The 42,556-nt window shown below is 66.7% G+C and carries 35 protein-coding genes, 1 tRNA gene and 3 pseudogenes; 21 read left to right on the top strand and 18 right to left on the bottom strand.

Going from position 1 to position 42,556, the window contains the following annotated elements; genetic code table 11:
• Positions 1-586 precede the first annotated feature (586 nt).
• Positions 587-1,411: an SDR family oxidoreductase gene (locus QMK34_RS33705; RefSeq protein ID WP_326418722.1), complete on the bottom strand. Its 825-nt coding sequence runs from the start codon at positions 1,409-1,411 to the stop codon at positions 587-589.
• 81 nt (positions 1,412-1,492) lie between these two features.
• On the opposite strand from QMK34_RS33705, the gene QMK34_RS33700 reads away from it, so the two are divergent.
• Entirely contained in the window at positions 1,493-2,149 is a 657-nt protein-coding gene (locus tag QMK34_RS33700; protein ID WP_326418721.1) for a TetR/AcrR family transcriptional regulator, read from the top strand.
• Between the two features lie 163 nt (positions 2,150-2,312).
• On the opposite strand, the pseudogene QMK34_RS33695 reads toward QMK34_RS33700, so the two are convergent.
• From QMK34_RS33695 to QMK34_RS33685, 3 genes and pseudogenes are all read right to left on the bottom strand, one after another.
• Positions 2,313-2,808, bottom strand: a pseudogene (locus QMK34_RS33695) (GP88 family protein); the annotation flags it as partial.
• Between the two features lie 84 nt (positions 2,809-2,892).
• A complete protein-coding gene (locus QMK34_RS33690; protein WP_326418720.1) occupies positions 2,893-4,806 on the bottom strand; it encodes a VirB4 family type IV secretion system protein in 1,914 nt (637 codons plus the stop codon).
• Positions 4,803-5,905: pseudogene (locus QMK34_RS33685) on the bottom strand (PrgI family protein). The gene QMK34_RS33690 and the pseudogene QMK34_RS33685 overlap by 4 nt, the downstream one beginning before the upstream one ends.
• A 44-nt stretch (positions 5,906-5,949) precedes the next feature.
• Here QMK34_RS33685 and QMK34_RS48025 point away from each other — a divergent pair.
• A pseudogene (locus QMK34_RS48025) lies at positions 5,950-6,570 on the top strand (recombinase family protein); the annotation flags it as partial.
• A gap of 712 nt (positions 6,571-7,282) precedes the next feature.
• Here the strand turns inward: QMK34_RS48025 and QMK34_RS33675 are convergent.
• A tRNA-Arg gene (locus QMK34_RS33675) sits at positions 7,283-7,358 on the bottom strand.
• A gap of 44 nt (positions 7,359-7,402) precedes the next feature.
• On the bottom strand, positions 7,403-7,843 hold the full coding sequence (locus tag QMK34_RS33670) for a MarR family winged helix-turn-helix transcriptional regulator (protein ID WP_326418718.1): 441 nt from the start codon (positions 7,841-7,843) through the stop codon (positions 7,403-7,405).
• A 59-nt stretch (positions 7,844-7,902) separates the two neighbouring features.
• Between QMK34_RS33670 and QMK34_RS33665 the strand changes: the two genes are divergently transcribed.
• Positions 7,903-9,048, top strand: a complete 1,146-nt coding sequence (locus tag QMK34_RS33665) for an epoxide hydrolase family protein (protein ID WP_442785270.1) — start codon at positions 7,903-7,905, stop codon at positions 9,046-9,048.
• A 41-nt stretch (positions 9,049-9,089) separates the two neighbouring features.
• Here the strand turns inward: QMK34_RS33665 and QMK34_RS33660 are convergent, their stop codons facing one another.
• Both QMK34_RS33660 and QMK34_RS33655 read right to left on the bottom strand, forming a co-directional pair.
• Positions 9,090-9,821 carry a DUF305 domain-containing protein gene (locus QMK34_RS33660; protein WP_326418716.1) on the bottom strand — a complete coding sequence of 244 codons (732 nt, stop codon included), beginning with the start codon at positions 9,819-9,821 and terminating at the stop codon, positions 9,090-9,092.
• A gap of 3 nt (positions 9,822-9,824) precedes the next feature.
• Entirely contained in the window at positions 9,825-10,628 is an 804-nt protein-coding gene (locus tag QMK34_RS33655; RefSeq protein ID WP_326418725.1) for a DUF3105 domain-containing protein, read from the bottom strand.
• 209 nt (positions 10,629-10,837) lie between these two features.
• On the opposite strand from QMK34_RS33655, the gene argS reads away from it, so the two are divergent.
• The 6 genes from argS (at position 10,838) to rho (ending at position 19,855) form a co-directional block, all read left to right on the top strand.
• A complete protein-coding gene (gene argS, locus QMK34_RS33650; RefSeq protein WP_326418715.1) occupies positions 10,838-12,493 on the top strand; it encodes an arginine--tRNA ligase in 1,656 nt (551 codons plus the stop codon).
• 6 nt (positions 12,494-12,499) lie between these two features.
• Positions 12,500-13,930 (top strand): diaminopimelate decarboxylase, encoded by a 1,431-nt coding sequence (gene lysA / locus QMK34_RS33645; protein WP_326418714.1) that lies wholly within the window; start codon positions 12,500-12,502, stop codon positions 13,928-13,930.
• Positions 13,931-14,106: 176 nt separating this feature from the next.
• Positions 14,107-15,417 carry a homoserine dehydrogenase gene (locus QMK34_RS33640; protein WP_326418713.1) on the top strand — a complete coding sequence of 437 codons (1,311 nt, stop codon included), beginning with the start codon at positions 14,107-14,109 and terminating at the stop codon, positions 15,415-15,417.
• Positions 15,414-16,469, top strand: coding sequence for a threonine synthase (gene thrC / locus QMK34_RS33635; RefSeq protein WP_326418712.1), 1,056 nt, complete (start codon positions 15,414-15,416; stop codon positions 16,467-16,469). Before QMK34_RS33640 ends, thrC begins: the two co-directional genes overlap by 4 nt.
• Positions 16,466-17,350, top strand: a complete 885-nt coding sequence (gene thrB, locus QMK34_RS33630; protein ID WP_326418711.1) for a homoserine kinase — start codon at positions 16,466-16,468, stop codon at positions 17,348-17,350. The genes thrC and thrB overlap by 4 nt, the downstream gene beginning before the upstream one ends.
• 432 nt (positions 17,351-17,782) lie before the next feature.
• Positions 17,783-19,855 carry a transcription termination factor Rho gene (gene rho, locus QMK34_RS33625; RefSeq protein ID WP_326418710.1) on the top strand — a complete coding sequence of 691 codons (2,073 nt, stop codon included), beginning with the start codon at positions 17,783-17,785 and terminating at the stop codon, positions 19,853-19,855.
• Positions 19,856-19,984: 129 nt separating this feature from the next.
• On the opposite strand, the gene QMK34_RS33620 is transcribed toward rho, so the two are convergent.
• Positions 19,985-20,455 (bottom strand): CHAP domain-containing protein, encoded by a 471-nt coding sequence (locus tag QMK34_RS33620; protein WP_442785271.1) that lies wholly within the window; start codon positions 20,453-20,455, stop codon positions 19,985-19,987.
• A gap of 328 nt (positions 20,456-20,783) precedes the next feature.
• Between QMK34_RS33620 and rpmE the strand changes: the two genes are divergently transcribed.
• Positions 20,784-21,011 carry a 50S ribosomal protein L31 gene (rpmE, locus tag QMK34_RS33615; protein ID WP_326418708.1) on the top strand — a complete coding sequence of 76 codons (228 nt, stop codon included), beginning with the start codon at positions 20,784-20,786 and terminating at the stop codon, positions 21,009-21,011.
• An 83-nt stretch (positions 21,012-21,094) separates the two neighbouring features.
• Positions 21,095-22,165: a peptide chain release factor 1 gene (prfA, locus tag QMK34_RS33610; protein WP_326418707.1), complete on the top strand. Its 1,071-nt coding sequence runs from the start codon at positions 21,095-21,097 to the stop codon at positions 22,163-22,165.
• A gap of 70 nt (positions 22,166-22,235) precedes the next feature.
• Here prfA and QMK34_RS33605 read toward each other — a convergent pair whose 3' ends face one another.
• The 4 genes from QMK34_RS33605 to QMK34_RS33590 all read right to left on the bottom strand — a co-directional run bounded on the left by QMK34_RS33605 (position 22,236) and on the right by QMK34_RS33590 (position 26,914).
• Entirely contained in the window at positions 22,236-22,598 is a 363-nt protein-coding gene (locus tag QMK34_RS33605) for a hypothetical protein (protein WP_326418706.1), read from the bottom strand.
• Between the two features lie 9 nt (positions 22,599-22,607).
• On the bottom strand, positions 22,608-24,248 hold the full coding sequence (locus tag QMK34_RS33600) for an ALF repeat-containing protein (protein WP_326418705.1): 1,641 nt from the start codon (positions 24,246-24,248) through the stop codon (positions 22,608-22,610).
• The gene (locus QMK34_RS33595) at positions 24,212-26,311 is read right to left on the bottom strand and encodes an ALF repeat-containing protein (RefSeq protein WP_326418704.1); all 2,100 of its coding nucleotides are present in this window, start codon (positions 26,309-26,311) and stop codon (positions 24,212-24,214) included. Before QMK34_RS33595 ends, QMK34_RS33600 begins: the two co-directional genes overlap by 37 nt.
• A gap of 72 nt (positions 26,312-26,383) precedes the next feature.
• Positions 26,384-26,914: a hypothetical protein gene (locus QMK34_RS33590; RefSeq protein WP_326418703.1), complete on the bottom strand. Its 531-nt coding sequence runs from the start codon at positions 26,912-26,914 to the stop codon at positions 26,384-26,386.
• A gap of 396 nt (positions 26,915-27,310) precedes the next feature.
• Here QMK34_RS33590 and QMK34_RS33585 point away from each other — a divergent pair, with 396 nt between their 5' ends.
• Positions 27,311-28,729 carry a tachylectin-related carbohydrate-binding protein gene (locus QMK34_RS33585; RefSeq protein ID WP_326418702.1) on the top strand — a complete coding sequence of 473 codons (1,419 nt, stop codon included), beginning with the start codon at positions 27,311-27,313 and terminating at the stop codon, positions 28,727-28,729.
• A gap of 176 nt (positions 28,730-28,905) precedes the next feature.
• Positions 28,906-31,017 carry an acyltransferase family protein gene (locus tag QMK34_RS33580; RefSeq protein WP_326418701.1) on the top strand — a complete coding sequence of 704 codons (2,112 nt, stop codon included), beginning with the start codon at positions 28,906-28,908 and terminating at the stop codon, positions 31,015-31,017.
• A 3-nt stretch (positions 31,018-31,020) separates the two neighbouring features.
• Here the strand turns inward: QMK34_RS33580 and QMK34_RS33575 are convergent, their stop codons facing one another.
• The 5 genes from QMK34_RS33575 to QMK34_RS33555 all read right to left on the bottom strand — a co-directional run bounded on the left by QMK34_RS33575 (position 31,021) and on the right by QMK34_RS33555 (position 35,363).
• Entirely contained in the window at positions 31,021-32,169 is a 1,149-nt protein-coding gene (locus QMK34_RS33575; RefSeq protein ID WP_326418700.1) for a hypothetical protein, read from the bottom strand.
• Between the two features lie 71 nt (positions 32,170-32,240).
• A complete protein-coding gene (locus tag QMK34_RS33570; RefSeq protein WP_326418699.1) occupies positions 32,241-33,503 on the bottom strand; it encodes a hypothetical protein in 1,263 nt (420 codons plus the stop codon).
• A complete protein-coding gene (locus QMK34_RS33565) occupies positions 33,496-33,930 on the bottom strand; it encodes a GtrA family protein (protein WP_326418698.1) in 435 nt (144 codons plus the stop codon). The genes QMK34_RS33570 and QMK34_RS33565 overlap by 8 nt, the downstream gene beginning before the upstream one ends.
• Positions 33,927-34,913, bottom strand: coding sequence for a glycosyltransferase (locus QMK34_RS33560; RefSeq protein ID WP_326418697.1), 987 nt, complete (start codon positions 34,911-34,913; stop codon positions 33,927-33,929). Before QMK34_RS33560 ends, QMK34_RS33565 begins: the two co-directional genes overlap by 4 nt.
• A gap of 60 nt (positions 34,914-34,973) precedes the next feature.
• A complete protein-coding gene (locus QMK34_RS33555; protein ID WP_326418724.1) occupies positions 34,974-35,363 on the bottom strand; it encodes an LLM class flavin-dependent oxidoreductase in 390 nt (129 codons plus the stop codon).
• Between the two features lie 117 nt (positions 35,364-35,480).
• On the opposite strand from QMK34_RS33555, the gene QMK34_RS33550 reads away from it, so the two are divergent.
• The 8 genes from QMK34_RS33550 to QMK34_RS33515 form a co-directional block, all read left to right on the top strand.
• Positions 35,481-36,116: a MerR family transcriptional regulator gene (locus QMK34_RS33550; RefSeq protein WP_326418723.1), complete on the top strand. Its 636-nt coding sequence runs from the start codon at positions 35,481-35,483 to the stop codon at positions 36,114-36,116.
• A 374-nt stretch (positions 36,117-36,490) separates the two neighbouring features.
• Positions 36,491-36,733 (top strand): hypothetical protein, encoded by a 243-nt coding sequence (locus tag QMK34_RS33545; protein ID WP_326418696.1) that lies wholly within the window; start codon positions 36,491-36,493, stop codon positions 36,731-36,733.
• A gap of 148 nt (positions 36,734-36,881) precedes the next feature.
• Positions 36,882-37,748, top strand: a complete 867-nt coding sequence (gene prmC / locus QMK34_RS33540; protein WP_326418695.1) for a peptide chain release factor N(5)-glutamine methyltransferase — start codon at positions 36,882-36,884, stop codon at positions 37,746-37,748.
• A 216-nt stretch (positions 37,749-37,964) separates the two neighbouring features.
• Entirely contained in the window at positions 37,965-39,950 is a 1,986-nt protein-coding gene (locus QMK34_RS33535; RefSeq protein WP_326418693.1) for a M6 family metalloprotease domain-containing protein, read from the top strand.
• A 127-nt stretch (positions 39,951-40,077) separates the two neighbouring features.
• Positions 40,078-40,257: a hypothetical protein gene (locus QMK34_RS33530; RefSeq protein WP_326418692.1), complete on the top strand. Its 180-nt coding sequence runs from the start codon at positions 40,078-40,080 to the stop codon at positions 40,255-40,257.
• 157 nt (positions 40,258-40,414) lie between these two features.
• A complete protein-coding gene (locus QMK34_RS33525; protein ID WP_326418691.1) occupies positions 40,415-40,777 on the top strand; it encodes a hypothetical protein in 363 nt (120 codons plus the stop codon).
• Between the two features lie 43 nt (positions 40,778-40,820).
• Positions 40,821-41,471, top strand: coding sequence for an L-threonylcarbamoyladenylate synthase (locus tag QMK34_RS33520; RefSeq protein ID WP_326418689.1), 651 nt, complete (start codon positions 40,821-40,823; stop codon positions 41,469-41,471).
• Positions 41,472-41,535: 64 nt separating this feature from the next.
• On the top strand, positions 41,536-42,556 hold a 1,021-nt coding region (locus QMK34_RS33515; protein WP_326418688.1), incomplete at its 3' end, for a glycosyltransferase family 4 protein.

Here is a 42,556-nt window from a genome sequence, read left to right as displayed (position 1 = left end):
ATCACGTCATCGACCAGGGCCTCCGTGCGTCTGCCTGGCGACGCGGACACCAGGCAGACGCACGAAGAAGCCACTTCAGACGACGCCTCCGCCTCCAGATGCTAGAGATCTAGCCCTGTAGTACTAGACCTCAAGGACCTCTTCCAGGCTCGCGTCACAGCAGCGGGCAACACCCCGGCCGCCTTCGCGAAGCGACTGGGCGAGTACGACCTTCTCAAGAACAAGCACGCCGAGCTGCTGAAGTACACCGCAGAGCTTGAGGAACGCCTCGCGATCTACGCGGCGTCACTCAACCTGCTGAGTCTGGAGAACGAGGCTTTGGCCGACCAGAGCGCAACTGCTGCCCGTGTTGTTCCCATCTACCGTCCCTCGCCCTCGCCCTCGCCCTCGCCCTCGCCCTCGCGCTGACTGGTGACTGGTGACTGGTGACTGGTGACTGGTGACTGGACGGTCGTTGCGTGCTCCTATCAGAGTGCCGGGCGTGACGCGATCATTCCTTCTCGTCGCTCGCCACGGTCGGATCGACCGCGACGTACTCGTGCACGGCAGGGCCCAGGCAGCAAGCAACAAACGGGCTGCCGGACGCTCAAGCGCTGGGGCCGGAGGCCCCGACGGACACGTGCTGCCACTCGTTCCATGTCGCGAGTCGTGACTTGTAGTCCCGTGTCACATCTTCCAAGGGCGTTTTGCCGAAGAAGATGCGCAGGGGTGGTTCCTTCGCATCGACGACAGCGAGGATGGCGCTGCGTGTGGCGCGCGGGTCGCCCACCGCGAGGCCGTCCCACGACCGGCTCAGCTCGTCACGGACTGTGTCGTAGGCGGACTCTTTCCGGCTCTGCTTGGCTCCGACTGCCAGCCAATCGGTGCCGTATGGGCCGGGTTCGACCATGGTGACCTGGATGCCGAGCGTGGCGACCTCCTGGGCAAGGGACTGGGTGAGGCCCTCGACGGCCCACTTGGACGCGTGGTACGCCCCGATTCCCGGGAACGCGGTCACCCCACCTTCGCTGGTCACCTGGATGATGTGGCCCGAACCTTGCTCGCGCATGATCGGCAGCGCAGCCTGCGTCACCCAAAGTGTGCCGAGCAGGTTGGTCTCCAACTGTTCGCGGATGTCAGCCTCGCTGAGTTCCTCGACCATGCCGAAATGGCCATAGCCCGCGTTGTTGACAACGACGTCGAGCCGGCCGAAGTGCCCGGCGGCGCCTGCCACGGCGGCACGGCTGCCTTCGCGGTCGGTGACGTCGAGTTGGATCGGCAACACCAACTCGCCGTAGGTCTCGACCAGCGGGTCGAGTGTCTGGATGTCGCGGGCGGTGGCCGCCACCTGGTCACCGCGGTCGAGGGCCGCCTCGGCCCATTGCCTCCCGAACCCCTTCGACGCGCCAGTGATGAACCATGTCTTGCCCATGGATGCCTCATTTTCAGTGTAAGTTGCTTACTCTGCAATACTACACGAGCGGCAGTATTGCGCATGAGGTAACCTGGATTGGTGAGCCCGCAGAGCACGGATCGTCAGCAGCAACGCAAGAGCCGCACCCGAGCGGCGATTCAAGACGCCGCACTGACGCTGTTCGCCGAGCAGGGCTATCGGGACACGACCATGAACGCGATCGCCGCCGCCGCCGACGTGGCGTTGCGGACAGTTACCGTGCATTTCCCGACCAAGGCAGACCTGCTGTTCGACGCCGAACCCTTCACCGCGGAGTCGCTCGCGGCCCGACTCGGCAACCGCGCCGCCGACGAATCGACCCTGCGCGCGTTGCGTGACTGGATGGCCAGCACCATGCGTGCACTGGACTCCGAGGCGCCCGACATCCAGCACCGCATCTGGCAGCGTCGAGCGTTGCGGGCACAGGTGATCTGTGCGGACGACGAGCTCCGCGCTCGGGCCCGTGCCGGCTACTACCATCACGAACAACTCATCGCAGCCCATATTGGCCGCGACCTGGACACGTCCGCCGACGCACTCGCGCCCCGTCTGGCAGCAGTGACGGTCGTGACCGGGCTTCGCGAGCTGTATCAGACAAACGAGGCAAACGCCGCTGCTGTCACCAACTCAACAGATGCACTGCTCGTCCTCGTCGATCAAGTCCTCGCATTCGCCAGTGCCGGCATCACCGCCATGCGGGGAGCCGCCAGTGGTTGAGCTGCAGCAGCACTGCGTATCTTGCGTCTCGCTGCCGAGCGCACGCGCTGCGACACGTGGGTGTTTTCCGATTGTTGGGGACAGGTACCCGACTAACCGGGCTCTAGCCTGCGGACAGTCCTCAGTTCAAGGTTGGTGAACAACAGGTAAAACCTGGCAGATAACCGTAACTGTAGACCCACAGTACGTTCTCTGGTGGGTCCGGTTCTATCAGCCGTTTGAATCGCCGAACTTCCTTGGTATAACAGTAGAAAGTCGCCTGCGGGCATGCGCGCATCACGTGACACCACGCCAAAGTGTAGGCATCACTGAAAGTCCCCAGCGTCGTGCACCCTGACAAATTTCCCGATGAGGCGCGGCGCCGACAGTTCGCGGATCATGGCATCTGTCCAGCCGGGAAGATCGTCCAGGACGTACGCGAGATTGGCGGTATGCTTGGCTTTCACTGCAGGGAAGAGGTAGGTACCGTTGCGCGCGTAGCAGATTCGAGTGCATGCGCTCGCCGCTGGGCAGGTCACCTGCGTCCGTCCGTCGGGCAGACGGGCGGCCAGTGCAGGCAGTGTCCAGTTCCAGACACCGATCGCGCGCATCTCCCGGTTCTGTGTCAGCAACTGGGCTGGTCGCGCCCGAACTGCGGTCACGTTGGCGGAGGAAGACATACGACACCTCGCAAAGAAAAGTCAGGCAGGTGAAAAAACGAGTAGAAACGGTTGTGGTTGAAGCGATCCGCAGTGGTGGGCGGGTTACGCGGTGCTGTCGAGGTCGACGTGACCGTCAGCGTCCGCATCAAGAGCCAGCTCAGCGCCGTCGACGCCAAGATCCACAAACGCACCGTCGGCCGTGCCAGGTTCGTGTCCTGCGTACTGCGCCAACTCGGCCGGATCTGTTGTGATGAGCGCGTTTTCCTGCGGAGAGGCCAGCGACTGGAACGCAACTTTCTGCGTCCCGGTGGAAAGTAGGCCTTGTCCCTTGTCCGCAGAGATCAGGAACTGTTTCTCACCGTCGGACAAGTTGAAGGTCGCCACGATCTCGTCGATCGCTTGAGTGGCTTGGCGTAGCAGGATCTGGGTGGCCGCGTTGGCAATGATCGCCTTACCCAGCTCAGTGCCGAGGACGTCGCCGACATCCTGGGTCGCGATCGTCAAACCCGCCCAGTGTTTGCGGGCTGCTTTGGCCATGCGGTGCAGGAATCGTGCCCCAGCGGGGTCTTGCATGAGCAGCCACGCTTCATCGGCCGTGATCAGCCGCCGCCGCCGGATGGCCGGGTTGGACACTCGCCGCCACACCGTGTCAAGGGTGAGCAGCGTGCCGATCGGACGCAGTTCGTCAGGTAGGTCGCGCAGGCTGAACACGGTCAGGTGCCCCTCAGGCCTGGACGTGGTCGGCCCGGAGAACATCGTGGAGTACGCGCCCTCGACGAACGGGTGCAACCGTGCGCCCACGTCCGCGGCGACCGGGTCCGCGGTGGCGGTGAGGACCGCGGCGAGATCGGCTAGCAACGGAGCCTGCCTGCTCCAGGTCCGCGGGTCGCTCGTGATCCCGGCCTGCTGGTAGGTGGCCATGATCGCCCGGTCGAGCACGGCCCGCTGCTGCGCGGACAGGTCGGTGCCGAGTAGGACTCCGATGACGGTGTGCAGGAACAGTGCCCGGCGGGTGAGTGCGTCCTTGGGGGCCGTGCGGCGCCCGTCCAGGCGCACTGCGATCGGTAGATCGAACGGGTTGATGCGGACGTCAGAGTCGCCGAGGTGGAGGTAGGTGCCGCCGATGGCCTCGCACAGCCGCCGGTACTCGTCCTCCGGATCGATGATGGACACCTCGACTCCGCGGTACAGGCTCCGCAGGGTTTCCAGTTTCACCAGGTAGGACTTGGGCGCTCCGGAGCGCCCAAGAACTACCGCATTGTAGTTGTCCGCGGCAAAGCGGTCCCAATGGACCAAACCTTGCGATCCGACGTTGAACCCGTACAGGACGCCGTCTGGTGCGGCGACGCTGGTCGGGTCGGCTGGGGGTAGGTCGGGGCTGGTGAAGGGGAACGCGGCGGCCAGGGCGCTGGTGTCGAAGGTGCGGCGCATCCCGATCAGGTCCAGCGCCAGAGGCAGGGTGGACACCCAGCCCTGCAACGACCGGTACGTGGTCGGCTGCGCGTTCATCAATAGTGACGCGGCCAGTGCCCGCACTGCGGCGACCTGCTCACCGAGATCGTCCTCGCTGGTGGCATGGACGGTCAGATAGAGGCCGAGCCGGTAGAGCTTGCCTTCGCCGCGCGCGACGCGGGCGGACAGGTCGTAGGCGTCCTCGGTGGCGGCCTCGACCATCGGGTCCAGCAACCGGCCCTTCTCGCTGGTGTGCCGCCGGCCGGACTCGAGCTTGGATAGCTGGCGTTTGAGCCGGGTGGCGGCGGTGACCGGGTCGATCGGCTCGATGTGCAAGGAGACATCGACGCGGCCGGAGTAGGACAGCAGCGGCTGGAGCCACCCCGCGTGCACTTCGCGTGGATACCCGGTGACCGCGAAGGAGGCGACCCATTCGCCGCCGATCTCCAGGTGCCGGGGCGCGACCGAGAGCGAGTCCGGTGTGAACGCGCTAGCCCGGCCTACCACCGGTGCGTTCGTGGCCTGTTTCGTGCGCCGTCGGAGGCGGCCGAGTATCGGGTTCATAGGTCGCCGCCGTCCCAGTCGTCGAGTGCGCCTGGGGTCGGCTGCCGCCGTGCCAGTGGCTCGTCGTCGGGGTCAGCGGTGGTGACTACCTCGTCTGCGCCGGCCAGCCCGGCGGAGGGTGGGATCAGGTTCTCGGGGTTGCAGGCTGTGGCGAGTACCGCCGTGGCTTGGCCCGCGTCGAGTGGGGTGATCGTGATCCCGGCGGGGGAGAGCAGTTCGATCGCTTCGCCGAGGCGCCGGACGAGTCGGGTTTCCGCGGCGCGCCGGGCGGTGTCGGTGACCTGTCCGGCACGGTGGCGTCGGGCGTGCAGCGCGGCGAGCGGGGACGCTCCGCCGAGTCCGTCGGCCGGACCTGCCGCGCGCACCGGTTCACGCAGCACGATGAGAACCTGGCGGCGCAACAGGTCGGTGGAGCGGCGCAGCTGGTCGAGGTAGGTCGCGTGCTCCCGGGCTGCGGTTTCGAGCATCGGGTGCGGCAGGCCGGGGGCGGTGGCGCGCAGTTCGCTGATCTGCCGGCTCAGGTCCAGCCGTTCGGCCCGGAGAGTACCTGCACGGGCGCGGAGATCGAGTGCAAGTACCGTCCGAAGGACGCGACCAGCGCTTCCTGCTCGCCGGGGGTGCGCAGCGCAAAGTTCACCGTGGAGGCGACTGCCACGATCGCCATGCCCTCGGTTCCGAGGTCGACGATCCCGGCTTCGGTGACCCCTTCGGCGGGCAGCCGCAGCGGCGCCGGAGACACCTCCGAGCCCCCTGCCCCGCTGCTGGCGACGCGGCTGGCCAGCCACTGTGGTGCGGCTCGAACGCCTTCGGGCGCGGCCACCCGGTGACGCGGTTGTAGCCGCTGGCGGATGGCCGCCAGCAGGAGCCGGTCGAGGCTAATGCCGTCGCGCTGCCCGAGCGCGAGGACAGCGGCGCTTACCCCGATCGGGATCGCGATGATCAGGAAGATCGGCAGCGGCACTGCGCCGCGGGTCATGGTCCAGACGCTGTAGAGCAGGATGCCGGTGACCGCGAGGATCGCGAGTTGTCGTGCGGTGAGGTTGGCGACGACGCGATCCTCGCGGTCGACGTCGGCAGGGATGCGCACGGGCTGGGTCATGACGTGTCACCTCCACAGGGCGGTCCAGACCCTGTCCGAGTTCTATGTCGTCGACATGCTGGAAAAATCCTGGGACGGCTACGCGGTCCACACCGAGGCCGGTTATAACATCGGCAAGCCTGCTACGGCTACCGCGCGCGGCACGTCCCGTACCCGGTTTCCGCCAAGCGCGCAAAGGGTGCTTGAAGAAGACCTTTCTCGACATCGATCCAACGCAGGCACCTGCCGTACGCCAGGCGTATGCGTGGCGAATCAATGAGCGCGTCGGCTATCAGGCGATCGCGGACCGTCTTAACCTCGACCTGGCCACCTACCCGCCGCCCGTTCCCGTTGACCCGAAACGCGCCGTCGGCCGCTGGACCTACTCCAACGTGCGCGACCTGCTGACCAACCCCAAACACACCGGGCACATGGTGTGGAACCGAAAGGGACGCAAGTCCCGCGGCAACCGCGCCAACCCCATCGAGGAATGGATCTGGTCCGCACAGCCTGTCCATGAACATCTCGTTACGCTGGAGGACTGGCTGCGCGCCCAGGACGTCAGCGGACACCGCTTCGGCTCCCGAAGTACCAGCAACACCAACGTCAAGCACCCCCAGACCAAACGCAGCTATCTGCTGCGCACCTATCTGTTCTGCGGCACCTGCGGCCGACGCATGAACGGCAAGACCCGCCGCGGCCACGCCTACTACGTGTGTGCACCGAAAAAGGGCTACATCCCCGAAGGACATCCCGCCGCCGGGAGCTTCTGGATTCGCGAAGACGCCATCGTCGCCAAGCTCAACGACTTCCTGTCCGGCCACATCTTCGGCACCTACCGCCGCACCCTGCTCGGCGACACCGCCCGCGAACTCGGCGTTACCGCCCAACAGGAACGACAACAGCGCATCGACGCGTTGCGCCGTGAGATCGACGACACCACCCGGATGATCAAGAACGTCATCCGCAGCTTCGCCCTGGTCGACAAACCGACAAAGGACTTCGTCAGCGACATCAACGACGAACGCAACGAACTCCATGAACGCAAATCTCAACTCGAAGCGCAGCTCGCCGAGGCTGAACAGGAGAACCAGCAGGCACCCAACCCCGAACTGCTCGACGCCTTGCCCCTGGGCGAGGTCAGGATCGAGGACCTACCCGAAGACGTCGCCCGTCGACTCTTCGAAGTCCTCCGCCTCGAACTGCGTTACCGCAAGGACAGCAACCAGATCAAGTGCAAGGTCACGTTGCTTGGTTCGACGGTCCCTGCGGCACGTCAGGCCGCGCATGAGGCCACCATCTTACCGTTTGACCACGGCGAGCAGCTTGACCAGAGTAAACGCAAGAAAAGGACAGAGGAGGACGTCATGTCTGACATCTCTCCCGTTCCCATCCTCGTGGTGCCCTCGGCAGGATTCGAACCTGCGACACCTGCCTCCGGAGGGCAGTGCTCTATCCCCTGAGCTACGAGGGCGCTTGCGCGACCGGTGAAAGCTTAGCGCATGGTCCCCGGGGTCCTCACGGGAGGCCGTGGTGCTCGACGACACGGCTCAGCAGGCCGGTCAACTGCCGCCGCTCGTCGGCGGACAGCGGGTCGAGCAGGGTGTGCTGCGCGCTGGTGACCAGGGCTTCGAGGCGGGTCAGCTGCTGACGGCCCGTCGCGGTCAGGGTGATGACGTTGCGGCGGCGGTCGGCGTCGTCGGGGGTGCGGTCGAGGTGGCCCTGTGCGGCGAGTTCGTTCACCATCGCGACGACGTCGCTGCGGTCGATCCCGCAGCGGCGGCCGAGCGTCGCCTGGCTGGCGGGGCCGAACTCGTCGAGCGCCGCCAGTATCGAGTAGTGATAGCGCCGGGCGTTCTCGGTCGCGAGTGCCTCGGTCACGAGCCGATGGCCGTACGCCGAGGCCTGGCTGATCAGCCAGCTGGGTTTGCCGCGGAGGCGGGCGGGCGGGTTGTCCATCGGGGGAGTTTACCCGTTCGTTGGCGATACCCACGAATCCTGCTAGCGTTGGACCGACCATGCGCAGTGAGGGGACAACCGTGGCCGAACCGTTCGAGGTGAGTGTCGAAGACGCCGACATCGCCGATCTGCGTGCCCGGCTCGCGCGCACCCGCTGGCCGGAACCCGCGACCGCCGAGGGGTGGACCCAGGGTGTCCCGCTCGAGTACGCGCGGGAGCTCTGCCGTTACTGGGCGGAGGAGTACGACTTCGGTTTTGCCGCCCGGCTCAACGCTTTCCCGCAGTTCCGGACCACTGTGGACGGTCTGGGCCTCCACTTCCTGCACGTCCGATCGCCCGAGCCCGGCGCGCTCCCGCTGGTGCTCACGCACGGCTGGCCGGGTTCGGTGACCGAGTTCCTCGAGGTGCTCGGCCCGCTCACCGACCCGCGCGCGCACGGAGGCGATCCCGCCGACGCCTTCCACGTCGTCGCGCCTTCGCTGCCCGGCTTCGGCTGGAGCGACAAGCCCGCCGAGACCGGATGGAACGTCGACCGGATCGCTCGCGCCTGGGACGCGCTGATGGGCAGCCTGGGCTATGACCGTTACGGGGCGCAGGGCGGTGACTGGGGCGCCATGATCACCGACCGGCTCGCACTGGTGGCGCCCGAGCGGCTCGCCGGCGTCCACGTGAACATGGCCAGGGTGGCCATGGACGACAAGACTTTCGACGATCCGACGCCGTCCGAGCTCCAGTCGATGGCGGACCTGCGCGAGCACGTCAGCGCCGGGACCGGCTACTCGACCCAGCAGGGCACCCGCCCGCAGACGCTCGGCTACGGCCTCGCGGACTCACCGTCCGGGCAGGCCGCGTGGATCACCGAGAAGTTCTGGGTGTGGACCGACCACCGCGGCGACCTCGCGAACGCGCTCACCAAGCAGCAGCAGCTCGACGCGATCTCGGTCTACTGGTTCACCGGGACGGCGACCTCCTCGGCCCGGATCTACTGGGAGAACCGGAGCCGCGAGCTCCCTGACGTGCCGGTGCCGTCGGGCATCTCGGTCTACCCGCGCGAGATCATCCGCCCGTCGCGCCGCTGGGCCGAACGCCGCTACACCGACCTCCGCTGGTTCGAGGAGCTGGACCACGGCGGCCACTTCGCCGCGCTCGAACAGCCGGGCTCCTTCGTCGCGCAGGTGCGTGGCTTCTTCAGCCTCGTCCGCTGAAAAACGCCATGAACGGTCCGTTCATCTCACGCGGTGAGGGCTCAAGCGGCAGGCAGCGGAGCCGCGCCCCGCGCCCCGAGCATCCGGTTCATCAGGTCCATCTCGGCGCCCTGCGACGTCAGGATGCTCTTGGTGAGCTGCTGCAGTGCGAGCAGGTCCGAATGCTGCTGGGCGTAGGTCGCCATCCCGGTGCCGCCCTGGTGGTGCCGCAGCATCAGCTGCAGGAACTCGACGTCGAGCGCCTTGCCGCTCAGTGAGCGGAGCTTGGTCAGGTCGGCGCTGGTGGCCATGCCGGGCATCGGCGCGCCGTTCGCGACTGCCTGGGGCATCTGCATGCCGCCGTGCCCGCTCATCGCGCCCGCGTCGGTCATCCAGGTCATGTACGCGCCGGTCGCCTGCTCGGGCTGGTCCCACAGCATGAGCCAGCCCTTCATCCGGCCGACCTGCTCCAGCTGGGTGGTCCCGATGTCGAAGGCCAGCTGCCGGACCTCCGGGTCCGTGGTGTGGTCGCGGGCCCAGTTCGCCATGGTCACCGCCTGCAGGTGGTGCACCGACATGTCCTGCGCGAAGCCGACCTCCACCGAACCGGCCGCCGGGGTGGCGGTGGCCGGTTCGCCGCCGGCAGTGTTCGTGAGGAACATGCCGAGCGTCGCGCCGACGAGAAGCACGGCGACCAGCGTCGCCCCGATGATCACCCAGCGCGACCAGGCGGGCCGCTCAGTGGTCTCGTCGAGCTCGGTGTCCTCGTCGACCCGGTGGATTTCGGCGCTCATCGGTTACTGACCCGGCAACCCGGCGGGGGGCTGCTGGCCGGCGCCGCCCGTCTGGTCCTGCTGGGCGGTCTGGGTGCCCTTGTAGTCCATCGGCTTCGCGTCCTTGCCCGGCTTGCTCGGGTCGAACGGCGGCGGGTTGTCCGGGTCGAACTGGCCGGGGCCCTGCGCGTCGCAGGAGGCGCCGATCTCGGGGTAGACCCCGTTCGGGTTACTCCGCAGCGCCGCGATGAACTGGTCGATCCGCGGGTCGTTCGCGTCGGTCAGCTTGAGCTGGTGACCCCAGGACTGCAGGGAGATCGGCTGGTCGAGGCCGGGGTAGGGCGACATCATCGAGTACGGCTTGCCGTTGACGCGGACCTTGAGCTCGTCGAGCGCCGGGCCGGTGATCTTGTCCGGGTTGTACGCGATCCAGACGGCGCCGTGCTCGAGGCCGTGGACCATGTTCTCGGTGCGCACCGCGGTCGGGTAGACGACGCCAGTGCAGGCCGCCCAGACGCCGTCGTGCGGGCCGCCGAAGGGCGGGGTCTTGTCGTAGGCGACGCGTTCGGTCGCCAGGACGTGCGCACCGGCGGCGTACTGCGCCGTGATCACACCGGCGATGCCCTTGGAGGGGTCCGGGTTGCTCGCCGAGGGCGCGAACGCCGCGGCGGCCTCTTCCCTGGACTTCTGCTCACGCTTGGGCGCCGACTGCACCAGGTAGACGGTGAACACGCTGGCCGCCAGTGCGACGACCGCGATCACGGCGATGATGGTGCCCCACGGCGTGCCCTTCTTGGACACGACGGAACTTTTGCGGGCCGCCTTCATCGGCGACCCTTTTTTCTTCGTTGTCCCGTTCGCCATGGCTCCCGCGTTCCTCCAGAGGTGGATAAACCACGACCAGTGTAGAGACCGGGCGTCTGGTCACGGTGAACGGTCAGAGGATCACCGGACCGGCCCAGGTCGTCAGTAGGGCCGACAGGGGGTGGCGGGACCGCCGCGAGGGCCGCCACCTGCTGACACCTAGAATTCGGCAGGTGACTCCCGCAGCCCTAGCCGACCTGGTCCGCAGCTCCGCCGTGCAGGTTCTCTCCGCCCGCGGCATCGACGACGCAGTGCTGCCGGAAAAGGTGACCATCGAACGTCCGCGCAACCCCGAACACGGGGACTACGCGACCAACCTCGCACTGCAGGTGGCCAAGAAGGCGGGCCTCCAGCCCCGCGAGTTCGCCGACGCGCTGGCCGAGGTGCTCACCGGCGCCGACGGCATCACCGTGGCGGAGGTGGCCGGGCCCGGCTTCCTGAACCTGCGCCTCGCTGCCGACGCGCAGGGCGAGGTCATCTCCCAGGCGCTCGCCGCCGGTGACTCCTACGGCCTCGGCGAGGCGATGGCCGGGGTCAAGATCAACCTGGAGTTCGTCTCCGCGAACCCGACCGGTCCGATCCACCTCGGCGGCACCCGCTGGGCCGCGGTCGGCGACGCGCTGGGCCGCGTGCTCGGCGCGCAGGGCGCGCTGGTCACCCGTGAGTACTACTTCAACGACGCCGGCGCCCAGATCGACCGGTTCGTCCGGTCCCTGATCGCCGCCTCGCTGGGCGAGCCCGCTCCCGAGGACGGCTACGCGGGCGGCTACATCTCCGACATCGCCGCCGAGGTCCTCCGCCAGGAGCCGAGCGCGCTTTCGCTCGATGAGGCCGAGCGCCACGAGACGTTCCGCCGGATCGGCATCGAGCTGATGTTCACCGAGATCCGCGAGAGCCTCCACCAGTTCGGCACCGACTTCGACGTCTACTTCCACGAGAACTCGCTGCACGAGTCCGGCGCGGTCGCCACCGCGGTCCAGCAGCTCAAGGACTCCGGCAACCTCTACTTCGAGGACGGCGCCTGGTGGCTCAGGTCCAAGGACTACGGCGACGACAAGGACCGCGTCGTCATCAAGAAGGACGGCAACCCGGCCTACATCGCCGGTGACCTCGCCTACTTCCAGGACAAGCGCAAACGCGGCTTCGACCTGTGCATCTACCTGCTCGGCGCCGACCACCACGGCTACACCGCGCGGCTCAAGGCGGCCGCGGCGGCGTTCGGCGACGACCCCGGCGTGGTCGAGGTGCTGATCGGCCAGCTGGTCAACCTGGTCAGTGACGGCAAGCCGGTGCGAATGAGCAAGCGCGCGGGCACCGTGATCACCATGGAGGACCTGGTCGAGGCGGTCGGGGTCGACCCGGCGCGCTACGAGCTGATCCGCTACCCGGTGGATTCCTCTTTGGACATCGACCTCGACCTGCTGCGCAAGCATTCCAACGACAACCCGGTCTACTACGTCCAGTACGCGCACGCGCGGCTTTCCTCCTTGCGGCGCGGGGCTTCGGACCTGGGGCTCAAGTCCGATGTGGACGTCGACTTCGGACTGCTGACGCTGCCCGCCGAGGGCGAGCTGATCCGCACCATCGGCGACTTCCCGACGACGCTCCGCCGCGCGGCCGACCTGCGTGAACCGCACCGGGTCGCCCGCTACCTCGAAGACCTGGCCGCTTCGTACCACAAGTTCTACGCGGTCGGCCGTGTCCTGCCCCAGGGCGACGAGGAGGCCACCCCGCTGACCTTCGCCCGCCTGGCACTGTGCGAGGCCGCACGCCAGGTGCTGGCCAACGGCCTCGCCCTGCTCGGTGTCTCTGCTCCGGAACGGATGTAACGAACGATGGCTCATCCCGCGGGCCCGCGCCACGCCGACGTCTACCCCCACGCCGACGCCTCCGGTTTCCCGCCGGCGAGCGCCGGTGAACTCGACCGTCTGTACCCGAAAGTCTGGCCCCGCAACACTTATCGCGCTCCGGACGGCGTCGTGCGCATCGCCGGCGTCGACGTCCGCGAGCTGGCCGAGACCTACGGCACCCCGCTGTTCGTGGTGGACGAGGCCGACTTCAAGTCCCGCTGCGCCGACTACGCCGAGGCGTTCGACGACCCCGCGCTCGTGCACTACGCGTCCAAGGCGTTCCTCTCCATCGAGATCGCGAAGTGGGTCGCCGAGCAGGGCCTGAGCCTCGACGTCTGCAGCGGCGGCGAGCTCGCCGTGGCGCAGCGCGCGGACTTCCCGCCCGCCCGGATCACCTTCCACGGCAACAACAAGTCGATCGCGGAGCTCGAGATGGCGGTCGACGCGGGGGTCGGCACCGTTGTCGTCGACTCCTACTACGAGATCGCGCGCCTCGCCGACATCGCCGCCAAGCGCGACGTGGTGCAGGAGGTGCTGATCCGCGTCACGGTCGGCGTCGAGGCGCACACCCACGAGTTCATCGCGACCGCGCACGAGGACCAGAAGTTCGGCTTCTCGCTCGCCTCCGGCGACGCCGCGGAGGCCGTCCGGCGGGTGCTCAACGCGTCCTCGCTCAAGCTCATCGGCCTGCACAGCCACATCGGCTCGCAGATCTTCGACGCCGACGGCTTCGAGGTCGCCGCCCGGCGCGTGGTCGGCCTGCTGGCCGAGCTGAGCAAGGAACACGGCCCCGAGCTGCTCGAGCAGCTCTCGATCGTCGACCTCGGCGGTGGTTTCGGCATCGCGTACACCGACAAGGACAACCCGCCGCCGCCCGCGCAGATGATCACCCAGATCCGCGAGATGGTCCGCAAGGAATGCGAGTACGCGGGCCTGCCGGTGCCGAGGATCGCGGGCGAGCCGGGCCGCGCGATCGCGGGCCCCGGCACCATCACGCTCTACGAGGTCGGCACCATCAAGGACGTCTCGCTCGGGGACAACGCGTCGCGGCGGTACGTCAGCGTCGACGGCGGGATGAGCGACAACATCCGCACCGCGCTGTACGACGCGGTGTACGACTGCCGCGTGGTTTCCCGTTCGAGTGACGACGACGGCGGCCCGGTGAAGGCCGCGCTATCCCGAGTCGTGGGAAAACACTGTGAGTCCGGTGACATCGTCGTACGAGACTGCTGGCTGCCGGACACGCTGGCTCCCGGCGATCTGCTCGCGGTCGCGGCGACCGGTGCCTACTGCTACTCGATGGCGAGTGGTTACAACCGTCAGCCGCGGCCCGCGGTGGTCGCCGTGCGCAACGGCAGCGCCCGCGTGCTGCTGCGGCGGGAGACGACGGACGACATGTTGCGCCTGGAGGTTTAGAAATGCGCGAGCTACGCGCGGAACACAACGGGACCACTGAGCGCGTGTTCGGCCGAAGGCCCCGCTATCGGGGCGGCAGGGCGCCATCTAGCGCGAACCTGAGTTCGGCCGGTGGGAGCGCCCTGGCGACGCGATCGCGGTTGCGCGCGGACTCGCGAAAAATGGAGGTTTAAGCAGTGTCCACTGTGGAAGGTCGCGCGATCAGGGTTGCCCTGCTGGGCTGTGGGACGGTCGGCGGTGAGGTCGCCCGCCTGCTGACCGAGCAGGCGGACGAGCTGGCCGCCAGGGCGGGGGCGCCGGTCGAGATCGCCGGGATCGCGGTCCGCCGTCCCGACAAGCACCCGGAGCTGCCGCCGGAGCTGCTCACCGCGGACGTGACGGAGCTCGTCACCCGCAGTGACGTCGACGTGGTCGTCGAGCTGGTCGGCGGCATCGAGCCGGTGCGCGGCTGGCTGCTCGACGCGCTGAAGGCCGGGAAAGCCGTGGTCACGGCCAACAAGGCGCTGCTGGCCGAGCACTCCGCGGAGCTGTTCGAGGCCGCCGACGCGGCCGGGGTCGACCTCTACTTCGAGGCCGCCGTCGCCGGGGCCATCCCGCTGCTGCGCCCGCTGCGCGAGTCGATGGCGGGCGACCGCATCAACCGGGTGATGGGCATCGTCAACGGCACCACCAACTTCATCCTCTCGGCGATGGACTCGACCGGCGCCGGTTACGCCGAGACGCTGGACGAGGCGTCGAGGCTCGGGTATGCGGAAGCGGACCCGACGGCCGACGTCGACGGCTACGACGCCGCGTCCAAGGCCGCGATCCTCGCCTCACTGGCCTTCCACACCCGGGTGACCGCGTCGGACGTCCACCGCGAGGGAATCGCCGACGTGACGGCCTCCGACCTCGCCGCGGCCCGCGTACTGGGTCGCACGGTCAAGCTTCTGGCCATCTGTGAGCGAGTCACCGCCGACGACGGTTCCGAGTCGGTTTCCGCCCGCGTGCACCCGGTGATGATCCCGCGCAGCCACCAGCTGGCGGGTGTCGGCGGCGCGTTCAACGCCGTCTACGTCGAGGCCGACTCGGCGGGCGAGCTGATGTTCTACGGCCAGGGCGCCGGGGGAGCGCCGACCGCCAGCGCGGTGCTCGGCGACCTGATGGCCGTGGCCAGGAACCTGGTCGTCGGCGGCCGCGGCCCGCGCGAGTCCGCGCACGCCGCGCTGCCGATGCGCCCGATGGGCCAGACGCCGACGCGCTACCACGTCAGCCTCGACGTGGCCGACCGCGCGGGCGTGCTCGCCCAGGTGGCCCAGGCGTTCGCGGCACACGGCGTAAGCATTTCGACGGTGCGCCAGCGTGACCGAAACGACACCGCGAGCCTGGTCGTGGTCACCCATCTGGCCCCCGACGCCGCTCTGCAGTCCACTGTGGACGAGATCGGCAAACTCGACGTGGTGCACAAGGTTGTCAGCGTGATGCGCGTGGAAGGCGAAGACCAGTGAGCTCCTGGCCCGGAATCATCCAGGCATACCCCGACCGCATCCAGGTCCCGCCCGGCGCGAAGGTGGTGACCCTCGGCGAGGGCAACACCCCGCTGCTGCCGGCGGCGCACCTGTCCGGGCTCGTCGGTGCGAACGTCTACCTCAAGGTCGAGGGCGCGAACCCGACCGGCTCGTTCAAGGACCGCGGGATGACGGTGGCGATCACCCACGCGCTCGCCAGCGGCCTCAAGGCCGTCATCTGCGCCTCCACCGGCAACACCTCGGCGTCCGCCGCGGCCTACGCCGCCCGCGCGGGCCTGACCTGCGCGGTATTGGTGCCCCAGGGCAAGATCGCGATGGGCAAGCTCGCCCAGGCCGTCGCCCATGGCGCCCGGATCCTGCAGGTGGACGGCAACTTCGACGACTGCCTCGAGCTGGCCCGCAAGACCGCGAACGACTACCCGGTGACCCTGGTCAACTCGGTGAACCCGGTCCGCATCGCCGGTCAGAAGTCGGCGGCGTTCGAGATCTGTGACGTGCTCGGCCAGGCGCCGGACATCCACTGCCTGCCGGTCGGCAACGCGGGCAACATCACCGCCTACTGGGCCGGGTATTCCGAATACGCGGCCGACGGTGTGGTCAAGAGCACACCGCGCATGTTCGGTTTCCAGGCCGCGGGCGCCGCGCCGCTGGTGCACGGCGAGCCGGTCAGTGAGCCGGACACGATCGCCACCGCGATCCGCATCGGCAGCCCCGCCTCCTGGGACGGCGCGATCAACGCGCGCGACTCCTCGGCCGGGCTCATCCACGCCGTCACCGACGAAAAGATCCTCGAGGCGTACCGCCTGCTGGCCCGCCGGGAGGGCGTGTTCGTCGAGCCCGCCTCGGCCACCAGCGTCGCCGGGCTGCTGCAGACCGCGGCCGGGGGACTGATCCCGAAGGACTCGACGGTGGTCTGCACGGTCACCGGCCACGGCCTGAAGGACCCGGCGACAGCGCTGGAGGGCAACATCGAGGTCGAGCCACTGGCCATCGACCCCGGTGCCGTCGCGGGCGCGCTGGGCCTGCGATGACCACCGGCGTGAAGGTGACCGTCCCGGCGTCGACGGCGAACCTGGGGCCGGGCTTCGACACGCTGGGCCTGGCATTGAGCCTCTACGACGTCGTCGAGGCCCAGGTCACCGACACGGGCCTCAAGATCGAGGTGATCGACGCGGGCGCCGGTGGGATCGCCGACGTCCCGACCGACGAGACCCACCTCGTGGTCCGCGCGCTGCGGCACACCTGCGAGCAGCTGGGCGTCAAGGTGCCCGGCCTGCATCTGCGCTGCTTCAACGCGATCCCGCACGCCCGCGGGCTCGGTTCGTCGGCGGCCGCGGTCGTCTCCGGCGTCGCGGCGGGCTACGCGCTGGCGGAGAAGGCGCTGGACGCCGAAGCGCTGCAGCTGGCGGCGGAGTTCGAGGGGCACGCCGACAACGCCGCAGCGAGTCTTCTGGGCGGCTTCGTCGTCGCCTGGTGCGAAGACGGGCGTTTCCGCGCGGAGCGGCTGACCCCGCACGAGGACATCCGGCCCGTGGTGGCGGTGCCCGCGCTGCGGTCGTCGACCGACGCGACCCGCGGCCTGCTCCCGGCCGAGGTCCCGCACGCCGACGCCGCGTTCACGGCGGGGCGGTCCGCGCTGGCCGTGCTCGCCATGGGCAGCCGCCCTGATCTGCTCCTCGCGGCCACCGAAGACCGCTTGCACCAGCACTACCGGGCGCCCGCGTACCCGGCCAGCGCGGCGCTGGTGGACACGCTGCGTGCCCATGGCGTCGCTGCCGCGATCTCCGGCGCCGGGCCCGCGGTGCTCGCGCTGACGACCGGCGGCGTACTCCCTCCGGGTGTCGTTGCCGACGGCTTCGACGTCGCCGAGCTGCCCATCGACTTGGGCGGGGTCCAGGTTGCGGCACTGTAAAGGCTCGATCACGGGCGGGACCGGGGGCCCGCCACGCGGGGGGTGGTTGTTGCACCCGACCCGGGCGCGGTCTACCCTCGGGGGCGTTCGATCACCGTGCGTTTCCGCACCCGGTGCCGGTCCTGGGAGCATCCCGGATCGCATCTTTCGTTGATCCGCCATCCGCACCGCCTGGCAAGCGGGGTAGCGGGTTGACGCAGGCGGGTTTCCGGCTTCGGCGGTGTCGAATTCCGCGTACTCCAATTGGGGGACGCAACCCCCTGTGCTGGCGGCGCTCTCGCTCTGGCTTGCACGTCCAGGCCCCGTTACTTCGGGCCCCGCACGTCTGAGCGCAGCTCGCCCGCATCGGGAACAGAATGCCGTTTCGCAATCGGACGCGAACGGCAGTCCGCTGATCCGCCTGGAGGCGTGGATCGGTCAGGAAGGACATGTGTGAGCAACACCGAACTTTTGAGCGGCGACGTGGAAAATCAGACTTCTGCCGAATCCAACGGCACCACCACCGCTCCCAAGCGCCGTACCGGGGGACTTTCCGGGATGGTCATCGCCGAATTGCGCCAGCTGGCGGGTGAACTGGGTGTCGGCGAGACGACCGGGATGCGCAAGGGTGACCTGATCGCGGCCATCCGTGAGCGTCAGGGCAAGAGCAAGCGCCGGGTGGCGGGCGACAACACGCTGCCCCTCGACGGTCTCGACGCGCCCAAGGCGGAGGCGCCCAAGGCCGAGAAGGCTCCTGCCAAGGCCCGTGCGGAGAAGGCGGACAAGGCGACGGCTCCGGCCGAAGCCCCGGCTGTCGAGGCTCCGGCCACGCGGCCGGAAAAGCCCGCCGAGAGTCCGGCGCAGCAGGACACCGCGTCCGCCGGCGAGGGCCAGCAGGACGGGGAGGGCGGCCGAGGCCGTCGTCGTCGTGGGTCCAACCGGGCCGCGGGCGCGCCCGAATCCGGCAACCAGGGCGGCCAGGGAAACCAGGCGGCCCAGGGTGGTCAGGGCAATCAGGGCGGCCAGCAGCGCGAACCGGGCCAGCGTGAGCAGGGCCAGCAGCGTGACCGTGGCGAAGGCCAGGGCGGCGAGCAGCGCGGCGGACGCCAGAACGACCGTGGCGACCGGAACGACCGCCAGGGCAACCGGGACAACAACCGGGGTGGCGGCCAGGACAATCAGCGTCAGCGCGGTGGCCAGCAGGACAACCGGAACGCCGAGCGCAACGCCGACAACCGGGCTGGCCAGGACAACCGGAACCAGCAGCCGGACGACGACGAGGAAGGCGGCCGTCGTGGCCGTCGCTTCCGCGACCGTCGCCGCCGGGGCACCGGGGGCGGCAGGCCGGAAGGCGGCACCCCCGACACCGAGATCCGCGACGACGACGTCCTGTTGCCCGTCGCGGGCATCCTGGACGTGCTCGACAACTACGCGTTCGTGCGGACCTCGGGCTATCTTGCCGGGCCGAACGACGTGTACGTGTCGCTTTCGCTGGTCCGCAAGTACGGCCTGCGCCGCGGTGACGCGATCACCGGCGTCGTCCGTCAGCCGCGGGACAACGAGGCCCAGCGGCAGAAGTTCAACCCGCTGGTCCGCGTCGACTCGATCAACGGCCTGGACCCGAGTGAGACCCGGAACCGGCCGGAGTTCACCAAGCTGACCCCGCTCTACCCGAACGAGCGCCTGCGCCTCGAAACCGAGTCGCACAAGCTCACCACGCGTGTCATCGACCTGGTGATGCCCGTCGGCAAGGGCCAGCGTGCGCTCATCGTCTCGCCGCCGAAGGCCGGTAAGACGACGATCATGCAGGACATCGCCAACGCGATCGCGACGAACAACCCCGAGTGCCACCTGATGGTCGTGCTCGTGGACGAGCGTCCGGAAGAGGTCACCGACATGCAGCGGTCGGTGAAGGGCGAGGTCATCGCCTCCACCTTCGACCGCCAGCCGTCGGACCACACCTCGGTCGCCGAGCTGTCCATCGAGCGCGCCAAGCGCCTGGTGGAGATGGGCCACGACGTGGTCGTGCTGCTCGACTCGATCACCCGCCTCGGCCGCGCGTACAACCTCGCGGCCCCGGCGTCCGGCCGGATCCTTTCCGGTGGTGTCGACTCGACGGCGCTGTTCCCGCCGAAGCGGTTCCTCGGCGCGGCGCGCAACATCGAAAACGGCGGCTCGCTGACGATCTTCGCCACCGCGATGGTGGAGACCGGCTCGACCGGTGACACGGTGATCTTCGAGGAGTTCAAGGGCACCGGTAACGCGGAGCTCAAACTGGACCGCAAGATCGCCGAGCGCCGGGTCTTCCCCGCGGTGGACATCAACCCGTCCAGCACGCGTAAGGAAGAACTGCTGCTCCCGCCGGACGAGCTGGCCGTCGTGCACAAGCTGAACCGTGTGCTGCACGCGCTGGACTCGCAGCAGGCCATCGACCTGCTGATCTCCCGGCTGCGCAAGACGAAGACGAACCTCGAGTTCCTGATGCAGGTCTCGAAGACAGCCCTCGGTTCCAACGACGACGACTGAGTCTTCCTGAGCACGAGAAGGGCCCCGCCGGTCTCCTCCGGCGGGGCCCTTCTCGTCTTTGAAGTGTCATGAAAGGGTCTTTGCGGACACTTTTTGCCCTGAAAGACCCTTTCATGACACTCGCGGGACCTACTGGTGCGGCCGCGCGGCCGGGGTCCACCCACGGTAGGCGTTGAAGAAGTTGACGCTCGAGGCGTGGCCGATCTTGCCGCCGATGCTGCTGGCGTAGATGCCGCCGCTGCCGTCCGCGATGCCGACATGGCCATAGGCGCTGATGTTCCAGTAGACGAACGACCCCGCGGGCGGGGTGCCGGTGGGGTGCTTCGGGCTCGCGCCGGTCCAGTGCGCGTTGGCCGAGCCCCAGACGCCGGTGGTGCCGTAGGCGTTCTCAGCGGCCTTCTCGCAGTAGCCCTGGTAGGCGGTGCTGCCGAGGTGGTTCTTGTACCACTGGATGGCGCCCGCGGGGGTGCCGTCGGCGGCGCCCTGGATGGTGACCGAACCCTCGGGCACGGTGGCGAACGTGCCCGCCGCCGGGTTGATATCGGCGGCGGAGATGTCGGCCGGGATGGCTGCGGGGGCGGCGCTCGCCAGCGGCGCCATCGCCAGCGCGGCGGCGGCCAGCGCGGCCACGGCGGCCGGTTTCGCGACCCGGGAAAGCAGATGCTTGGTCGAAGTGCGCACGGTTCCTCCTGGATCCGGTGAGCGATTTACGAACAAGCGCACCTTCTCGTCAGTGGGTACAAATCTCGTACACACGCTGCATATTGTTGATGACTCAACGTGTCCGGATTGCGGCGATCGCCCGCTGGAATACCAGCTCGGCGGGGGACGTTGACTCCCTCGTCAGCTCGTCTGGCAGAATCACCCGCTGAAGTCCGGCACCGGTTCACCCCAGCTTGGGGACCCGGGGCCAACCAGAGAGGACACCATGAAGAGCGGTATTCACCCCGAGTACAACGTCACCACCGTGACCTGTGGCTGTGGGAACGAGTTCACCACGCGCAGCACGAAGGAGGGCGGGCACATCCACACGGAAATGTGCTCGAACTGCCACCCGTTCTACACCGGTAAGCAGAGGATTCTGGACACCGGTGGTCGTGTCGCTCGCTTCGAGGCTCGCTACGGCAAGCGCGAGAAGAAGGCCGACGCCAAGTAGCTTGATCAACGGCGCTCACCCGCAGGTTCGGGTGGGCGCCGTTTGCTTTGCACCGGGTTGGTCATTCTCAGAGAGGTGAAGTGGTGGATTCGAGTTCGCTCGGCAGGCTGCTCGAGGAGTACGTCGAGCTGGAAGGGCAACTCGCCGACCCCGAGGTGCACGCCGATCAGGGCCGGGCGCGCAAACTGGGGCGCCGCTACGCCGAGCTGGGCCCGGTGGTGAAGGTCGTCCGCGAGCTCGACACCGCCCGCGAGGACCTCGCCGCGGCCCAGGAGTTCGCTTCGGAGGACTCCAGCTTCGCGGCCGAGGCCGCAGAGATCTCCGCGCGCATCCCCTTACTCGAGAACAGGCTCACCGAGTTGCTCCTGCCCCGTGACCCGTACGACAGCGCCGACGTGGTCATGGAGATCAAGTCCGGCGAGGGCGGTGAGGAATCGGCACTCTTCGCCAGCGACCTCCTCCGCATGTACCTGCGCTACGCCGAGCGGCACGGCTGGCGGGCCGAAGTGCTCGACTCGGTCTACTCCGACCTCGGCGGCTTCAAGGACGTCACGGTGTCCATCAAGAGCCGTTCCGCCGTCGCCGACGGCGTCTGGGCCCGGCTGAAGTTCGAGGGCGGGGTGCACCGCGTGCAGCGAGTGCCCGCCACCGAGTCCCAGGGCCGCATCCACACCTCGGCGTCCGGCGTCCTGATCTACCCCGAGCCCGACGAGGTCGAGGTCGAGATCGACCCGAACGACCTTCGCATCGACGTCTACCGGTCCTCGGGCCCTGGCGGCCAGAGCGTCAACACGACCGATTCCGCTGTCCGCATCACGCACCTGCCGACCGGCGTCGTGGTCTCGTGCCAGAACGAGAAGTCCCAGATCCAGAACCGCGCCCGCGCCCTCCAGGTCCTCCAGGCCCGCCTGCAGGCGATCGCCGAGGAGGAGGCCGCCGCGAAGGCGTCCGACGTCCGGCGTTCCCAGGTCCGCACGGTCGACCGCTCCGAGCGGATCCGCACCTACAACTTCGCGGAGAACCGCATCGCGGATCACCGCGTGAACTACAAGGCGTACAACCTCGACCAGGTCCTCGACGGCGACCTCGACAACGTCCTGGACGCCCTGATCAACGCGGACCGCGAAGAACGCCTGGCCGCTCACGCCGGCTGAATCCTGCATTCGCGGAGTTGCAAGTGAAGCTGCGTAACGAATATGTTACGCAGCTTCACTTTGTGTCAAATTACTCTTCCGAGGCGATAAACTGCGCTAAGGGTACCAGTTTGAGTATGCCCGGATCTTCCTTATCTACATATGCTTCAATATTTTCCGGAAGCATATGTAGGAAATTTCGAACCGCCTGCCGGTTAAAATAAAAGATTGCCACAGGGTGTGCATTTTCGATCAGTTCGTTGACGGTCTTTCGCTCATCTTCTGAGTATGAGCTCCACAGGTCGCTGTTCGTATAGACCTCGATGGGGCCTTCAGACATCTGTAGATGTTTGCCACCTTGACTCACCGCTGTCCAAGCATGGCTGTTGATTGCTTGTTCGAGTTGGCGCAGTCCTGAACCTGCGGGAAGGAAAATCACAATCTCGTTCCACATGAATAAATCCTAGAAAATTGTCGGGTAGATTCGTATTAACTCATCCCGTGAGGTCACGGGGATAAACCCTTCTGCTCGAAGATTTCGTTGCATCTGCGGACCAAGGCTGGGGCCGTACACGATCACTTTTCTGTCAGTAACTTCCGCAGTTCTTCTTGCCTGGCTTAATGCACTACGAGCGCTTCCAGACTTCACTTGGATGACAGCATGTTTCATTGAGATATCGAAGTCAGTGCCTAGTGTTCCATCCGCTCGGAAGGCGTTGACGTTGACGCCTACTACCTCGCCGGGGTATGCCAGTTCAAGACCATTTGCCAGATCGCCAACGAGTGGGTCGGTTGAAAAGAACCTTCCAGGCAGAGCTGCTCCGCCTGCTTTGGATACGGCGTTTGCCAGATTTGCGGCGCCGACTTGGGCTTCGATATTGATATCTTCAAGAAGTGCTTCCAGTCTTTGGACGCCGAATGCGCTAGCAGCTGGCATGCCCGCTAGTTCGATCCAGGGTAGGAATGCCGCACCTTCGGGTAAAATAGCCATGGAAGCTAGCGCGCATACCTCGATACCGGCACATAGTGCGCCCGCAAGTGCGCCGACACCCAGAACTGCAAGTGGTTTGAGAATCTTTTCATTAAGATCGTTAAGCGCAATTGTGGCAAGAGATAGAAATTGGTCGAGCTCAAAGCTGGGGCTTAGGGTGTCCCAAAGGCAAGCGTCGTGCTGCGGTGTGCCCTCATGCCAAAATGCGGAACATCTCGGTCCATTTTCCAGCATAAGCTGGCTACGTTCAAATTCTGACGCGGTGATCAGGTGTATGCACTCGTTGTATAGTTCGGGATTTGATAGTCTATATCCATTGCAGAATAGGCCTTGCGTGAATGCCTGTTTTGTTTTTTCTGCACTGACCTTGCTTGTTGCAATTCCAAAGGCTTGATTGGCCGCCTCGAGTGCCGCTTTATAGTCACGTCCCGCGGCCTGGGCGGATTTGAAGGCTCGAGCCGCTGAATCGTAGGCTTGGGCAGCAAAGTCTGCCGCTTGATGGGCTGAAGCTTGAGCCCAGCTGGCGGATCTTCCTGCGTTTTTTGCGGATTGTTGCGCAGATGCGGCTGCGGTGCGCGCGGTACGGGCCGACGCGGCTGCTTGTCGTGCCGAGTCTTCGGCCTGAGCTGCCGAGCTATGTGCTTGCTGGGCATAACCCGCTGCCTGGTTGGCGTCATTGCGTGCCTGCTGGGCGTATCCGGCTGCTGCGTCTGCGGCTTTACGGGCCCTGGCCGCCGTTGCCTGCGCTTCGTTGGCGTTCTGGGATGCGGTGGACGCTGATTGAGAGGCCTGTGCCAGGTAACCTGCGACCTCGGCATTGTGGGACGCGGTGTTCTGATCCCGCTGTGCTGCGACGTATCGACCAGCGACCAGGAATTGGTGGACGAAGCCGTCAGGCCCATCCAGAGCGATCTGGGCTCCCGCCTTCAGCTCTGGGCCACTTGCTGTGTCGGCGAGGATCTGGTTGACCTTGATGCGCTCATCACTATTGAGTGCGTTGTACTGATCAGTGTTTAGGAACTCGCGGTATGCCTGATCTGTGTTGGCGTTCAGGGCCTCCTGTGCGGCTTGTGCCACTACTGTGTTGCCAGCCTCGCGTCCTGCGGCGAGCAACTGGTCGACTCTCTTTCGGGGTAGTTCTGCACTCGTAAGAATTCCTGCACGTCTGCGTCGCTGCCGGCCAAAGCGACGTCGGCAGCCGTCCGCAGGGCGTCGGTACCGGTTTCTTTCAGCGTGCCGACGGTGCTCCGGTCATCCTGGCCGGCCGCGAGGCTGATGCCGTTGCGCAAGAAGTCAAGTACCACGACGTCGACACCGCCGAGTGCACTGAAGGCAGCATTACTGGTCCACGGACCGCCCGTAGTGGACAGTGTCATCGCTACTTTGCGCGCGTCGGACGCGGCGAGTTCGGGAGCTGTTCCCGGCGCTGTTACTTCGGTGATCAGACGGTTTGTCTCTGCGCTGCGTTTTGTCGCTTCCGCCGTGTACCAGCCGGACTTGATTTGAGCCTGGTCTGCTGCGGTTCTGGCTGCTCGTGCGATAGCGTCGTTCTGCTCGGATGCGGCCGCCACGTGTTCCTTGTCAGCGGCTCGAGCGGCGTCGTAGATCTGTTTGGCCTGGTTGGCTGCGTTGATCGCAGCCTGTGCAGCTTGAGTGGCCGCATTGGCATGGTCCGTGGCTTCTTTCGCTGCATCGGCAGCGTGGCCGGCGTGGTCGGCGGCGGCGTTCGCTGCGGCCGCCGCTGCTTCCGCGTCTGTCGCTGCGCGGTTCGCGGCGTCACGTGAGGCATAAGCTGCGTTCGCGGCGATGTTTGCGAAATTCGATGCCGCACTTGCTGCTCGGTTGGCTCGATTGGCGCTGGCTCGTGCGCTCGCGGCGGCATTCTGAGCCTTTCGTGCCTCGGCACCGGCAGCACCTGAATTTCGGCTTGCTTGCGCGGCCGCCTCTGCTGCCAGTGCTGCGTGATTGCCTGCCGCGCCTGCGGCTTTGCCTGCTGTGTCTGCACCCCTGGCGGCGTCTCCGGCGGAGGCGGCTGCCTTGGCCGCTTCTCTGGCACCTGCCACTACAATGACTGCGTCATCCGCAGCTTTCCGAGCGTCAGCTGCTTTGCCTGCATCCCCGGCAGCATCAGCTGCTGCTGAAAATGCACGGGAAGCAGCTCGTCCCGCCAATGTCGCAGCGTTGGCTGCTCGTGCTGCGGCTGATGCCGCTACCCGTGCGGCTGAGCTGGCTGCGTTGGCTGCGCCAACAGCTTCTTGTGCGGCCGCTGCCGCTCTGTTGGCGGCATCTGCCGCCTGGTTGGCCGCTGCTGCGGCGGCATTGGCGTTGTCGTGGGCGCTTTCACTGGCCTTTGCTGCAGCCTCGGCAGCAGCTTGAGCCAGTGCTGCTTCGGTCACTGCCCGATCTGAAGCGTCCTTAGCTGCCTGTGTCTCTTTGCCAGCTTGTTCCCCAGCGTCCTTCGCAGCACCTGCGAGCTGGGCCACGCTAGCTGTCTCCTGGTCGCGTGCGGCTGCGATTGCCCAGTCGTTATCGAGGAATTGAGCGAGCGCTTCTGGAGTGTTGGCGTCGAGCGCTTGCTGAGCGACCTTGTGTACTTCAGGACCGCCAGCGGCAAGGATCTGATCAACCCTGATGCGCTGATCGTGCTCGAACGGTGTCTGCCACCCGGACTGTAGGAACTCCTGTAGCGCTTCGACTGTGTTCGCGTCCAGTGCCTGCTGCGCCGCCTTGCGTACTTCTGCACCGCCACTAACCAACAGTTGGTTAACCCGAATGCGCTGGTCGTGTGTAGATGCGATTTCCCAGCCGGACTGTAAGAAATCCCGTAGAGCTCCGTCAGCGGTGGAGTCCAGGGCCTGCTGAGCATCGTTCTTGATCGTCGGGCCACCCGATGCCAGCATCCGGTCGACACTGATGCGTTCATCGATTACCTGAGCCCGCGACTGCTCGTTGACAAGGAATTCCTGGACGTCAGCGTCAGTCCCCAGCAGCGCCTGCTCCGCACCCGTCCTTACAGTCGGGCCGCCATAACGCCACAGAGACGCCACCATCGCTCGATCGTTACCATGATCCGCAGGCGCGGTGTCTGCCGACGACACCGACGGGTTGATCAAGCTGGCGAGCAGCACAAGACTGATCGCCGCAACCGCTCCCCGTCCAGGTCTCACATGAATCATGCGAATCTCCCCAATTCGGACATAGTTATAGGCCTACGAAATTTGTACAGCTTGCGCTGGAATATCTGCCTATCAAGGAGCCACGTCGAGCTGAAGTAGGGTTGTTGGGGCTGCGCCCGGCTTTGATCCGACGCCCACTGGAGTACTGCCGTTCGGGTCGACGTTCACGGACGTGTGTTCACCGGCATCGGTCGTCAGCGCTGCCTTGACTTTGTGTCCTGAACCTGCAATGAGGCCGTCACCGTGTATTTCGTAGACGGCAGGGACCATGAGTTCCAAATGGCCTGTTGCGGCGGTGACTTTGAAGCAGATTACGCCCTTCTTGTTTGCACCAATTTTCGCCGAGGTACGAACCTCTATAGCACCCACGTTGCCATCCGGAGGAGTAGTGCAGTCGATGAACAAGATGTGTCCGTCGCCGGCGATCAGCTTGACGCCGTACGTCGCCAAGATGCCGTCGGCGCCGGGGTAGACGTAGTCTTCTAGTAGGGGGGCTTGTGCATCGGAGGCCGACTGGCCGGTGGCCGCGGCGGCCATGGTGCCAGTCAAAATCGCTATTCCGATCGTACCGAAGGCAAAAAAAGTTTTTGTGATGAGTCGCATGATTTCCCCGCTGGTCGTGCTTGCTTGAAAGATTCCTGTTGCGCGATAGTTATCGCTGGGAGGATGAGATTATTAGCAAGAAACGTAGTGACTTAGGTCACAGTTTTCCTCATGGACTTGCGGTGTGTTGATGGGTAACGTTGCAGGCTGCGAGGGCGAACAGGGGTATCTGAGCTGCAAAAAACAAGATCGACACGGTCATTTTTCTACCTGATTAATTGTCGAAATATTTCCTATTTCTTTTGTTGATAACTCCAACGCCTGTTTTAATGGCTGCATGAAGGGGGTCCGTCAATGCGACGGAAGAGGGTAAGTGCAATTTCCGCGCTCACTACTATAATGGTGGCCAGTAGTCCGCTGGCTGCTACTTCGGCATTTGCCGCTTCGAATGATTCCTTGGCGCCCATCAGTTCCTACGGTTTCACTGCGAAGCTCATGATGGACGGCCGCGCTTGCAGCGGTGCTCTGGTCTCGTCGGGCTGGGTGATCACCGCGGCGAACTGTTTCCCGGAAACGCCGCAAGGCGGCGCCCCCGCCAAACCCACCACTGCCATCGTCGGACGCACCGACCTCACCACCACCGCGGGCCACGTTGCCAAGGTCACCTCCCTGGTGGTGAACGCTGACCGCGGGATCGCGCTGGCCGGTCTCGACACCCGGATCACCGACGTCGCGCCGGTAGCGCTGGGTACCACGGTCCCCGCGGCCCAAGACGCTGTGGTCGCCGCCGGTTTCGGCCGCGCCGCCACCGAATGGGTACCTGACCTGCTCCACACCGCCGCGTTCACCGTCACCGCTACGACCGCGACCGGCCTGTCGCTGACCGGTGCCAACGGCAACGACGCCTGCAAGGGTGACTCCGGTGGCCCCGTGGTCCGCGAGCAGAACGGCATCCCCGAGCTTCTCGCCATCCTCGGGAACTCCTGGCAGCACGGCTGCATCGGCGAAACCGAAACCCGGCAGGGCACCACTGCCTCCCGCACCGACGATCTTGCCGACTGGATCCGCCGGACCGCGAATCCGGACTTCGCCATCACCTGTAAGCCCGCTGCGCCCCTGTTCAGCGTCCAGCCCGACGGCAACCTCACGCTCCAGCAGCACACCGGAGCCCGCGACGGGACCTGGACCTGGACCAACGGCGGCGTCTCCAAGGGCATCGGCAACGGTTGGCTCCACACCCGTGCCGTCGCCGGCCCGGACGGCGTGATCTACTCCGCCGTCGACAATGGTGAGCTACGCCGACTCAGGTGGAACGGCAACGGCTGGGACCGTGCGCCCGGCGCCACTGCCGACTACACCGTCATCGACCACGGCTGGGAGCGCTACTCCACCGCGGATTACCGCAACCGGATCACCGTCGACGCACTGGGAAACATTTACACCGTGGAGCCCGACGGCAACCTCCACTGGCGTGCCTACGACCCGGTCACCAAGATCTCGACGCACCGTGTCCTCACCGCAGACTGGGGCAAATACAACCTCATCGTCGCCGCCGGTGACGGCGTGATCTACGCCCGCACCCCCGCCGGGGACCTCTTCCGTGGCGTCTACGACGCCACGGCCAACACCTGGACACAAACCCCGACCCAGGTCGGCTCCGGCTGGAACAAATACAACCGCATCTTCTCTGTCGGCGCGGACACCCTCTACACCACCTACGCCGACGAAGGCGGCGGCTTGCTCTGGAACCGCTACCTCCCCGCTAGCAAAACCTGGTACTCCACCGGACGTGGCGTCGGAAAACTCATCGGCCAGGGCTGGTACAACCTCTACGACCTCACCGCCACCACCAACAGCTGCACCCTCATCAAATAGCCAAGGCGGCGCGGTGAAGGCGGGTGTCTCGGAAACACGGGACACCCGCCCTTATCGGGTCGTCGGCCTTCTCTGGGGCATCGATCCAGGTGCTCTCAGGCGCATCTACAATGCTTGAGACTTATGTGTCCGATCGTGGGGGTTGGCAGCAGTTGGCAACGATCGCGCCTGACGAGATGAGCGGTGCTGGGCCCGCTTCCGTCGTCCCTGCCAGGTCCTCGCCGAAGGGCTTCCGCACTGACATCCAGGCTTTGCGGGCCGTGGCGGTGCTGGCCGTGGTGCTGAACCACCTGTGGCCGAGCAGGTTGACCGGTGGCTATGTCGGTGTTGACGTGTTCTTCGTCATCTCGGGGTTTCTGATCAGTTCGCACATCGGGCGTGAGATCAGCCGCACCGGGCGGGTTCGGCTGGGGCGGTTTTACGCCCGGCGGATCCGGCGGTTGCTGCCCGCTGCCTTCGTTGTGTTGCTGTTTGGCCTGGTCGCGGCCTATTTCTTGCTGCCCTTCCCTCGGTGGGAGGCCAGTGCACACGAGGCGTTCGCCAGTGCGCTGTACTGGGAGAACTGGCTGCTGGCGATCAGGTCGGTCGACTACTCCGCGCTCAACGATTCCGCGAGCGTGTCACAGCACTACTGGTCGCTGTCGGTGGAGGAGCAGTTCTACCTGCTGTGGCCGATTCTGCTGCTCGGGCTGTTCAAGATCAGGCGTACGCGGGCCCAGTTGGTGGGTATCGCCGTCATCGGCATGGCGTCGCTGGCGTTCAGCGCCTACTTCACCGCGATCTCGAAGAGTCAGGCCTACTTCGTCACGCCGGTCCGGGTGTGGGAGTTCGCCCTCGGTGCGCTGATCGGGCTGGCCGGGACCAAGGTCGCGTTGCCGCGTGTCGCTTCCGGTCTGGCCTCGCTTGCCGGACTCGCGATGATCTTGGGTTCGGCGTTGCTTTTCGATCCGCTGACGGAGTTCCCCGGCTACTTGGCGCTGGTGCCCGCGGTCGGCACCGGGCTGGTCATCGTCGCCGGTACGAGCCAGCAGCGGCAGTGGCATACGGCGCTCAGCGCTTCTGCGCCGGTGCAGCTGCTCGGCGGCGTCAGCTATTCGTTGTACTTGTGGCACTGGCCGTTGATCGTGCTGGCTCCGTTCGCGTTGAGTCGTGCGTTCGGCTCGGACGGGGTGTTGAGCTTCGGGCAGCGGGCGGGTGTTCTCGCGCTTTCGTTCGTGCTCGCGTATCTGTCGAAGGTGCTGGTCGAGGACCGGGGAATGTCCTGGAGCAGGCTCGTGAACAGCACGAGGCTCACGTTCGCCGGGATGGTCGCGGGGATGGTCGCGGTCTCGCTGGTGGCAGGCGGTCTGGTCTGGACGTTCGACCGGCATGTGGCCCAGGCCGAGGTGGAGACGCGCGCCGCGGCGGTCAAGTCCTGTTATGGCGCCAGTGCGATGGTGCCCGGTAGTGGGTGTGCCGATCCGTTCGGTCCCGCGAATGTGGTCGACATGGGGCCCTCGAACCAGTACTACCTCAAGACGCCCGACTGCCCGCCCGACACCGACCTGCTCATGGTCGGGAGCAGCAAGCGCACGACTAATGTGTGCGATTTCAGTGGCGGTGCCCCGTCGGCGCCGGTCGTCTGGCTGGTCGGTGACTCGCACGCGCAGCAGTGGTCCGGCCCGATCCTGGACCTGGCCCGCGAACACAAATGGGTGCTCAAGCGTAGCTACCTCGGCGGCTGCCCGGTCGCCAAGATCAGGTTCCGCGGCTACCACGACAGTGCTGACGTGGTCGAAGCCCGGAACTGCATGAACTGGGGTGCGGCTCTGTCTGACGCCATCGTCAAGGACAGGCCCGCCTATGTGTTCACCTCGTTCTTCGCGCGTCATGAGCATCCCGTCGCGGTTGCGGGCAAGACCGAAGCCGATCAGTACCTCGAGGGGCTGCCGCCGTATTGGAACGCGTGGAGCGGCGCCGGTGCTCAGGTTGTTGTGCTCGGTGACCCGCCGCTCAACGGTGACGTCCGCTCGCCCGATTGTGTGGCGCTGAACCCGGACAACCCGCTGAACTGCGCGGTCGACCGTGCGGCGGCGCAGCCGTTGGATCCGCTGGTGGAGGCCGCCAAGCGGCGCGGGGATCCGAACATCAGGTACTTCGATCCCACGGACTACTTCTGCGACGAGGCGAAGTGTTACGGCGTGGTCGGCAACGTGGTCGTCTACTACGACGACGACCACCTCAATCTGGAGTTCAGCCGCAGTCTCCGCTCGATGATCGCCGCCGCCGCCGGACTCCCCGAGCGGTAGGTCTCAACCAGCCCAGGCACCGGAGATAAAGCGCAGGAACAGTGCGGTTCCGATGGCCGAGTTCGCGTACAGCACGACGTAAACCAGCCAGTGCAGCCTGGGGTGGCGCTCGCCGAGCAGGATCAGCGCGAGGTACATGACCAGGCAGGGCAACAGATACCGGTGGACCGACACCACATTGCTGTTGATCGTCAGCAGCACGATCGACGCGATCCCGAACAGCGCCAGCGGCAGGCCCTTGAGCCGCCACACCAGGAAAACGTAGACCGAGCTGCCGAACAGCAGGACCAAGCCCAGGAACGGCAGGACGTGACTGACCAGCGTCCAACTGTCCAGGGGAGTGTCGCCCAGCAGCGCGTGTGTGGTGATGCGCGCTTCGTTGAGCCCGGTGGCGAGGATGTCAGGGTTGAAAACGTGGTAGCTCCACGCCTCCACTCCCTTCAGCGCGGTGAAACTCGCTGTCGCGCTGCCGGTCCGGAGTCGCATGTAGACCATGCAGGCGGCGAGGCCGAGGAACGCGAGCGGGAACCAGAGCAGGTGCCAGGAAAGCAGCCCGCGTGGCTTCCAGTCCTTGCTGCGCCAGAACTCCAGGAAACACAGACCGACGAACACTGCGGCGGTGATCCGGGACGCGGTCAGCGGGATCAGGCAGAGGCCCATCCACAGCCAATGTCTGCGCAATGCGAACAGGAATGCCCAGAAGCCCAGCGCGCAGAACACCGCTTCGCTGTAGAACGAGTGAAGGAAGAACGCTGCGGGAGCGGTCAGGAAGGCCACGACGACCAGCCAGGGCGCGCGGGTGCCGGAGAAGTAGAACCGGGCGATCTTGAGCAGGGCCACCGTGGCCAGCCAGGTGGCGGCCGTGTTGACCAGGAACCCTGCCGTGAGCGGATCGAGCGTGCCGATGCTGATCGTGCGGACCAGCCAGACGCAGATCGGGAAGACCGGATAGAACGCCCGCAGGGGCACGTCGCTGCTGGTGTAGGCGTGGCTCGCGATCTCGCCGTAGTTGGCGGCGTCCCAGCGATAGGTGTGGGCGAGCAGGCCGTCACCCGAGCCGACGCCGGTGTCCGGGATGCCTTCGCCCGGCTCCGACAGGGAACCGAACAGGACCGCGATGGCGATCAGGACCAGTTGCCACACAAGGACCACACCGAGGACTTTGGCGTGGTCGCCGGTCAGCCACGTGGGCCTGGCGGTGGTCGAGGTGGGTGTCTCCGTGCTCAGCCGGTCCAGCTTCCGGCGACGAAACGGACGAAGAGCAGGCCGCAGATCAAGGAGTTCGCGTAGAGCACGACGTGGACGCCGTTGCGCAGCCTCGGATGCCGTTCGCCGAAGAGCACCAGCGCGATGTACATGACCAGGCACGGCAGCAGGTAGCGGTGCACCGAGATGACGTTGCTGTTGACCATCAGCATCACGATCGACGCGATCCCGAACAGCGCCAGCGGCAGGCCCTTAGCGCGCAGCGCTACGAACACGTACACCGACGACGCGAACAGCAGGGCCAGGCCGACGAACGGCAGCACCTTGTTGATCAGCATCCATTCGGTCATCGGGAAGTCGCCGATCAGCGCGTGTATCGCTGTTTTCGAGACCTCGAGGCCGTTCGGGATGATGTTCAGGTTGAACTGGTGGTAGGACCAGTACTTTTCCATCAACGCGGGATCGAAACCCGCCATCGCGTTACCGGTCTGCAGCTTCATGTAGAACAGCTGGGCCCCGAGCCCGAGGAACGCGAGCGGGAACCAGAGCAGGTGCCAGGAAAGCAGCCCGCGCGGCTTCCATCCCTTGCTGCGCCAGAACTCCAGGAAACACAGGCCGACGAACACCGCGGCCGTGATGCGGGTCGCGGTCAGCGGGATGAGGAGCACGCCCATCCACAGCCATTGCCTGCGCAATGCGAACAGGAATGCCCAGAAACCGATCGCGCAGAAAATCGCCTCGCTGTAGAACGAGTGCAGGAAATAGGCCGTGGGCGCGGTGAGGAACGCCGCGACGACCAGCCGCGACGCGCGCTCGGAGAAGTAGAACCGGGCGATCTTCAGCAGTGCCACCGCGGCGAGCCAGGTGGCGACGAGGTTCACCAGGAAACCGGCGGTGATCACGCCGAGCGCACCGAAGCTGATCGTGTGGACGAGCCAGACCGCGAACGGGAACACCGGATAGAACGCGCGGACCTGTTCGAAACCGCTGTTGTAGCCGTGCTGGACGATCTCGCCGTACCAGACCGAGTCCCAGCGGTAGGTGTGCGCCAGCATGCTCGCCCCCGAGCCGATGCCGCTTTCGGGGATCCCCCTGCCCGGCGGGGCCGGGGTGGACGGGCCGAACAGCCAGGCGACCGCGATCAGCGCGACGTTCCAGGCCAGCACGACAGCCAGCATCTTGGCGAAGTCGTTCGTGGCCAAGGCACCCCAGCGGGCGGGCGCGGGCGGTGCGGTCTCGACCGGTTTCTCGCGGAGCTCCGGCGCCACCGTGCTAGTCATGTGAGACCTCTCGAGCCGGTTCCGCCGGTGCCAGGGGCGCGGTCTGCCGGAAGACGATTTTGTTGTACAGCAAGTAGTTCCAGACCAGGCCCACCGCGATCCCGGCGAATTTCGGCACCAGGACGTGAACTCCTGGGAAAGCCTTGGTGACCGCGAAGATCACCAGCGCCTGCACGACCCACAGCCCGAACGCGGTCACCGCGAAGAACAGCAGGATCTGCTTTCGCACACTGCCTTCCCGTGAACGGAAGGTGAAGTTGCGGTTGAGCGTGAAACTCAGCAGCATGCCCGCGCTGGTCGAGATGAAGTTCGCGACGAACAGTGGCACTCCCGCCGAGAAGAGCAGCGCGTAGCCCAGCGCGTCGACCAGCGTGTTCGCGATGCCGACGATGCCGAATCGCAGCTGGGTGCCCGTGATCAGCTTCACCGCGACGCCGTCCTCGAGTCGGCGTTTTCCATCTCCGGTACGCCGGTGCGGACCGAGGCCACGCCGTACAGCGGCCTGTTCTGGACCTGCGAGTAGGTGCGGCCGATGTAGCTGCCGAGCACGCCCAGCATGATGATCTGGATGCCGCCGAGGAAGAACATGGCGATGGTGATGAACGCCCAGCCTGGGACGGCGGTTTCGGGGGCGAAGGCCTTGACCCCGGCGACGTAGAGCACGCCGAGGAAGCTCAGCAGCGAGATCAGGTAGCCGAACCGGGTGATCATGCGCAGCGGCGTCACCGAGAAACCGAGGATGCCGTCCGCCGCGAAGCGCAGCATCTTGCGCAGCGGATATCCCGTCACACCCGCGTGGCGCTTCTCGCGGTCGAACATCACGGCCGTCTGCTTGAAACCGATGTAGCTCACCAGGCCGCGCAGGAATCGATCCCGCTCGCGGTACTTGCGCAGTTCGTCGACGACCTTGCGGTCGACCAGCCGGAAGTCGCCGGTGTTCTTGGGGATGTCGACCGCGGCCATCTTGCGCAGCGCCCAATAGAAGGCGCTCGCGGTGACCTTCTTGAACGCCGAATCCTGCCGGGTGCGGCGCTGGGCGTAGACGACGTCGTAGCCCTGCTCCCACTTCTCGATCAGTTCCAGCGCGACCCGCGGCGGGTCCTGCATGTCGCTGTCCATGATGATCGCGGCGTCGGCGTCGACCAGGTCGAGCCCGGCGGTGACGGCCATCTGGTGGCCGAAGTTGCGCGACAGCTCGATCACGCTGACCCGGGGGTCGGCCTGGGACAGTTCGGTCAGTTTCTCGAGCGACTTGTCGTGGCTTCCGTCGTCGATGTAAAGGAAGCTGAACTCATACCGGCCTGCCAGCGGCGCAATGACCTCGTCGACCGTTTTGTGCAGCAGATCTATGTTGTCTTCCTCGTTGTAAATGGGGAAGATGAAGGACACTCTGCGCGGCTCTGTGGTCACTGGGGTTCCCCCGGTCGTCGAAAAACGTCTGGTCGCGCCGTGTGGCGTTGAGCAGGCGAATCACGGCCCTGGACACCGGTATCCTAGGAGATCCACTTCGCTGCCTTCCGCTGACCTCCGCGATGCGGTTTTCGTAGCCCTCCTCCCTGCCGAACCACACGGCGACGGCCGCCGCGCCCGCGTCGGCGAAGGCGTGGACCTCGGCGATCGTGCTGTCGAGCACGGCCCGCCTGCCGGTCCACGAGACAGTCTGTCCAGGGTCGCGACCTGTTTGGCCAGCGCGTACGGCTCGCGCAGTGGCAAGATCAGCACTGGGGTGCCCAGCCGGATGGTTTTCGTGGTGGCCGCGGTGTAAGCCAGCGTGATCAGTGGTTCGAACATCCCGCTGTAGACGTTTCCATAGTCCTCGGGCGGAAGGAGATGGTCCGGCAGCACCACTCGCAGTTCCATTCCCGCCTCGACCGGCTGGGCCGGAACCCCGCACGACGCGGGCGAAATGTTTGTCATGACCGCGACGTTAGGCACTGACATCGAGGTGAAGGTCGAGGTGACGATGGTGGGGGTCACCTGCTGATCGGTGAGCTTTCCCGGCGGACGGGGGTGAGTCAGCGGCTCCTGCGGTACTACGAGGAGCAGGGGCTGCTCGCCTCGCAGCGAAGCCGCAACGGCTACCGGACGTACGGTGACCAGGCGATCGCGACCGTCCGCCAGATCCGCGCGCTGCTCGACGCGGGTTTTTCGACGCAGGTGATGAAGGGCGTCCTGCCGTGCGTACGCGGCCTGCGTCCCGAAGTCGAACTGTGCCCGACGCTGCTGGAGACGCTTCGCTCGCCGGATACCTCCCCTCGGACGCGGGAGCCGGTTTTTGACGGTGCCCGGCCGCATACTGGGGGAGTGAGCGAACCGATCCCGCTGTTCCCGGTCCAGTCCGTCGATCCGGAGCGCTTCGCCGACGCACAGCACGACCTGTTCGAGGGCAAGCGGCTGCGCATCGGCCGGTCCGACACCGTCCACGCGGTGACCTGGGCGGAGTGGCTCAACGGCCTGACGCTGCCCGCGCCCGCCTGCCACCAGGGCTGGTCGGGCATCGGCTCGGGCGGCGAACTCACCCCGGCCGAGCACGAGGTCACCTGCCGCAAGTGCCGCCGTCTGGTCGGCATGGGCAGCGATCCGGCACAGCGCGCGCTGTTCCCGCTGCCCTGAGTTCAGGCGGGGCTTGGCGCGATGCCGTGCAGGCGCCGGTACTCGAGGTCGCAGTCCCAGCAAGTCGTCACGGGTGTGTCCGCGCGGGATCCGTATTCGACTACTTCAGTCCGCCCGCAGAGCGTGGTCAGGTCTTCGCCCGGATTTGGCAGGCGGAGCAGCCGGGCCGGTCCAGATCGTCGAGCCAGTCCTGTGGAGCGACCGCGGTGAGCATGTCGTGCGCGGCGTCGCGTTTTTGAGCGGCCCCGTCGAGCGTCCACGATCGTGCCTGTGCGCCGATACCCGAGTGATGTGCTCGTTTCGCCCTTCTGCGACCGCTGGACCAGCGGACAAGCTGGTTTCAGAACTTTCCGCAACATTCGATGGGAGGCGGCATGAGGACAGACCACCTCGACTCTTGGCCGGAGACCCGTGTCCCGTTCGCGTTGCTGCACGGTTTCTGGCTACTCGACGACCTGCTGAACGTGGAAGTCCTGCACACGGCGCTCGTGACGCGCGATCCCCAGGACGTGCGGATTTACGACGACTACTTCGACGCCATGTGGGGCTACGCCGCCGAGGGCGCGGAGGCGACCGCGATTCTCACCCGGTTGGCAGCGCGCAACGCCGTCCGCTAGGACCGGGAGCGCTGAGGGCGGCTTCGGCAGGGTCGATACGCTGAGTGTGTACCGAACCGACCCCGACGCGCCGTGCACACGAACGGGGGAGTTTCACCCTTTGTGTCAGGCTTGAGGACGCAAAGGCTCGACGTTGTGAAGGGAACCAGTGAAACGGCAGCCGCTGCGCCTGGCCATCATGGAGGCGACCCGGATTCTGGACGACGCCGGCGTGTCGTCCCCGCGGTTCGACGCGGAGGTCATCGCCGCGCACGTCCTGGGTGTGGAACGTGGCCGCCTGCCGATGGTGCCGCTGGTGGATCCGCCCGTCGTCGAGGCGATTGGTCAGCTCGTGGCGCAACGCGCGAAGCGGATCCCGCTGCAGTACCTCACCGGCTGGGCGCCGCTGGGTGAGATCACCGTCAACGTCGGCGCCGGGGTCTTCGTCCCGCGCCCGGAGACCGAGCTGCTCCTCGAATGGGGCCTCAAGCTGCTGCACGGCCGCGAATACCCGGTGGTGGTCGACCTCTGCACCGGCTCTGGTGCGCTCGCACTGGCCGTCGCCCACGGGCGCCCGGACGCCGTGGTCTACGCCGTCGACATCGACTCGCAAGCGCTGGCCTGGGCCCGGCACAACGCCGACGTGCACGCCGACGCCGGGAACACGCCGATCCGGCTCTACTCCGGCGACATCGCCGACAGCACGATGTTCGCCGAGCTCGACGGGCTCGTCGACCTGGTCCTGTGCAACCCGCCGTACGTCCCCGAGGGCACCTACGTGCCGCCCGAGGTCTCCGAGCACGACCCGGCGCGGGCGGTGTTCGCCGCGGAGAGCGGGCTGGCGGTGATCCGGCACGCCATCACCGTGGCCGCGCGGCTGCTGCGGCCCGGCGGGGGCATGGCGATCGAGCACGACGACACGCACGGCTCGGCGGTGCCCGCGCTGGTGCGCGCCCGCCGCGTGCTCAGCGACGTCGAGGACCACCTTGATCTCACCGGCCGTCCCCGGTTCGTCACCGCGCGCCGCGTGAGCTGATCCGGCCCGGCGCCGGTCCCGTTCTCGCGCTCCGATGGTGCGTTCAACGCAACCAATGCCCCAAGGGGCGCAAAGCTGGCCGAACCCGACTTTCGTCGTGCGGCAAGCGGGTACTCCGTGCGTCCGACCAGCCGCTCAGCGCACTATCGGGTGAACGGGCCTCCTACGGTCGATCTTGAGGCCGCCGTGGGGGCGGCTCATCCTCGAGGAGCCGCGATGCGCACTTCCCGAACCTCCTTCCTGCTTCGCACCGCCGCGATCGTGGCGGCGCTCGCCCTGCTGCCCGGCGTCGCCGCCGGCACCGCGGCGGCCGACCCGCTCACCCGGGGCTGGCCCGCGCCGATCGACGCCTCCCACTGGGAGAACCAGGACCACATGACCTGGGACGAATACCGCAAGATCCCCGACGCGATGTGGGCGGACCCGTCGCTCAAGCCCACTGACCGGACCTTCCGGGGCGCCGTCGTGCTGGCCGACTACCCGGACGAGGACTTCGCCGTCACCCAGGCGCCGCACTCGACGGTGTTCGGCAACCCGAGCCCGGCCGCGAGCAACATCCCGCGGGCCAACGTCGCGAAGCACTACCAGGACTTCCTCAACAAGCCTGAAGAGCTCAACCACGGCCACACCATCAACGAGTACTGGATGGAGGACTCCGGCGGCCGGATCGGCGTGGACCTGACCGCGTTCGGGCCGTATCGGATGCCGGGGAAGTCGTTCGAGTACGGCATGGAGTTCCAGCCGAACGCCTGTCCGCCGGGCGCGAACTGCCAGCGGGATCTGCGGGTGGACGCGGGCGCCGCGTGGCGCGCGGAGGTCGGTGACGTGTCGAAGCAGTTCGACTTCGTCTTCTTCCTCTCCGCCGGCCAGGACGAGAGCTCGACCTGGCAGGAGTTCGGCGAGATGAAGTTCGGTAGCAAGGACAAGGTGCCCGCCGAGTTCGGGCCGGGCGTCGCCGGTATGCCCAACTACGCCGACACCCGGTACGTCCCGTGGACGTCGTGGAAGTCGGCGGCGAGCATCTGGCCGAACGCCGCCAACGGTTCGTCCACTCAGGCCGAGAGCTCCGGGATGGCGGTGTACGCGCACGAGTTCAGCCACATCCTCGGCATCGGCGACAACTACAACAACCCGTTCGGCATCCCGGCGTCCCGCAGTTACACCGGGCCGTGGGAGATGTTGTCGCGCGGCAGTTTCAACGGCCCCGGCGGCACCCACACGCGCTGGCAGATCCCGGCCACCCAGGGCGCGTCGATGGGCGCGCAGCACATGGTGCGCAACAAGATGAAGCTCAAGATCGTCGATCCGGCGGACGTCCTCATGCTCGACCGGAACACGCTCGCGAAGACCGGCCCGGTGTCGGCGCGCGTCACCGCGCGCTCGGTGGTGCCCGAGCCAGGGGCGTACAGCGGCATCAACATCGCGCTGACCGGCGGGGACAAATCGCCGAAATGCAACCGCGACACCGACCCGCTCTGCGACGGCGGCGGCTACGACAACTACACGGCCGAGGTCGTCGACCGGATGGGCACGGACTCGTTCGCACCGGACGCTGGCGTGCTGCTGGCCAAGACCAAGAACAAGGACGCGGCGCCGTTCGAGTGGATCGTCGACGCGAACCCGGCCGACATCGGCATCACCGACTACACCAGGCCGGACGGCACGTCGGTGAAGATCACCATCGGCGACCAGCGGCAGCTCAACGATGCCGCGTTCAAGGCGGGCACCGGCTCGGCGAGCAAGTACGAGTACACCGACCAGGCGAACCGGCTGCACTTCCTGATCACCGACGTCTCGCGTGACCGCCGTGGCGTGCTCTCGTACACGATCACCGTCGCTTCGCTGGACGGTTCCGGTTCGCAGGCCCGTGGCGTCTCGCTGCTGCCCGCGCTGCCCGCCTTCACCAACGGCGGGCTCGCGAGCTGCAGCTTCCCGGTCTTCAACACGGGCAACGCCCGTGGTGCGGCCGCGCCGTACGACACCGACACCTACCGGCTCAGCGCCACGACCTCGGCGAAAGGCTGGGAGGTGCGGCTGCCCAACGAGCTGTCCACGCTCAAGTTCGGCGGCCGCGCGCAGCTCGGCGTCGACGCCAAGCGCGCGGCGGGCGCCGACCACCTCGCGCGGGTCCAGCTGACCGCGACCTCGGTGAGCGACCCGTCGAAGAAGGCGACGTCGTTCTGCTCGGTGTTCGGCTACTGACAGGTCCCGCGAAGTGTCATGAAAGGGTCTTTCAGGGCAATTTTTGCCCTGAAAGACCCTTTCATGACACCTGCGGCCGGAGGGGGCGGGTTCGGCGGGTTGCCCGATCGTCAAGCGCCTGGAAGCGGTGATCTACAGCGTGCGGACCGGCGTGCTGTGCGGGAATTCCTTTGTGCAGGACGTGGGCTGGAACCCGAACTGGTACTGCGCCGCAGACGGTGGCAACAACGCGATCGGCACCACCGGGCAGAACAAGCGCATGGAAGCCGCGTCGCTGCTGATCTGCCGGACCGCCGAAAACTGCTGAACGAGCACCTCCGCTGCCTTCGTGGCCAATCATTTCGCTCCGTTCGGTCACCGTCGTGGCGGATTCATTGCGCGGCGGCTTCACGCGCTGCAAATCTGATCGCGGCACTCACGAATGCTGTACCTCAGTCGAAGGGAAATCACCAAGTATGTCTTCAGTGGCAAAGAGGATCGTCGTCGGCACGGCCGCGGCCGCGCTCAGCGTTCTCGCCGTCGGCGGGCTGGCGGGAACCGCGCAGGCCTCGACGGCCGCCGCCTCGTCGTTCAGGCTGTGCAACGTCGGCACCGACTACACGACGTATGTCAGTTTCCCCGACCGTGGCGACTACTCGTCCTACGTGCTTTCCTACGGTCAGTGCTGGAATGGTGACTCCAATCCCGGCGAGCAGTTCTACCTGACCGTCCAGCGCAAGGACAACCCCGCTTACTTCGCCACCACCCTGGACCGCACGAACAACGCGACGTGGACGGTCGTCACGACCAAGAACACCTTCAACTCGTTCGCCTACGACAAGCAGTAGGGCCTCGAGCTTGCCCGCTTGCCCCAGGACTACGCTCGGGCCCATGAGCGCGGTGTACGACTGCAGCAAGCGGGACTCGCGGGCCGATGGGCTCGCCGCGGCGGCCGGGGCGGTGCGGTCCAGCCGCCTCGTCGTGCTGCCGACCGACACGGTCTACGGCATCGGGGCGGACGCCTTCGACTCCGGCGCCGTCCAGTCCCTGCTCCGTGCCAAGAACCGCGGCCCGGACATGCCGGTCGGTGTGCTCGTCGGCTCGTGGTCCACTGTGGACGGCCTGGTGCTCGGCGTGCCGCCGCAGGCCCGTGCGCTGATCGAGGCCTTCTGGCCCGGTGACCTCTCCATCGTGCTGCCGCACGCGCCGAGCCTGCAGTGGGACCTGGGCCAGACCCGCGGCACCGTGATGCTCCGGATGCCGCTGCACCCGGTCGCTCTCGAACTGCTGCGCGACGTCGGCCCGATGGCTGTGTCCAGCGCGAACGTCTCCGGGCAGCCCCCGGCGTCGACGGCGCGGGAGGCGGAGGAGCAGCTCGGCGACTCGGTCGCGGTGTACCTCGACGGGGGTTCGACCGGCGACGCCGTGCCGTCCACGCTCGTCGACCTCACCGGCAGTGACCCGGTCGTCCTGCGTGAAGGCGCCGTGAGCCGTGCCGCCGTAGCGGAAGTGCTGGGCGTCCCCGCGGAATCCCTGGTCTGAAAGCACGATGCCGGGCGCGGTAGCGTTGCTCCCGTGACCCGGACTTCGCAGGTGTAACGCGCTCGTGCCTCCCACCCAAGGCCTCCCGATCAGGGAGTACATCCTCGTCGCGCTCACCGCGGCGGCCGTGACCTTCCTGCTTACCGGAGTGGTCCGCCGCGTCGCGATCAGGATCGGCGCGATCGCCAACCCGCGTGCCCGCGACGTCCACGTGACGCCCATCCCGCGGATGGGCGGCGTGGGCATCTACCTGGGCATCCTCGCCGCGATGGGCCTCGCCCACCAGCTGCCGGCGCTGAGCCGCGGCTTCGACTACTCGTTCGATTCCGTCGGCGTGCTGCTGGCCGCCGGGGTGATCGTGGCGATCGGCGCGCTCGACGACCGGTTCGAGCTCGACGCCTGGACCAAGCTCGCGGGCCAGATCATGTGCGCGGGGATCCTGGTGATCTTCGGCGTCCAGTGGGTCTCGTTCTGGGTGCCGTGGGGCGGCGGCGACGAGTCGTTCGGCTCGGTGCTGGTGCTCGACAAGAACCAGGGCGCGCTGCTGACCGTCGTGCTGGTGGTCGTCATGGTCAACGCGATGAACTTCGTCGACGGCCTCGACGGGCTCGCCTCCGGCCTCGGCTTCATCGCCGCGGCCGCGACCTGCTCGTTCTCCCTCGGCCTGCTCGACAGCTCCGGCGGTGACGTCGGCGCGTACCCGCCCGCGCTCATCGCGGCCACGCTCGCCGGGGCCTGTCTGGGCTTCCTGCCCTACAACTTCCAACCCGCGAAGATCTTCATGGGCGACTCCGGCTCGATGATGATCGGGCTGATGCTCGCGGGCGCGACGACGTCCGCGTCCGGGCGGGTTTCGTACACCCGGTTCAGCGCGCGCGACGCGCTGGCGCTGCTGTCGCCGCTCGTGGTGGTGGCCGCCGTGCTGTTCGTGCCGCTGCTCGACCTGATCATGGCCGTCATCCGCCGCACGCGACGCGGCGAGAGCCCGTTCGCGGCGGACAAGATGCACCTGCACCACCGGCTGCTCGAGATCGGCCATTCCCAGCGCCGGGCCGTGTTGCTCATCTACCTGTGGGCGGGGATCC

The sequence above is a fragment of the Amycolatopsis sp. H20-H5 genome (assembly GCF_035828755.1).
Lineage (GTDB): Bacteria > Actinomycetota > Actinomycetes > Mycobacteriales > Pseudonocardiaceae > Amycolatopsis.
The sequence above is the reverse complement of the archived record's forward strand: the minus strand, read 5'-3'. Positions and strand labels throughout refer to the sequence as shown.

Excerpts from the sequence above, each read along its gene's own strand:
- QMK34_RS33705 (WP_326418722.1), bottom strand. The coding sequence starts at position 1,411 with ATGGGCAAGACATGGTTCATCACTGGCGCGTCGAAGGGGTTCGGGAGG.
- QMK34_RS33690 (WP_326418720.1), bottom strand. The coding sequence starts at position 4,806 with ATGAACCCGATACTCGGCCGCCTCCGACGGCGCACGAAACAGGCCACG.
- QMK34_RS33670 (WP_326418718.1), bottom strand. The coding sequence starts at position 7,843 with ATGGACAACCCGCCCGCCCGCCTCCGCGGCAAACCCAGCTGGCTGATC.
- QMK34_RS33665 (WP_442785270.1), top strand. The coding sequence starts at position 7,903 with ATGCGCAGTGAGGGGACAACCGTGGCCGAACCGTTCGAGGTGAGTGTC.
- QMK34_RS33660 (WP_326418716.1), bottom strand. The coding sequence starts at position 9,821 with ATGAGCGCCGAAATCCACCGGGTCGACGAGGACACCGAGCTCGACGAG.
- QMK34_RS33655 (WP_326418725.1), bottom strand. The coding sequence starts at position 10,628 with ATGAAGGCGGCCCGCAAAAGTTCCGTCGTGTCCAAGAAGGGCACGCCG.
- lysA (WP_326418714.1), top strand. The coding sequence starts at position 12,500 with ATGGCTCATCCCGCGGGCCCGCGCCACGCCGACGTCTACCCCCACGCC.
- thrB (WP_326418711.1), top strand. The coding sequence starts at position 16,466 with ATGACCACCGGCGTGAAGGTGACCGTCCCGGCGTCGACGGCGAACCTG.
- QMK34_RS33620 (WP_442785271.1), bottom strand. The coding sequence starts at position 20,455 with ATGGCGCCGCTGGCGAGCGCCGCCCCCGCAGCCATCCCGGCCGACATC.
- rpmE (WP_326418708.1), top strand. The coding sequence starts at position 20,784 with ATGAAGAGCGGTATTCACCCCGAGTACAACGTCACCACCGTGACCTGT.
- QMK34_RS33605 (WP_326418706.1), bottom strand. The coding sequence starts at position 22,598 with ATGTGGAACGAGATTGTGATTTTCCTTCCCGCAGGTTCAGGACTGCGC.
- QMK34_RS33595 (WP_326418704.1), bottom strand. The coding sequence starts at position 26,311 with ATGATTCATGTGAGACCTGGACGGGGAGCGGTTGCGGCGATCAGTCTT.
- QMK34_RS33590 (WP_326418703.1), bottom strand. The coding sequence starts at position 26,914 with ATGCGACTCATCACAAAAACTTTTTTTGCCTTCGGTACGATCGGAATA.
- QMK34_RS33580 (WP_326418701.1), top strand. The coding sequence starts at position 28,906 with ATGAGCGGTGCTGGGCCCGCTTCCGTCGTCCCTGCCAGGTCCTCGCCG.
- QMK34_RS33570 (WP_326418699.1), bottom strand. The coding sequence starts at position 33,503 with ATGACTAGCACGGTGGCGCCGGAGCTCCGCGAGAAACCGGTCGAGACC.
- QMK34_RS33555 (WP_326418724.1), bottom strand. The coding sequence starts at position 35,363 with ATGGAACTGCGAGTGGTGCTGCCGGACCATCTCCTTCCGCCCGAGGAC.
- QMK34_RS33545 (WP_326418696.1), top strand. The coding sequence starts at position 36,491 with ATGAGGACAGACCACCTCGACTCTTGGCCGGAGACCCGTGTCCCGTTC.
- QMK34_RS33535 (WP_326418693.1), top strand. The coding sequence starts at position 37,965 with ATGCGCACTTCCCGAACCTCCTTCCTGCTTCGCACCGCCGCGATCGTG.
- QMK34_RS33520 (WP_326418689.1), top strand. The coding sequence starts at position 40,821 with ATGAGCGCGGTGTACGACTGCAGCAAGCGGGACTCGCGGGCCGATGGG.